This window comes from Tessaracoccus lacteus, from assembly GCF_029917005.1.
In the GTDB taxonomy this organism is placed as follows: Bacteria; Actinomycetota; Actinomycetes; order Propionibacteriales; family Propionibacteriaceae; genus Arachnia; species Arachnia lactea.
In genome coordinates, this window is the sequence record NZ_CP123967.1 from 2338975 (window position 1) to 2395745 (window position 56771).

49 protein-coding genes, 1 tRNA gene and 5 pseudogenes (1 of these 55 running past the window's edge) are annotated in these 56771 nt (G+C 68.3%); 18 read left to right on the plus strand and 37 right to left on the minus strand.

Annotated features, from left to right (window positions below; translation table 11 throughout):
* Window positions 1–681 carry the 5' portion of a mycothiol conjugate amidase Mca gene (gene mca / locus QH948_RS10930; protein WP_281144415.1) on the minus strand. The gene continues 216 nt to the left of window position 1, outside the view, so 681 of the gene's 897 nt are visible here — the first part of the coding sequence; it begins with the start codon at window positions 679–681; its stop codon lies off the left edge, out of view.
* Window positions 682–761: 80 nt separating this feature from the next.
* Between mca and QH948_RS10935 the strand changes: the two genes are divergently transcribed.
* The gene (locus QH948_RS10935; RefSeq protein WP_281144416.1) at window positions 762–1160 is read left to right on the plus strand and encodes a DUF4307 domain-containing protein; all 399 of its coding nucleotides are present in this window, start codon (window positions 762–764) and stop codon (window positions 1158–1160) included.
* 12 nt (window positions 1161–1172) lie between these two features.
* On the plus strand, window positions 1173–1676 hold the full coding sequence (greA, locus tag QH948_RS10940) for a transcription elongation factor GreA (protein ID WP_281144417.1): 504 nt from the start codon (window positions 1173–1175) through the stop codon (window positions 1674–1676).
* A 70-nt stretch (window positions 1677–1746) separates the two neighbouring features.
* On the opposite strand, the gene QH948_RS10945 is transcribed toward greA, so the two are convergent.
* On the minus strand, window positions 1747–2190 hold the full coding sequence (locus QH948_RS10945) for a DUF2089 domain-containing protein (RefSeq protein WP_281144418.1): 444 nt from the start codon (window positions 2188–2190) through the stop codon (window positions 1747–1749).
* A 2-nt stretch (window positions 2191–2192) separates the two neighbouring features.
* On the minus strand, window positions 2193–2996 hold the full coding sequence (locus tag QH948_RS10950) for a hypothetical protein (protein ID WP_281144419.1): 804 nt from the start codon (window positions 2994–2996) through the stop codon (window positions 2193–2195).
* A 106-nt stretch (window positions 2997–3102) separates the two neighbouring features.
* Here QH948_RS10950 and QH948_RS10955 point away from each other — a divergent pair, with 106 nt between their 5' ends.
* Genes QH948_RS10955 through msrA form a run of 3 tightly spaced genes read left to right on the plus strand, consistent with a single transcriptional unit; the run spans window position 3103 to window position 4704 of the window.
* Window positions 3103–3798 carry a uracil-DNA glycosylase gene (locus tag QH948_RS10955; RefSeq protein ID WP_281144420.1) on the plus strand — a complete coding sequence of 232 codons (696 nt, stop codon included), beginning with the start codon at window positions 3103–3105 and terminating at the stop codon, window positions 3796–3798.
* Window positions 3795–4001, plus strand: a complete 207-nt coding sequence (locus tag QH948_RS10960; RefSeq protein WP_281144421.1) for a hypothetical protein — start codon at window positions 3795–3797, stop codon at window positions 3999–4001. The genes QH948_RS10955 and QH948_RS10960 overlap by 4 nt, the downstream gene beginning before the upstream one ends.
* Before the next feature lie 37 nt (window positions 4002–4038).
* Window positions 4039–4704 (plus strand): peptide-methionine (S)-S-oxide reductase MsrA, encoded by a 666-nt coding sequence (msrA, locus tag QH948_RS10965; protein WP_281144422.1) that lies wholly within the window; start codon window positions 4039–4041, stop codon window positions 4702–4704.
* A 109-nt stretch (window positions 4705–4813) separates the two neighbouring features.
* Here the strand turns inward: msrA and QH948_RS10970 are convergent, their stop codons facing one another.
* Entirely contained in the window at window positions 4814–5095 is a 282-nt protein-coding gene (locus QH948_RS10970; protein WP_281144423.1) for a hypothetical protein, read from the minus strand.
* 249 nt (window positions 5096–5344) lie between these two features.
* Here QH948_RS10970 and QH948_RS10975 point away from each other — a divergent pair, with 249 nt between their 5' ends.
* Window positions 5345–6361 (plus strand): hypothetical protein, encoded by a 1017-nt coding sequence (locus QH948_RS10975; protein ID WP_281144424.1) that lies wholly within the window; start codon window positions 5345–5347, stop codon window positions 6359–6361.
* A gap of 20 nt (window positions 6362–6381) precedes the next feature.
* Entirely contained in the window at window positions 6382–6843 is a 462-nt protein-coding gene (locus QH948_RS10980; protein WP_281144425.1) for an aminoacyl-tRNA deacylase, read from the plus strand.
* A gap of 1 nt (window position 6844) precedes the next feature.
* Here the strand turns inward: QH948_RS10980 and ypfJ are convergent, their stop codons facing one another.
* Entirely contained in the window at window positions 6845–7726 is an 882-nt protein-coding gene (ypfJ, locus tag QH948_RS10985; protein WP_281144426.1) for a KPN_02809 family neutral zinc metallopeptidase, read from the minus strand.
* A 189-nt stretch (window positions 7727–7915) separates the two neighbouring features.
* Here ypfJ and QH948_RS10990 point away from each other — a divergent pair, with 189 nt between their 5' ends.
* Window positions 7916–8614 carry an NUDIX hydrolase gene (locus tag QH948_RS10990; RefSeq protein ID WP_281144427.1) on the plus strand — a complete coding sequence of 233 codons (699 nt, stop codon included), beginning with the start codon at window positions 7916–7918 and terminating at the stop codon, window positions 8612–8614.
* A gap of 57 nt (window positions 8615–8671) precedes the next feature.
* On the opposite strand, the gene QH948_RS10995 is transcribed toward QH948_RS10990, so the two are convergent.
* Window positions 8672–9481, minus strand: a complete 810-nt coding sequence (locus tag QH948_RS10995) for a Bax inhibitor-1/YccA family protein (RefSeq protein WP_281144428.1) — start codon at window positions 9479–9481, stop codon at window positions 8672–8674.
* Window positions 9482–9605: 124 nt separating this feature from the next.
* Between QH948_RS10995 and QH948_RS11000 the strand changes: the two genes are divergently transcribed.
* Window positions 9606–10988, plus strand: a complete 1383-nt coding sequence (locus tag QH948_RS11000; protein WP_281144429.1) for an MBL fold metallo-hydrolase RNA specificity domain-containing protein — start codon at window positions 9606–9608, stop codon at window positions 10986–10988.
* Between the two features lie 1340 nt (window positions 10989–12328).
* Here the strand turns inward: QH948_RS11000 and QH948_RS11005 are convergent.
* On the minus strand, window positions 12329–13354 hold the full coding sequence (locus QH948_RS11005; RefSeq protein WP_348634957.1) for an MFS transporter: 1026 nt from the start codon (window positions 13352–13354) through the stop codon (window positions 12329–12331).
* 242 nt (window positions 13355–13596) lie between these two features.
* On the opposite strand from QH948_RS11005, the gene QH948_RS11010 reads away from it, so the two are divergent.
* The gene (locus tag QH948_RS11010) at window positions 13597–14811 is read left to right on the plus strand and encodes an IS110 family RNA-guided transposase (RefSeq protein WP_281144430.1); all 1215 of its coding nucleotides are present in this window, start codon (window positions 13597–13599) and stop codon (window positions 14809–14811) included.
* A 19-nt stretch (window positions 14812–14830) separates the two neighbouring features.
* Here QH948_RS11010 and QH948_RS11015 read toward each other — a convergent pair.
* A pseudogene (locus tag QH948_RS11015) lies at window positions 14831–15247 on the minus strand (MFS transporter); the annotation flags it as partial.
* Between the two features lie 255 nt (window positions 15248–15502).
* Here QH948_RS11015 and QH948_RS11020 point away from each other — a divergent pair.
* On the plus strand, window positions 15503–16222 hold the full coding sequence (locus tag QH948_RS11020) for a YdeI/OmpD-associated family protein (RefSeq protein ID WP_281144431.1): 720 nt from the start codon (window positions 15503–15505) through the stop codon (window positions 16220–16222).
* A 227-nt stretch (window positions 16223–16449) separates the two neighbouring features.
* Here QH948_RS11020 and QH948_RS11025 read toward each other — a convergent pair whose 3' ends face one another.
* The 4 genes from QH948_RS11025 to QH948_RS11040 all read right to left on the minus strand — a co-directional run bounded on the left by QH948_RS11025 (window position 16450) and on the right by QH948_RS11040 (window position 22141).
* On the minus strand, window positions 16450–19803 hold the full coding sequence (locus tag QH948_RS11025) for an ATP-binding protein (protein WP_281144432.1): 3354 nt from the start codon (window positions 19801–19803) through the stop codon (window positions 16450–16452).
* Window positions 19800–20531, minus strand: coding sequence for a DUF4194 domain-containing protein (locus QH948_RS11030; RefSeq protein ID WP_281144433.1), 732 nt, complete (start codon window positions 20529–20531; stop codon window positions 19800–19802). The genes QH948_RS11025 and QH948_RS11030 overlap by 4 nt, the downstream gene beginning before the upstream one ends.
* Window positions 20524–21999 carry a DUF3375 domain-containing protein gene (locus QH948_RS11035; protein ID WP_281144434.1) on the minus strand — a complete coding sequence of 492 codons (1476 nt, stop codon included), beginning with the start codon at window positions 21997–21999 and terminating at the stop codon, window positions 20524–20526. Before QH948_RS11035 ends, QH948_RS11030 begins: the two co-directional genes overlap by 8 nt.
* A 68-nt stretch (window positions 22000–22067) precedes the next feature.
* Window positions 22068–22141 (minus strand) — tRNA-Leu (locus QH948_RS11040).
* Window positions 22142–22238: 97 nt separating this feature from the next.
* Here QH948_RS11040 and QH948_RS11045 point away from each other — a divergent pair.
* Both QH948_RS11045 and QH948_RS11050 read left to right on the plus strand, forming a co-directional pair.
* Entirely contained in the window at window positions 22239–22757 is a 519-nt protein-coding gene (locus QH948_RS11045) for an NfeD family protein (protein WP_281144435.1), read from the plus strand.
* A gap of 21 nt (window positions 22758–22778) precedes the next feature.
* Window positions 22779–24281, plus strand: coding sequence for a flotillin family protein (locus tag QH948_RS11050; RefSeq protein ID WP_281144436.1), 1503 nt, complete (start codon window positions 22779–22781; stop codon window positions 24279–24281).
* A gap of 75 nt (window positions 24282–24356) precedes the next feature.
* Here the strand turns inward: QH948_RS11050 and QH948_RS11055 are convergent, their stop codons facing one another.
* From QH948_RS11055 to QH948_RS11065, 3 genes are all read right to left on the minus strand, one after another.
* Window positions 24357–24524, minus strand: a complete 168-nt coding sequence (locus QH948_RS11055; protein ID WP_281144437.1) for an Rv3202a family protein — start codon at window positions 24522–24524, stop codon at window positions 24357–24359.
* Window positions 24525–24678: 154 nt separating this feature from the next.
* The gene (locus QH948_RS11060; RefSeq protein ID WP_281144438.1) at window positions 24679–25524 is read right to left on the minus strand and encodes a potassium channel family protein; all 846 of its coding nucleotides are present in this window, start codon (window positions 25522–25524) and stop codon (window positions 24679–24681) included.
* Between the two features lie 44 nt (window positions 25525–25568).
* Window positions 25569–25922, minus strand: coding sequence for a hypothetical protein (locus QH948_RS11065; RefSeq protein ID WP_281144439.1), 354 nt, complete (start codon window positions 25920–25922; stop codon window positions 25569–25571).
* Window positions 25923–26465: 543 nt separating this feature from the next.
* Between QH948_RS11065 and QH948_RS11070 the strand changes: the two are divergent.
* The 4 genes and pseudogenes from QH948_RS11070 to QH948_RS11085 all read left to right on the plus strand — a co-directional run.
* Window positions 26466–26756, plus strand: a pseudogene (locus QH948_RS11070) (transposase); the annotation flags it as partial.
* Window positions 26757–26869: 113 nt separating this feature from the next.
* A pseudogene (locus tag QH948_RS11075) lies at window positions 26870–28165 on the plus strand (ISL3 family transposase).
* 132 nt (window positions 28166–28297) lie between these two features.
* Window positions 28298–29605, plus strand: coding sequence for an ISL3 family transposase (locus QH948_RS11080; RefSeq protein WP_281144440.1), 1308 nt, complete (start codon window positions 28298–28300; stop codon window positions 29603–29605).
* Between the two features lie 7 nt (window positions 29606–29612).
* Window positions 29613–29816, plus strand: a pseudogene (locus tag QH948_RS11085) (IS3 family transposase); the annotation flags it as partial.
* Window positions 29817–29968: 152 nt separating this feature from the next.
* On the opposite strand, the gene QH948_RS11090 reads toward QH948_RS11085, so the two are convergent.
* From QH948_RS11090 to QH948_RS11185, 20 genes and pseudogenes are all read right to left on the minus strand, one after another.
* Window positions 29969–30754, minus strand: a complete 786-nt coding sequence (locus QH948_RS11090; protein ID WP_281144441.1) for a PP2C family serine/threonine-protein phosphatase — start codon at window positions 30752–30754, stop codon at window positions 29969–29971.
* A gap of 146 nt (window positions 30755–30900) precedes the next feature.
* Window positions 30901–31593 carry a vWA domain-containing protein gene (locus tag QH948_RS11095; RefSeq protein ID WP_281144442.1) on the minus strand — a complete coding sequence of 231 codons (693 nt, stop codon included), beginning with the start codon at window positions 31591–31593 and terminating at the stop codon, window positions 30901–30903.
* A 29-nt stretch (window positions 31594–31622) separates the two neighbouring features.
* Window positions 31623–33179 carry a hypothetical protein gene (locus QH948_RS11100; protein WP_281144443.1) on the minus strand — a complete coding sequence of 519 codons (1557 nt, stop codon included), beginning with the start codon at window positions 33177–33179 and terminating at the stop codon, window positions 31623–31625.
* The gene (locus QH948_RS11105; protein ID WP_281144444.1) at window positions 33176–33808 is read right to left on the minus strand and encodes a PIN domain-containing protein; all 633 of its coding nucleotides are present in this window, start codon (window positions 33806–33808) and stop codon (window positions 33176–33178) included. Before QH948_RS11105 ends, QH948_RS11100 begins: the two co-directional genes overlap by 4 nt.
* Window positions 33805–35187, minus strand: coding sequence for a hypothetical protein (locus QH948_RS11110; protein ID WP_281144445.1), 1383 nt, complete (start codon window positions 35185–35187; stop codon window positions 33805–33807). The genes QH948_RS11105 and QH948_RS11110 overlap by 4 nt, the downstream gene beginning before the upstream one ends.
* Before the next feature lie 821 nt (window positions 35188–36008).
* Window positions 36009–36971 carry a class 1b ribonucleoside-diphosphate reductase subunit beta gene (gene nrdF / locus QH948_RS11115; RefSeq protein WP_348634920.1) on the minus strand — a complete coding sequence of 321 codons (963 nt, stop codon included), beginning with the start codon at window positions 36969–36971 and terminating at the stop codon, window positions 36009–36011.
* 28 nt (window positions 36972–36999) lie between these two features.
* Complete coding sequence (gene nrdE / locus QH948_RS11120) at window positions 37000–39141, minus strand: class 1b ribonucleoside-diphosphate reductase subunit alpha (RefSeq protein ID WP_281144446.1); 2142 nt, start codon at window positions 39139–39141, stop codon at window positions 37000–37002.
* Entirely contained in the window at window positions 39138–39560 is a 423-nt protein-coding gene (gene nrdI / locus QH948_RS11125; protein WP_281144447.1) for a class Ib ribonucleoside-diphosphate reductase assembly flavoprotein NrdI, read from the minus strand. Before nrdI ends, nrdE begins: the two co-directional genes overlap by 4 nt.
* Window positions 39557–39793, minus strand: coding sequence for a glutaredoxin-like protein NrdH (nrdH, locus tag QH948_RS11130; protein WP_219083395.1), 237 nt, complete (start codon window positions 39791–39793; stop codon window positions 39557–39559). The genes nrdI and nrdH overlap by 4 nt, the downstream gene beginning before the upstream one ends.
* A 124-nt stretch (window positions 39794–39917) precedes the next feature.
* A complete protein-coding gene (locus QH948_RS11135) occupies window positions 39918–40841 on the minus strand; it encodes a Ppx/GppA phosphatase family protein (RefSeq protein WP_281144448.1) in 924 nt (307 codons plus the stop codon).
* Window positions 40838–41344, minus strand: a complete 507-nt coding sequence (locus tag QH948_RS11140; RefSeq protein ID WP_438874095.1) for a DUF501 domain-containing protein — start codon at window positions 41342–41344, stop codon at window positions 40838–40840. Before QH948_RS11140 ends, QH948_RS11135 begins: the two co-directional genes overlap by 4 nt.
* The gene (locus QH948_RS11145) at window positions 41331–41828 is read right to left on the minus strand and encodes an FtsB family cell division protein (RefSeq protein WP_281144450.1); all 498 of its coding nucleotides are present in this window, start codon (window positions 41826–41828) and stop codon (window positions 41331–41333) included. The genes QH948_RS11140 and QH948_RS11145 overlap by 14 nt, the downstream gene beginning before the upstream one ends.
* Before the next feature lie 171 nt (window positions 41829–41999).
* Window positions 42000–43280: a phosphopyruvate hydratase gene (gene eno / locus QH948_RS11150; RefSeq protein WP_281144451.1), complete on the minus strand. Its 1281-nt coding sequence runs from the start codon at window positions 43278–43280 to the stop codon at window positions 42000–42002.
* An 83-nt stretch (window positions 43281–43363) separates the two neighbouring features.
* Window positions 43364–43981, minus strand: a complete 618-nt coding sequence (locus tag QH948_RS11155; protein WP_281144452.1) for a nucleoside triphosphate pyrophosphohydrolase — start codon at window positions 43979–43981, stop codon at window positions 43364–43366.
* Window positions 43971–44474 (minus strand): hypothetical protein, encoded by a 504-nt coding sequence (locus QH948_RS11160; protein WP_281144453.1) that lies wholly within the window; start codon window positions 44472–44474, stop codon window positions 43971–43973. The genes QH948_RS11155 and QH948_RS11160 overlap by 11 nt, the downstream gene beginning before the upstream one ends.
* 99 nt (window positions 44475–44573) lie before the next feature.
* A complete protein-coding gene (mfd, locus tag QH948_RS11165; RefSeq protein ID WP_281144454.1) occupies window positions 44574–48077 on the minus strand; it encodes a transcription-repair coupling factor in 3504 nt (1167 codons plus the stop codon).
* Window positions 48078–48111: 34 nt separating this feature from the next.
* Window positions 48112–48693 carry an aminoacyl-tRNA hydrolase gene (pth, locus tag QH948_RS11170; RefSeq protein ID WP_281144455.1) on the minus strand — a complete coding sequence of 194 codons (582 nt, stop codon included), beginning with the start codon at window positions 48691–48693 and terminating at the stop codon, window positions 48112–48114.
* On the minus strand, window positions 48690–49295 hold the full coding sequence (locus QH948_RS11175) for a 50S ribosomal protein L25/general stress protein Ctc (RefSeq protein WP_281144456.1): 606 nt from the start codon (window positions 49293–49295) through the stop codon (window positions 48690–48692). The genes pth and QH948_RS11175 overlap by 4 nt, the downstream gene beginning before the upstream one ends.
* 280 nt (window positions 49296–49575) lie before the next feature.
* Window positions 49576–52017: an ABC transporter permease gene (locus QH948_RS11180; protein WP_281144457.1), complete on the minus strand. Its 2442-nt coding sequence runs from the start codon at window positions 52015–52017 to the stop codon at window positions 49576–49578.
* Window positions 52017–52751: pseudogene (locus tag QH948_RS11185) on the minus strand (ABC transporter ATP-binding protein); the annotation flags it as partial. The gene QH948_RS11180 and the pseudogene QH948_RS11185, both read right to left, overlap by 1 nt.
* A gap of 151 nt (window positions 52752–52902) precedes the next feature.
* Between QH948_RS11185 and QH948_RS11190 the strand changes: the two are divergent.
* Window positions 52903–54108: an Nramp family divalent metal transporter gene (locus QH948_RS11190; protein ID WP_281144458.1), complete on the plus strand. Its 1206-nt coding sequence runs from the start codon at window positions 52903–52905 to the stop codon at window positions 54106–54108.
* A 31-nt stretch (window positions 54109–54139) separates the two neighbouring features.
* On the opposite strand, the gene QH948_RS11195 is transcribed toward QH948_RS11190, so the two are convergent.
* Together QH948_RS11195 and glmU are read right to left on the minus strand one after the other, a co-directional pair.
* Window positions 54140–55114: a ribose-phosphate diphosphokinase gene (locus QH948_RS11195; protein ID WP_219083379.1), complete on the minus strand. Its 975-nt coding sequence runs from the start codon at window positions 55112–55114 to the stop codon at window positions 54140–54142.
* Window positions 55115–55120: 6 nt separating this feature from the next.
* Window positions 55121–56527 (minus strand): bifunctional UDP-N-acetylglucosamine diphosphorylase/glucosamine-1-phosphate N-acetyltransferase GlmU, encoded by a 1407-nt coding sequence (gene glmU, locus QH948_RS11200; protein ID WP_281144459.1) that lies wholly within the window; start codon window positions 56525–56527, stop codon window positions 55121–55123.
* Window positions 56528–56771 lie beyond the last annotated feature (244 nt).

The window sequence follows — 56771 nt, forward strand, 5'->3', positions numbered from 1 at the left end:
GGCGCAGTGGATGAACGTCGTGACGCGGCCGTCGGCGAACGGGTCCTGGGAGCGGTGCGGGGCCTCGTAGTGCAGGCCTGCGGCGTGCATGGCCTCCTCGAGCATCTCGTCGCGTCGGCGGTGGAATCCCGTGTGGTAGTACAGCTTGGCAGCCTGCCAGGGCGTGCCGTGCTCGGGCCACAGGTCGCCGTCGGCCGCCGCACTGAAGGCCTCGACGGTGATGCGGTTGCACATGACGTGGTCGGGGTGGGGGTAGCCGCCGTGCTCGTCGTAGGTGGTGACCACGTGCGGGCGGAAGTCCCGGATGACCTTCACGAGGCGGCCGGCCGCCACTGTGGGGTCCTGCAGCCCGAAGCAGCCCTCCGGGAGCGGAGGCAGCAGGTCCCCCTCCGGGAAGCCCGAGTCAACGAAACCGAGCCACACCTGCTCGATGCCGAGGATCTCGCGCGCCCTGGCCATCTCCGCGCGGCGGATCTCCGCGACGTTGTCCTCGATCTCCGGGCGGCCGGCCAGCTGCGGGTTCAGCACCGAGCCGCGCTCGCCGCCCGTGCAGGTGGCGACCATCACCTCCACGCCCTCGGCCACGTACTTGGCCGTCGTCGCGGCGCCCTTGCTCGACTCGTCGTCGGGGTGCGCGTGCACGTGAAGCAGCCTGAGCTGGCGGGGCACGGAATCGGACATGGTGGGTATTCTGCCGCGCCCGCGCCCACGATGCCCGGGAATCTCAGGGCCCCGGCGGAAACTCAGGGCACAATGGAGCGGTGACGACAGACGAAGCCCGCATCCAGGCGAGGTACCCGAAGCGATCCCCCACCGACTACGTACTTGGCGGCCTCGCATCCGTGGCCGTGCTGGGCGCGATCGCGATGGTGGTCGTGGCGGGCGTCGAGCAGTCGAACCCCGACGTGGTCGGCATGGTGCGCAGCTTCGACGTGCCCAGCGCGACGCAGGTCACCACGGAGATCGTCGTGCAGCGCAAGGACCCCTCGACCCCGGTCGTGTGCGAGCTGTACGCGCAGGCCAAGTCGTACGAGACCGTCGGCGAGGCCTCGGTCGACATCCCGGCCGGCGTCGACAAGCTGACCACCGTCATCGTCGACGTGAAGACCATGCGCGAGGCCACGGCGATCAGCATCGACCACTGCCGTGTGGCTGGCTGATAGGCTCAGGGAATGTCCGAATCTTCTTCCAATGTGGTGTGGCTCACGCAGGAGGCCTACGACAAGCTCGAGGCTGAACTGACGGAGCTGAAGACCGTGGGGCGCCCCGACGTGAGCTCCCGCATCGCGCAGGCGCGCGAGGAGGGCGACCTCTCCGAGAACGGCGGCTACCACGCCGCCCGCGAGGAGCAGGGCCAGATGGAGGGCCGCATCCGCCAGCTGGAGGACCTGCTGCGCCGCGCCCAGGTCGGCCAGGCCACCGGGTCCAGCGATGAGGTTGCGCCCGGCAAGCTGATCACCGTCGCGTTCGATGGCGACGAGGACGACACCGACACGTTCCTGCTCGGCTCCCGCGAGGTGCTGGCCACCGACTCCAGCGTCGACTACTCCGTCTACTCCCCGCAGTCCCCGCTCGGCTCCGCCGTGCTAGGCGCGAAGATCGGCGACGAGGTCCGCTACACGGCGCCGACGGGCCGCGAGATCATGGTCGTCGTGACCAAGGTCGACACCCTCTGACACACGACCCACTAGACAGCAGAGCGGCCCGCCTCCATCAGGAGGCGGGCCGCCGTGTCGTCCGGGCGGTTCAGGCGAGCAGCTGGGCCGCGACCTCGGGCGAGATCTCGCCGCGGGCAACGCGGGCGAGGATCTGCTGCTCGGGGGTCTCGGCGACGACGTGTTCGTCGCCGTACTCGCTGGGCTCCCTGTCTGCCACGGGAGGCTCGTCGGCCAGCTCGGCGGCCGACCCCGCCGGGGTGAGGCCGAGCTTGACGAGCACCGCGTCGAGGCGTGCGCGCGCCGTCGGGTAGGAGACCTGGAGGAACTTCTCCACCTCGCGCAGGTTGCCCCGCGAAGAGAGGAAGACCTTCAGCAGGTCGAGGTCAGCCTCGCTAAGGGCGCAGAACTCGCAGCTGGCAAACTCGCCGGCGATCTGCGTGCCGCACTTCAGGCAGCCCTTGCTGGTGGTGACCAGGTTGTCGCCGCAGACGGGGCAGTCGGCAGGCGCGTGGTACAGCTTCCGGGTGTCCATTCTCAGTCCTCCACGCTCTTGATGGTCGCCATGCCCATGACGACGGCGACGTCGAGCCGCGCCGAGCCGTTGCCGACGATGAACTCGTCGACCTTCTCGTTGCCGTCGGGCCAGCTGATGCGCCCCAGTCGGGCCTCGCCGCGGATGGCGACGTTGGCTCCCTTCGTCAGGGTGACGTTGAGGGTGCCGGACTCCACCTTCAGTCGCGAGCGGCCGAGCTGGATGGGGCCCTCGACGTGGACGCCACCGGCCTGGCTGAGGAGGTCCTCGATCTCCTGCACGTCGTCGAGGTCGGCGCCGCCGGCGGTGACGCGGATGCGGCCGAGACGGGGCACGCCGCCGGTGCGGAGCGACCCCGTCGTGACCTCGGCGTCGACGATCAGCCGCGGGTTGACGCGGACGACGAGCTCCTTGCCGAGGCCGATGTCGCGCAGGTCGTCGAGGCTGCGCGGGGGACGGATGACGGAGAAGCCGCGCAGGGTGGGGCCGATCTCCTCGGTGGATGTGACCTCCATCACGGTGCCGACGCGGCGTAGCGCGTGCGGGCCGTCGATGCTCAGGGTGGTGACCGACGGGTCGCCCTCGATCCGGACGCGACGCCCTACGGCTGTGACGGAGACGCGGGAGAGGCCGCCCGCCTGGGGGCCTCCCTTGGTGGTGGTGTCCTGTTCGGAGGATCCGGTGGTTGCGGAGCCGGCACCCGCGGCGGCCTGCTTCGCGGCCTCGATGCGTCGGCCCGCCTCGGCGGCGTCGATGCGTCCGGCGGCCAGATCGTCGAGGATCGGGCCAAGATCAGCGTTGCTCATACAGGAAATGATAAACCTGCTTTCCACTCTGGCAAATAGGGGTTTCACCTTATCTATCCCCCGGTTGGGCGACCTGCGAGCCAACTGGGTCTGGCACACTCGTGCCATGCCGCGTCCGCTGTCCGAGCTCGTCGCCCCCGACTGGGCCGAGGCCCTCGCACCCGTCGAGGGCCACATCACCGCCATGGGGAACTTCCTCCGCCAGGAGATCCACGAGGGGCACACCTACCTTCCGGCCGCCGACAACATCCTGCGGGCCTTCACCCTGCCGCTTGCCGACGTGAAGGTCCTGATCCTGGGGCAGGACCCCTACCCGACGCCCGGGCACCCCGTCGGGCTGTCCTTCTCGGTCGCGCCGGACGTGCGACCGCTGCCCGGCAGCCTGAAGAACATCTACCGCGAGCTCGAGACCGATCTGGGAATCCCGCAGGCCGCCCACGGCGACCTGACCTCCTGGTTCAACCAGGGCGTGTTACTGCTGAACAGAGTGCTGACCGTGCGGCCGGGGGCCCCCGCCTCGCACCGCGGGAAGGGCTGGGAGCAGGTCACCGCCCGGGCCGTCGAGGCGCTCGCGCAGCGCGGCGGCCCGCTCGTGGCGATCTTGTGGGGCCGCGACGCCCAGAGCGCCGCGCCGATGCTGGGCGAGGTGCCCGTGATCGCGTCGGCTCACCCGTCGCCGCTGTCCGCACGGTCGGGTTTCTACGGCTCGCGGCCGTTCAGCCGCGCCAACGCGCTGCTGGAGCAGCAGGGCGGCTCCCCGATCGACTGGACCTTGCCCGCGGATGCGACACTGGTTTCATGACCGAGCCCACCGGACCGCAGCCCGCCGACGAGCAGCCGAAGGCCACCCAGGCCCAGGAGACCGACGACGCGTCCGTGCCCGCCAGCATCTTCACCAAGCGGGAAGTGCCGACCAGGACGCGACGCATGCTGTGGGCTGTCGGATTCGCCGTCGGCGCCGGCTACGTCCTCTACGGCCTGTGGGGGATGTTCACCGCAGGCTGAGGCGTTCCCGGGCCTCCGCGGGGTAGCGTTGGACGGCATGAACGACATCGACGTGCTGGGCTGGCTGCAGCGACACCGGAGCACCCCGACGCTGGTGAGTGCCGACGAGGCGCTCACCGGCCGCGCGACCTCCGTCCTCGGCCCTGTCCCCCGCCACGAGATCTTCGGCATCCCGCTCGACGAGGTTCCCCCCGGCAGCGAGGTCGCCTACTTCGCGCTCGGCTGCTACTGGGGCGCGGAGAAGGTCTTCTGGCACATCGACGGCGTCGTCAACACCGCCGTCGGCTTCATGGGCGGCCACACCCCCAACCCCACGTACAAGGAGACCTGCACCGGGAAGACCGGGCACGCGGAGACCGTTCGCGTCGTCTTCGACCCGACGAAGGTCAGCTACGCGGAACTGGTGCAGGCGTTCTTCGAGCACCACGACCCGACGCAGGGCTTCCGGCAGGGCAACGACGTCGGCACGCAGTACCGCTCGGCCATCTATCCCGTCGACGACGAGCAGTTCGCCGTCGCCCGCCGGATCCGCGACGCCTACCAGGGCCCGCTGACCGAGGGCGGCTTCGGCGAGATCTCGACCGAGATCGAGCCCGGCCAGCACTTCTACTACGCCGAGGTGGAGCACCAGCAGTACCTTTCGAAGAATCCTGCGGGGTATCAATGCGACCATCGGACTGGGGTCTCATGTTCGACAGCCTGATACGACCAAAGGTCTCATCTCTGGCCTTTAGTTAGCCACCCACCCAGACAGTGCGGTGCTAGCATCTCGCCATGAATACCGGCGAGACCTCATGAATGCTGTGAAACCTTCACTGAGGAGCCTCGCCGAACAGCTCAATGCTCTGGGCCTCCCCACCACAGAAACCCCAACCGGACTTCTCGTTCAACAGGGAGATGAACTGGTTCCCATCCACCTCTCCAAACGCGACCTCACTGTCCTGCATGGGCAGTTCATCGAAGACGGTCATCCCAATGACGATTTCGCCATTGACGCACTGATTGCCGAGCTCATCGAACTGGTCGAGACGTGCCCCCCCTCGGGCCACATCGCAGTTCAACGGCGTCGAGGTAGATGGGAGTTCCAGCGGCATGGCGATTGGAGAACCCCAGAGCACTGGCCAAGCGAAGGTGCCAGCTGGTCGGCGCAAAGGGAGGAGAACCAGTAGCCCGGACGCATTCGTGAACCCATAAACGGGTCCCGCCAACCCATGTCTGCTTTCATGACTGCTGGGGAACCCGAACGGCTACGACTGCCACATCCGAACCGGGGTCGCCTGCCCGCTCCCCTGACCTGTGGGGCGGGGAATCGTCCCCACAGGGTGACCCCATAGACTGGCGCGATGCGATCCCTGTCGGCCCTAGTTGCGGCGTGTCTGGCGCTCGCGCTGGTCGGCTGCGCCGAGACCGCCGTCGAGCCTGATCCGACGGCATCATCGGCCGCGACGACGAGCGCCTCACCCGCCTCCTCCGCGGCTGCGAGCCCGACTGCCTCACCGTCGCCCACCGTGTCGCTGCCGGCCGACAGCGAGTTCCCCATGACCTTCCTGGTCGCCAGGTCGCTGATCGATGGCGGCGCCGCGCCAGTCATAGCGGAGTTGCATAACGTCGCGCAGGGCCTGCCGGTGTTGAAGGTCGACATCACGAAGGACGAGGCCAGGCTCACGGCCCTGACTCCCGACAACCAGGTGGTCAGCTACGCCTGGCGCGACGGCTCCATCACCAAGGTCGACTCCGACATCCAGTACCTCGGCCAGGCGACCTTCGACCCCGCCGACTACCCGCTCGACAACGTCGCACGCATGTTCGACGTCGCCGACCTGCGCGGCGTACGCGGCACCACCCAGTCGCTGCAGATCGTCGAGTACCGCGCCGGCGAGGTGCTGATGACCGTGACGTCGCGGCCCGAGACGTCGACGGTGTTCTTCCGCCAGGACGGCACGGCCGTCGCCGAGCTGGGGTTCACGAGCGTCGCCGACATCACCGCGGGCCTCGAGGAGGTCGTCGGCGACGCCACGAAGGTCTACCAGGTCGGCTTCACGCAGGCCCGCGGCTACTGGGCGGATATCCCGGACTCCGAGGACGGAGTCATCCTGAACCGCAGTCGCACCGGCGGCCTGCCCGCGTTCGAGACGCGCCGCAGCGAGACCTCAGCGCTCGCCACGTTCAGCCCCTCACTGCTGCAGCCCGCCGCACTGGCCAAGGCCGTCGCTCTGTTCCAGGCCTCCACCGACGAGCCGTGCGACGTCGTGATCGACATGTCGCAGCAGCGCTACGCACCCGTCGCGACCATCACGTGCGGATCGACCGTGCATTACACGGACATGGACGGGCGAGACATGACGGACCTGCTCAGCTGACGTCGCCCTAGTCTGGCGCCATGAACAACCCCGCCCTCGACGCCCTGGAGGCGTCCGGCCTCACCCACACTGTTACGCGCCACGGCCGCGTCGGTTCCCTGGCGGAGGCTGCTGCCGCGCGTGGGGTCGAGCCGGCCGACATCATCAAGACGATGGTGGTGCGCCGCGCGGCCGACGACCACCTCCTCGTTCTCGTCCCCGGTGACCGGAGCATCGCCTGGCCGAAGCTCCGGGCCCTCCTCGGCGTCAGCCGCCTCTCGATGCCGGACGCCGCGGAGGCGCTGCGGGTCACCGGGTTCGAGCGCGGCACCATCACGCCGTTCGGGACCCTGAGGCCGCTGCCCGTCGTCGCGGACGAGCGCGTGGCGGGGCACCGGATCAGCATTGGGGCCGGGGAGCACGGCGTCGCGGCGACCCTCGACGGCGACGAGCTCGTCGCCTTCCTGGGCGCGACGGTCGCCGACGTCACCGACCCGGCCTGAGTCACTCCCCCAGGTCGTTGGTTGAGAAGGTGTCGCAGGTCCCCGGATCGCCGCTCTGGAAGCCCTTCGCCACCCAGTACTGACGCATCTGCGAGCTGCCGTGGGTCCATTTGTCCGCGTTCACGAAGCCGCCGGACTGCTCCTGGATGTGGTCATCGCCGACGGCGCGGGCCGCGTCGACGATGCGGTTGAGGTCGTCCTGGGTGACGGACTCGATCGGCGAGTCCGGATCCTTGATGGTGTTGGCGAAGAAGACGCCTGCGTAGCAGTCGGCCTGCAGCTCGAGCCGCACCGAGGCGGACTTCTCGCCGGTCTGGTTGCTGCTGGCGTTGGCCTTGCTCATCTGGCCGGTCAGGTTGGAGATGTGGTGCCCGTACTCGTGCCCGACGATGTACAGCTCGGCCGCGTCGCTGCGGGTCGTGCCGAGCTGGGTCAGCAGCTGACCCATGTAGTCCTCGTCGATGTAGATCGTGGTGTCACCGGGGCAGTAGAACGGGCCCATCTCCGAGGTACCGGTGCCACATGCGGTCGCGGTGGTGCCGGAGAACAACTGCAGGGCGGAGATGGGCTCGAAGCCCGACGAGAATGCCGACTCCCAGTACGACGTGAGCGCGACCTCGTAGGCACCCCAGCGGCAGTCGCGGTTCTCGTCGATGTTGACCTCGCCCGTGCAGTCGGCACCCGATACGTCGCTCTGACTCGAGTCAGTGGTGGTCGTCGTGCCGCCGATCAGGTCACCGAGATCGCCACCGAGGAACAATGCCAGCAGCAGGACCAGTACTCCGCCGATACCGCCGCCCACCGCGATGCCGCCACCGCGCCGACCACCTCCGCCGTAGCGCACTCGCGACTGGTCGAGGTTGACGTTGTCGCGATATTCCATGTCCCCACCGCCGTGTGCCTCGGGCGGGGCCATCCCGCACCATGTGCCGTCAGCCTACTATCACGCCCGTGCGCTCCCACCCGCCGACGTCGGCCCTGTCTAGGGGTTTCGTCCGCTGAAGCGGTGTCCCCCGGGGCACCGGGAGCCGGTGCGCCCAGGCGCTCGGGGACGAGCGGATAGACTTGACGAATGCGCGTCACCGGTGTCCCCCATCCCCTGGGGGCACCCGTGGTGGGTTTTCCTGTCGAGCACGGCAGGCATCCGCGGGTGACGCTGTTCGACGAGGGTTTCGTCCCTGTCCGCCCCCTGTCCGCGGCGTTGGTCGACAGCGAGATCGTGTTCACGTGGCTCGTCCGCGAGGTCACGGCGGCCGACCAGAGGCCCGCCGAGCGACACACCGTCTACGTCTCGTCGCGGCAGGAGCAGCCCCGCAGGCATCAGCGCCTCGGCGCCTACGCCCTCGTGTTCTCCGAGCGCGGCATTCTCGGCACGGTCAACTCCAGCGCGACCCGGGTACCCGGCACCTGGGCGCTGCCCGGCGGCGGCATCGACTCCGGAGAGTCCCCGTCGGAGGCCGTGCTGCGCGAGATCTATGAAGAGACGGGTCAGGACACGGAGATCGACCGCGTCCTGAGCCTCGAGTCGGAGCACTGGGTGGGCCGCTCCATGGCAGGCGTGCTCGAGGACTTCCACGCCCTGCGCGTCATCTACTCCGCCGTCTGCGACAACCCGACCGACCCCGTCGTGCACGACGTCGGCGGTTCGACGCTGCGCTCGGCCTGGGTGCCGCTGCGCTCCTGGCGGTCGCTGCACTGGACCAACAGTTCGCGGGCGCTCCTGTCGCAGTTCGCCCGGCGGCACCCGCGCAGCTCACACGCGGAGCGATGACCACAACGACGGACCGCCGCCGCCCCGAGGGGCGACGGCGGTCCGATTGTGTGAAGCTCAGTTCCTGAAGTAGCTCATGATGCGCACGATCTCGGTGTACAGCCACACCATGGTGACGGTGATGCCGAATGCCGCACGCCACGACTCGTTGGCCGGGGCGCGCATCGCGATGCCGCGCTCGACGGAGTCGAAGTCGGTCACGAGGTTCAGAACTGCGAGGATCACGGCGACGATCGAGATGCCGATGGCCAGCAGGCCTGGGCTACCTCCCGCGGAGCGCATGCCGGTGTCGATGCCGAAGATCGCGAGGACGAAGTTCACGAGCAACACACCGGCCAGGGACGCCGTCGCGATGAAGACGATCTTGCGGAACCGCTCGGTGACGCGGATGTTGAAGAACTTGTACGCGAACAGCGTGACGCCAGCCGTGACGAACGTCGCCAGGACCGCGGACACGACGATGCCCGGGTACAGGTACTCGAAGAACTTCGAGAACACGCCGATGAAGAGGCCCTCGACCACGGCATAGAACAGGACCCCGCCCACGGGGATCCTGGGCCGGCTGGCGACCAGGAAGACGGTGATGAGGCCGACGATGCCCGACGCGATGAGCGCGGGCGTGATGAAGGCCAGCGGGACGAACATGAACGCCACGACAGCGGCGGCCGCGACGACGCCGAGCGTGATGGCCGTCTTGGCGAGCACGTCGTCGAGCGTCATCACCGCGGCGGTGGGCTGCGGCGCCTGCTGCTGGTAGGGGTCGAAGCCCTGCGGCTGGCCGTAGCCGGGCTGGGGCTGACCGTAGCCGGGCTGCGACTGGTTGTGCTTCGTGAAGGCATCGGGGCTGCCGATGATCGGGTTTGCCATGGTGGTGCTTTCTCTCAAGTCTCCGAGGAGGCCGGACCATTCAACTGTACCCGCTCGTCTTCCCAGGCCAAGTGGATGTTCGCGGCGGGCCACGAGGGGCGCCCGGCCTGTGCCACCATCGAACATGGCAGTAGTTCAGCAGGCGACGCTGAGGTTCCTGGGGGCGGCGGAGACGGTCACCGGCTCCCGACACCTCCTGACCGTCGACGGTCGGCACACCCTGATCGACGCGGGGCTGTTCCAGGGCGAGAAGCAGTGGCGGCTCCGGAACCGGGACCCGTTCGCCGTGCCGCCGCGCGAGATCGACAACATCCTCATCACCCACGCGCACGCCGACCACGTCTCCTACCTCCCGGCGCTGGTCAGGCAGGGGTTCCGCGGCACGATCTGGTGCACCGAGCCGACGCTGCCGCTGGCCGAGATCGTGCTCCGCGACGCCGCAAAGCTGCAGGAGCAGGCCGTGGGCGACGCGACGAAGGGCGGCTGGTCGCGGCATCCCTCCCCCGAGGCGCTGTTCACCACGGCCGACGTCGAGCTGACGCTGCCGATGTTCCGCACCGTCGAGTGGGACACCAACGTCGACGTCGACGGTGTGCTGTGGGCCCGCTGGGTGCGCGCCGGCCACATCCTTGGCGCGGCGAGCTTGCACGTGAGCGTCGGCGACCGGAGCGTGCTGTTCTCCGGCGACCTCGGCCGCCACGACCATCCTCTGCTGAGGGCCCGGGAGACCCCGCCCGGGGCGGACATAGTCGTCTGCGAGTCGACGTACGGGGACCGCGAGCATCCCGAGCCCGCGCTGGCCCACGAGCCGCTGGCCGATGCGATCCGTCGGACCGTCGAGCGGGGCGGCCAGGTCGTCGTGCCCGCCTTCGCGATCGACCGGACCGAGCTCGTGCTGCACGCCCTCGTCCGACTGCGGCGCGAGGGGAGGATCCCCGACGTACCGGTGGCGGTCGACGGCCCTATGTCGCTCAAGGCGCTGGACGTGTACCGGCAGTGGCCGGACGAGCTGGCCGTCGGCGTGACGATGGCCGACTTCACGGACCTCGACCTCACGGAGACCCGCGAGGCGCCCGAGTCGAAGCGGCTCAACCGGCGCCGGGACCCGATGATCATCGTCAGCAGCTCGGGCATGGCCGAGGGCGGGCGGGTGCTGTACCACCTGCGCCGCCTGCTGCCCGACCCGAGGAACACTGTCGTGCTGACGGGTTACCAGGCCGTCGGCACGCGCGGCCGGGCGCTTGAGAACGGCGCAAGGTCCGTGAAGATCAACGGTCACTACGTGAAGGTGGCGGCGGATATCGTCCGCGACGAAGAGTTCTCCGTCCACGCCGACGCGTCGGACATCATCGACTGGCTGGCGGCCCTGGACCGCGAGCCGGAGACGGTCTTCCTGGTGCACGGCGAGCCCGGGGCGTCGGCCACCCTGGCCGGTCGCATCGCCGACGAGCTGGGCTGGTCGTCCGTCGCCCCGCGCTGGGGTGAGGTCGTCAGTCTTCTCCCCTGACCCCACATCGCTCCCTGAGCTTGTCGAAGGGCCTGAGCGCACCCGGTTCCCTGAGCGCACCCGGCCCCCTGAGCACACCCGGCACCCTGAGCACACCCGGCACCCTGAGCACACCCGGTTCCCTGAGCACACCCGGTTCCCTGAGCACACCCGGTTCCCTGAGCTTGTCGAAGGGCGCCGAGCGGAGCGAGGCGGTTTGCCCTGGTGCAGCGAGCGGGGTCGGGTGTGTCCCCTTCGCTTCGCTCAGGGCGCTTCGACAAGCTCAGCGAGCCGATTGACCGTCAGCACACCCGGTTCCCTGAGCTTGTCGAAGGGCGCCGAGCGGAGCGAGGCGGTTTGCCCTGGTGCAGCGAGCGGGGTCGGGTGTTCCCCTTCGCTTCGCTCAGGGCGCTTCGACAAGCTCAGCGAGCCGATTGACCGTCAGCACACCCGGTTCCCTGAGCTTGTCGAAGGGCGCCGAGCGGAGCGAGGCGGTTTGCCCTGGTGCAGCGAGCGGGGTCGGGTGTGTCCCCTTCGCTTCACTCAGGGCGCTTCGACAGGCTCAGCGAGCCGATTGACCGTCAGCACACCCGGCCCCCTGAGCTTGTCGAAGGGCGCCGAGCGGAGCGAGGCGGTTTGCCCCGGTGCAGCGAGCGGAGCGAGGCGGTTTCCCCTGGTGCAGCGAGCGGAGCGAGGCGGTTTGCCCTGGTGCAGCGAGCGGGGTCGGGTGTTCCCCTTCGCTTCGCTCAGGGCGCTTCGACAAGCTCAGCGAGCCGATTGACCGTCAGCACATCCGGTTCCCTGAGCTTGTCGAAGGGGGCCGAGCGGAGCGAGGCGGTTTGCCCTGGTGCAGCGAGCGGGGTCGGGTGTTCCCCTTCGCTTCGCTCAGGGCGCTTCGACAAGCTCAGCGAGCCGATTGACCGTCAGCACACCCGGCCCCCTGAGCTTGTCGAAGGGCGCCGAGGCGAGCGAGGCGGTTTGCCCTGGTGCAGCGAGCGGGGTCGGGTGTGTCTTCTTCGCTTCGCTCAGGGCGCTTCGACAGGCTCAGCGAGCCGATTGACCGTCAGCGCACCCGGTTCCCTGAGCTTGTCGAAGGGCGCCGAGCGGAGCGAGGCGGTTTGCCCTGGTGCAGCGAGCGGGGTCGGGTGTTCCCCTTCGCTTCGCTCAGGGCGCTTCGACAAGCTCAGCGAGCCGATTGACCGTCAGCACACCCGGTTCCCTGAGCTTGTCGAAGGGCGCCGAGCGGAGCGAGGCGGTTTCCCCTGGTGCAGCGAGCGGGGTCGGGTGTGTCCCCTTCGCTTCACTCACGGCGCTTCGACAGGCTCAGCGAGCCCATTGACCGTCAGCGAGCCGATTGACCGTCAGCGCGACGAGGGGATCTGCGGACGCATGAAGAGCACAGACACGACGGCGAGCACGAGCAGCGTGGCGGGCACGTACATCGACTCGCCCATCGCAGCGGCGAACCCGTCGAGGACCTGCGTCGGCATCGCGCCGCCGCCGGCGCCGACCGCCGTGGAGGCACCCTCACCCAGATGGGCCGTCAGCCTGGCGGACGTCACTGCGGCGATGACCGCGGAACCGATCACCGCGCCGACCTGGCGGGTCGTGTTGTAGACGCCGGATCCGGCGCCCGCGAGCTGCGGCGGCAGGCCACGCGTCGCAACCATCGCGAGCGGACCCCAGATGAACGAGGCGGAGATGCCGACCAGCGCGCTTGGGAGCAGGAGCCACCAGGGGCTGCGGGCCGCGTCGAACCAGAACCCGTACCAGGCTGTCGCGATGGCCAAGCCGACGAGACCCGCGGCCGTCCACGGACGCGCGTCCCGGTCCTGCAGGAATCGTCCGGTGAACGGCGACAGGACGCCGGAGCAGACGGCCATCGGCACCAGGATGAGCGCCGACTGGCTCGGGGTCAGGCCCCGGCCGGACTGAAGGTAGAGGAACAACGGGATGTTCATGGCGGTCACGACGAGGCCGACGATGGTGATGGCCGTGTTGGACAGGACGAAGTTGCGGTCGGCAAAGAGCGCCAGTGGGACCAGTGGCTCGCCGTGCTGGACCTTCTGCCACCAGACGAAGGCCCCCATCAGCAGGGCGCCGATGATGATCAGCGACCACACCGGCACACTGAAGCTCCCCACGATCGGCATCTGACCCCACTCGTACGTCTCGCCCTCCTGGATGCCGAACACGATGAGGAACAGGCCCGCGGAACTGAGCACGACGCCCACCCAGTCGAAGCAGTGCGCGTGCAGTTCAAGGCTGGGCACGTTGATGATGACGAGCACGATCGCGATGAGCCCGACCGGGACGTTGACGAAGAAGATCCACTCCCAGCCGACGGCGTCGACGAGGAAGCCGCCGAGCAGCGGACCGACGAGCAGCCCCGCCCCGTTACCTTGGTGGTGACCCCGATGTTGGGGTTACGGTCGCCGGGCTCGGCATGACTGTCTGCCCCTGTCTCACGCATGATCCGGGGGGTGTTGTCACCGGGCCTGGTGGGCGTCAGATGACCGCTGATAGGGACACGGCCTCAACACAGGTCTATTCGTAACGTGGGTGCCGGCAGCTGACGCATCACCACCTCGACGACCGTCGTCTTCGATGGGGAAGGATGGTGGCCGTCATGAACAACGACCCCGGTTTCGACATCTGGTGCGGCCTCGACGTGGGCAAGGAAACTCACCATGCCTGCGCTCTCGACGCCGCCGGTCGGAAGGTATTCAACAAGCCTCTACCGCAGGACCAGAGCAAGCTCGAGGGCGTTTTCTCGATGCTGGCCGAGCGCGGCAGGGTGTTGGTGATTGTCGATCAGCCGAACACGATCGGCGCACTGCCCATCGCTGTGGCAAGGTCGATGGGCATCCAGGTCGCCTACCTGCCAGGACTCGCGATGCGCAGGGCAGCGGACCTCTACCCGGGCAGCGCGAAGACCGACGCGCGCGACGCGTTCATCATCGCGGACGCTGCCCGAACGATGCCCCACACCCTTCGCCGGGTCGACCTCGGCGAAGATGCCCTGGCCGAGCTGAAGGTTCTGGTCGGGTTCGACGAGGACCTTGCGGCGGAAGCAACACGATTGGCGAACCGGATCCGTGGACTCCTCACGCAGATCCATCCCGCACTCGAACGCGTAGTCGGACCCCGCTTGGCCACAAAGCAGGGCCTCGCCGTGATCGAACAGCTCGGCGGCCCACAAGGCATCAGCGCAGTCTCGAGGGCAAAGCTGCTGCGGATCGTCAGCCATGCCAACCCGCGACACGCCCAAGACTTCGTCGACGCGATCTCCCACGCCTTGTCCGAGCAGACCGTTGTTGTCGCCGGCACCACCGCCGCTGAGCAGGTCCTCCCGAAGCTCGCAGCTGCCCTGCGTCAGACGCTGCAGCAGCGCTCCGAGTTGGCCGCGCAAGTCGAGAAGGTCGTTGATGCGCACCCTCTTGCCAAGGTCCTGATCTCGATGCCAGGCGTCGGGGTCAGGACCGCTGCACGGATCCTCCTCGACGTCGGCGACGCCTCGCTGTTCCCGACCGCGGGACACCTGGCTGCCTACGCCGGCCTCTCACCCGTCACCCACCGATCCGGAACCAGCATCCGAGGCGAATACCCAGCCAGATCAGGAAACAAGCACCTCAAACGAGCCCTGTTCCTCTCAGCGTTCGCCGCGCTCCGATCCGACCCCGCCAGCAGGGCCTACTACGACCGGAAGCGAGCCCAAGGCAAGAAACACAACGCCGCACTCATCTGCCTGTCCCGACGCCGAGTCGACGTCCTGTTCGCCATGCTCAGAAACCAAGAGCCCTACCGGACCCCCAACCCGACACCCCAGCCCCTCGCCGCTTGACGAGAACCATAGGGACACCCCCCCACAGCCCCATGGCGGCGCCGCGGCGATCGGGCGCGAAGGTGCGCATGATCACGGCCATCGTCTGGGGGGCCATCAGCGCGGCGCCGAGGCCCTGGACCACGCGGGCGACGATCAGCATCTCGATGCTGCCCGACAGGCCGCACCACAACGACGACAGCGTGAACGTGGCCAACCCGATCAGGAAAACGGGCTTGGGCCCGAACCGGTCGCCGAGCCGTCCCGTGATCAGGAGCGGCACCGCGTATGCCAGGAGGTACGCGCTGGTGACCCAGATGACCTCGTTCAGCCCGGCGTCCAGCCCGGTCATGATGTGAGGAAGGGCGACGTTAACGATGGTCGAGTCGACCAGGATCATGAAGAAGCCGATGATCATCGACCACAGCCCCGGCCAGGGAGACCGCGTTGAGTTCATGGGACACCTCCAAATGCGCCGGACGGACTATACGCCCCGCCCGCGTCCGGCGCCCATCACAGCCGGGCCGTCAAGATTCCCCTGATCGCCGAGCCCGTCGAGGTCCCTCGAAGCAACCCCGGTTCGCCGAGCCTGACGAGGTGCCTCGAAGCAACCCCGGTTCGCCGAGCCTGTCGAGGTGCCTCGAAGCGAAGCGAGAGGAACACCCCTGCCCCGCCCCGGCCGGATGCCCACCGCCGCTGGCAGGATGACGACATGATCGGACGCCACGGCGGAACCCCCGAGAGACCAGCGGTCTTCTTCGCCGACGCGGCCGAGTTCCGCGCATGGCTGGAGGCGAACCACGCCGTCGCCACGGAACTGTGGATGGGGCTGAACAAGAAACACGTGCCCATTCAGGGCCTGACCTGGGACGACGCCGTGCCCGAGGCCCTGTGCTTCGGATGGATCGACTCCGTGTCGCAACGCATCGACGACGACACCCGTCGGCAGCGCTGGACCCCACGGAAGCGCGGCAGCACCTGGAGCAACATCAACGTCACTCACGTCGAGCGGCTCATCGCCGAGGGCAGGATGGCCCCGGCCGGCCTGGCAGCGTTCGAGGCCCGGGACCCGGCCCGGACAGGGATCTACAGCTTCGAGCGCGACGACCACGCCTTCACCCCAGAACACGCGGCCATGCTCGCGGCCGACGGGGATGCCCAGCGCTGGTGGGACGCGGCGACGGAGACCTACCGTCGGATCGCGATGACGTGGGTGGCGACGGCGAAGCAGCAGACCACGCGCGACCGTCGCATGGCGCAGCTGATCGAGGACTCCGCCGCCGGGCGGCTCATCCCCAGCCAGCGCTACGGCGCGGAGCCGGTCTGGGTCGCGCGGAACCGGAGGGCCCTGGGCCTGGAGCCTGACCCCGATCCCCATCCCGAGTGGCCCGTCGCCTCGGACGCCACCCTTCCCGACCGACGCCACCCCTGACGACAGGCGCCACCCCGGACTGCTGCCTCGCTCGGGCTCTTCGCAGACGCCAGCGATATGCACGGACGCCAACGATATTCGCGCGAGTATCGTTGGCGTCCGTGCATACCGTTGGCGCCGCGGAATTTTCGTTGGCGCCGCGGATTTTTCGTTGGCGTCCGGGTATTTCGTTGGCGTCGGCACGGGCGGCACCAGGACCAGCACCAATGCCAGGGGCCGGGCCGCGGCTACGACGCGGCCAGCCCGACCTTCGGCTTGGCCCACGAGCGGCCTCGGGTGTCCTTCAGGATGTCGTACTCGACGTCGACGTGCGGCTCGATGGCGCTGTACTTGTCGTTCGGCGCGCCGATGATGAGCTGGAACCCCAGGCCCCGCCAGGCGCCGATGGCTCGCTTGGTGAAGTGCGCGTCGGCCTTGATCAACGCCTCGTCGAGGAACACCGGCGCATAGCGCGGCCGGGACGAGCCCGCGTCGCCCAACTGATACCGCAGCGCCGCGCCGACGATGAACGCGATCAGCTCCTGCGACTCGCCGCCCGACTTTTCGCCGATGTGGTCGTAGAGCGCCACGTGCTCCTTTGTGACGGCGTTGACCCGCTCGGCGCTGACGCGGACGTGGTTGCGCACGTCGATGAGGTCGGCGAAGTCGGGTGCAGTGCGCCGGATGCGCTGGATCAGCTTCGACATCCTGAGGTAGACCTGCTCGCGGTCGGCGTCGCTGACCGCGCCGTCTATCGCCTCCCGGACGGCCCTCAGGTCGCGGCGGAACTTCCGGCGCGGCTCGGACTGGTTCTCCCGCGTCGTGATCTGCAGGCGGTGGTCGTCGTCGTAGAACGGCAGGTCCCGCATGATCGCGTTGATCGGCTCGATCCGGTCGCGGATCTCTCGCAGCGCCCGACCCAGCGCGGAGTCCAGGCTGGTGAGGTCATTGCCGGACAGTGTCAGCAGGCTGTCGCGCCACTCCCTCTCCAGCTCGTGCAGCCCGCTGGTCTCGAGGTCGTCGAGGATGCGCTCGAAGTCGCCGACCGACGTGTCGGGGTCGGCCAGGAGGTTCGGGTTGGGCCAGCGTTCGAGGAAGTTGGACAGCGTCCGACCGAGCAGCTCGCGCTGCTGCACCAGCGTCTGCTGAGCGGTCTCGTGGTCCCTGCGCAGCCGCTGGGACGCGGAGGCCAGCGCCACATCGAAGCGCTCGAGCTGGACCGACGGCGGCCCGGCCTCGTCATCGACCTCGCCCTCGAACTGCCCGGCGAGATAGGCCGCGTGGTCGTCGGCAACCAACCGCTCGTCGTCCTCGGCGGCGTCGATGACGGCCTGCGCCTCGTCCACCTCCTCCATGACGGCGCCCCAGCGCTGCTCAACGGTCTCGGCGGAGGACTTCGCCCGGCCGATCTCCTCCTTGAGCGCGTCGACGTTCCGCCTGGCGGCCTTCAGCTGATGCTGCAGGTCGGCGATCCGCGGGTTTCCCTCGGTCACCTGCGCGACGATCGAGTGCCACTTCTCCTGCTCGCCCTCGACCGCGGCAACGTCGACCTGTCCCCACGACAGCTCGCACACCTTCCGCAGGGCGTCGGCCCGGGCGTCGACGGCGTCCAGCGCGCCCTCCGCCACGCCACATGCGTCAATGGAGTCGGCGAGCCGGCCACGAGCCTCCGCGATCAGGCGGGCGAGGTCGGCCAGTCGCCGGTCGTTGGAGAAGCCGAGCAGGTTCGCGCGACCCTGTCCGCCGTGCGCACCCCGGTTGCCGCGGGCGAGCTGGCCCGTGATGGTCAGCGCCCTGCCGTGGCGCGACAGCTCGTCCGGGCTGTCGACGCAGACGAAGTTGAACTGCTCCTCGAGCCTGTCCTGCAGCCAGCCCGTGAAGGGGCCGGTCCGGTAGTCGAGCCGGCCGGGCAGCGTCCGCGGGTCCTGACGGTCGGTGGTCGGCAGCCCGGTGTGGACGCCCTCGAAGCTCAGCCGCTCGGACACGCGGACGGCGTTGATGGCCGCCCGGAATCGCGGCAGGTGGGCCGCGTCGATCAGCAGGGTCCGGGCGAACCCGCCGAGCGCAAGGTTGAACGCATCACGCCACGGCTCGAACTCGGTGCGTACCTCGATGAGCTCGCCGACGAACGGGAGATCCTCGACCGCGAGGCCCGCCGCAAGGGCCAGCTGCTCGCGCGCCCAGCTCAGGTGCGTCGGAAAGTTACCCGTCGCGCGCTGCGCGTGATCCCGCTCGGTCTCGAGCGCCCGGACCTCGGCCTCTGCCGATTTCCTGGCGCTCTTCGCCTCCGCGTAGGCATCGCGTGCGGACTCCTTGGGCGCCGGGTCGGCCAGCGCGGCACGGGCACGGTCGGCGAGCTGGGCGAACTGCTTCGACGTGGTTACGTCCTCCCCCAGGACGGCCAGCGACTCGTCGAGCCGGGCGCGCGTGGCCCGGACGTCGCTCAGCCGACGCTCCAGCTCCCGCAGCTCGCGCTCCGCCATCTCCAGCTTGTCGCCGCCGGCCGCCCGCAGGACCTCGGCGAGACCCTCGCGCGCCACCTCCGCGGCGTCGGCGGCCGCCTCCTTCTCCCGGACGACGGCGTCCTTAGCCTGCTTGACTCCGTGCAGCTCCCGCTCGACGCTGCGCAGCAGCCCGAGCCTCTGCTCCGCCCTCCACAAAGTGGCGGTCGAGCCGGGGTCGTCGAAGGATCCGACGGCGTCGATCAGCCGCATACGCTCGGCGGACTGCTCAATGCTCGCGCGCTGCTCGCGGATCGGCTCCAGCGCGCGGACCTGCTGGCGCGCCGTCACCATCCGGGTGTGCGTGGACTCGAGCTCGTCGAAGTGCGCGACGACCGCGTCGGCCGTCGCCAGCGTCTCGGGGTCCTCGAGCACCATGCGCTTGTACAGGTCGTCGACGGTGGTGATCTGCTGACCGGCCTGGATTCGCGCGAGCAGGCTCATCGCCTTCGTCCCGGCCCCGGCAGCGCCGATGCCGAGCACCGAGTGCAGGCGGGCGGAGAACTCGCGGTCCGTGGCGACGGTGTCGAGACCCGCGGCCTTCACGGACGCGTCGCTCAGCCGGTGCGCGGCGGCGGGCTCCAGCGAGCGCAGGTCGAACGGCCCTTCGACGGTGCCCCGGACCCGGACCGTGTCGTCGAGGAGCCTCGCGCCGGCGGGGATGTACCAGGCACGGACGGCGGTGAACCGGGTGCCGTCATGGTCGCCCCACGTCATCGCGATGGCGGTCCAGGTGTCCTCGCCATCGCCGCGCAGCACTCGGACCTTCGTGCCCTCGGCCGTGCGCGACTCGTCGAGCTTCCCGCGCCCGTAGGAGAGGATGTTGCGCTGCTCCTGGCCGCGCGGGCGCCCCGTCACGCCGCCGTTGGAGGCCCCGTTGAACGGTGTGGTGTGGGGCATCATCAGCGCGATGTAGGCGTCCATCAGCGTCGACTTGCCGGAACCCGACCCGCCGCACAGCAGCGTCGCCGTCGGCGAGAAGCGCACGCGGTGCGGGCCGTCGTAGCCGCCCCAGTTGACCAGCTGCAGGTCCTCGGCCACCCACTGCTGCCCGCGCGAGGCTGCGGGGATGAGGCCGAAGAGCGTGTCGAGCATCGTCATTCGTCGTCCTCTTCCCGGTCGGTGTCCTCGGCCTCGACGGCGGCTCCGAGCGAGTCGTCGGCGGCGAGCCCGACGGCGCGGCGGGCGGCCTGCTCGCGGAGCCAGTCGTCCAGCTCACGCATCCGCTCGGAGCTGAGCACGATCTCCACCAGCGCGCTGATCCGGTAGCGGCCCTCCGACTCCTCCTCGACGATGCCGTCCTGGCGGAGCCTGTCGAGGGCCTTGCGGACCGCCTTCTGGCGCCTGGCCGTGTCGCCGTCGGACTCGGCGAAGTACGTCAGCACAGTCTGCTCGACCTCCTCGACGTCGACGCGCACCGACGACTCACCGGCCGTGGACTCGCGCTGGTAGACCGTTCGGAGGTGGACGAGGACGAGGGTCTCGGCGCGCGTGTAGGCGTCGTCGCGCAGGAGGATCGGCACCTCGATCTCGTCCGAGCGGACCTGCTTCTTGTAGGCGACGCCGCGGTCGTGGTCGATGGTGAGCTGCACGAACATGTCGTGCAGCCGCGACTCGATGACCTGCTGGTTGTCGAGCAGCACGCGCCAGTCGTCGCGGTTGCGGTCGGCGAGCAGGAAGCGGCGCTGCAGCAGCCGGACGAGGACGCGCCGCACGTCGGCGTCGAGCACGCCGCGGTCGCCGGCGAACAGCTCCTCGGGATCCTCCTCCATCGCCACCGGGGCGACGAACGGGTCCTCCCGGTCCTCGGGTGCCATCGGGTCAGTCATGATTCTCCTGTTTCGCGGTGCGCGCGGTGACGGCACCGAATGCGAACCGTCGGGTGGTGCCGTCGGGGCGGAGCGCCTCGACGACGGAGACGTCGTCGCGTTCCTCCATGCCGTTGCGGTGGGCGATCTCCAGGAGGCCGAGCAGGTCGACGGGTCGGCGGGTCTCGTCGGCCGCCTCCTCGAACGCGCCGCCGAGGTCGAACCAGTCGCCGAGCCCGGCCACGTAGTCCTCGAGTTCGGTGTATCGCGGCCCGCCCCAGGCCTGCGCGTCGCCGTCGAGGAACTCGACGTCGCGGGCCTCGGCAAGCGGCGCGGGCGCGCCGGGCGGGACGAGGTCGCTGGTCGTCTGCCGCAGGTGGCCGACGTCGGCATGGGGGAAGCTGCGCAGCGGCTCGACCCGGCTGCCTGGGCGCGAGTCCTGCATCCACGTCTGCAACCCGGACATCACGGAGCGCAGCAGCTCGTCGACCTGCCGGTCGCGGACCGGGTCGTGGGTCCGGACCTGGGCCGTGATGACGTGCGATGCCCGGCGCTGCGCGGTCAGCACCTCCTGGACGCCCTGTTCGACGCGGCGGCCGATGGCGTCGAGTTCGGCGCGCTGGGCGTCGTCGAGCAGGCTGGCGAACGACCTGAGCTGCAGGTCGCGCAGCTGGGTCGCGAGGTGGTCGATGCGCTCCGGGTCGCCGATCAGACGCAGGGCCCCGGCGAAGGCGCGGCCCTCGGCCGTGGACTGCATCACGTGCTGGCCGCGCTGCAGGTACTCCCGCAGCACCTCGCCGGTGGGCCGGATGTCGCGGCGGAGGTCGGCGATGACGTCGCGCTGCATGGCCTTGATCGACTCGGCGACCCGCGCGAAGTCGGCGGGCAGCTCGCGGGCCAGGTGGAGGACGTTCTCGGCCTCCTCCAGCAGCGACTCGTCGTCGACGGGCTCGGGGTCCGCCCCCTGCTGCAGCTCCCGGATCTGCGCGTCGAGCTCGTCGCGTTCCCGCAGCAGCCTCTCCAGGCGCCTGTGGGGGTCGACATCTGCGTCCTCGGCGAGCCTGTCGACGGCCTCCAGCAGCGTCCGGACGCGCGACCTCGACACCCGCGTGGGGCTGGCGCCCGCCCGGCCCGCGATCTCGAGCGCGCCGACGGCGTAGGCCGACAGCCGGTAGACCTCGACGTCGTCGTCGATCTGCGGCACGAGCCAGCCGACCCGCACCCAGTAGCGGCAGATCTCCCGCGCGCCGCCCGCGGGCAGCCGAGGGCTGTCCTCCTCGTCGTAGCCCGCCGCGCGCAGCTCGGAGATCATCTCGTCGACCTCCACGTGGGCGTCGGCGACGGGCACCGTCGGACGGTCGGCGGTGAACAGCAGCGACAGGACCGCGACGACGAACGGGGCGTAGCGGCCGTGGAGCAGGTCGAGTGTGGGGTTCCTGAACGCCGTGTTCGCGCGCCGGTACGCGGCCTCTACACGGGTGTTCGTCACCGGGTCAGAGTAGTCGGATCGACCCCGGGTCGACCACGCGGCCCGGCTCCCGCCCAGCCGATGCGCGGTGCCCCCGACGGGATTCGAACCCGCACTCGGGCGGGTTTAAGCCGCCTGCCTCTGCCGGTTGGGCTACGAGGGCGCACCTCACGAGGATAGAGGGCAGGCGTCGGCCGGACTCGCCGGAGGTCGAACTGACACGAACCGCTAGGCTGGGATCAGACGGAAGGGGATCCCCAGTGACGTGGTTTCTGATCATCGGCGGCGCGGGGCTCCTCCTCGTGCTGATCTCCCTGGTCGTCGGCGACGTCGTCGACGGACTCCTCGATCTGGACTTCCTCGACGGTGACCTCTTCTCGCTGACAAGCATCGCCGCCTTCATCGGCGCCTTCGGCTTCGGCGGCGCACTCGGCCTCTCCGTCCTCGATCTGATGCCCGTCGCCATCGCCTGCGGCCTCGTCATCGGGTTCCTGGCCGCCTGGGGCGCCGTGAAGCTCACCCGTGCGCTGAAGTCCGGCGAGGACTCCGCGACCTTCCGCTCCGACTCCCTGATCGGCCAGCCGGCACGCGTCATCACTGCGATTCCCCAGTCCGGCTTCGGAGAGATCACCCTGACCGCGTCGGGCCACGTGCGGAAGTTCTCCGCCCGCGCCGACGGTGAGGTCGCGGCCGGCGACGAGGTGTGGGTCTCCGCGATCGTCTCCCCCACCGCCGTCGAGGTCACGCGCGTGATCCGCACCCCGGAACTGAACACCTAGGAACAACCGAAAGGTCCGCCTATGCCACCCGTCCTCATCGCAGTGCTCGGCCTTGTCCTCCTGCTGATCCTCGTCGGCCTGCTCATCGCGAGCCGGTACAAGGTCGCCAAGCCCAACGAGGCGTTCCTCATCACAGGCCGCAAGGGCCGTGAGGTGCGCAACCCGGAGACCGGCCTGGTCTCCACCGACCTCAGCGGCCAGAAGGTCGTGATGGGCGGCGGCGTGTTCGTCGTGCCGTTCATCCAGCGCCTCCACGTGCTGGACCTGTCCAGCCGCCGCATCATGATCACCATCCGCAACGCGGTCTCCGGCCAGGGCATCAAGCTCAACGTCGATGGCGTCGCGATCGTCAAGGTTGGCGGCAACGAGGATTCCATCCGCGCAGCCGCGCAACGCTTCCTCTCGCAGCAGGACGAGATCGAGACCTTCACGCAGGAGACACTCGCCGGCTCGCTGCGCTCGATCGTCGGCTCGCTGACCGTCGAGCAGATCATCCGCGACCGCGCCGCCTTCGCGCAGCGTGTCACCGACGAGTCCGAGGCCTCGCTGACGGGCCAGGGCCTCGTGCTGGACACGTTCCAGATCCAGGACATCACCGACGACGGCTCGTACCTGAGCGACCTCGGCCGCCCCGAGTCGGCGAAGGTCGGCCGCCTGGCCGCCGTCGCCGAGGCCGAGGCCCGCCGTGAGGCCGAGCAGGCGCAGATCGCGGCCGAGCAGGAGATCGCCATCGCGCAGCGCCAGCTGGTGCTGAAGCAGGCCGAGATCCAGTCCGAGACCGACGCCGCCCGCGCCAAGGCCGCGGCCTCCGGGCCGCTGGCCCAGGCCGACCGCGACCAGGCGATCCTGATGGAGCAGGAGAAGGTCGCCGTCGCGCAGGCCGCGCTGAAGGAGCGTCAGCTCGACACCGAGGTCCGTCGCCCGGCTGACGCCGAGAGGTACCGCATCGAGACGCAGGCCGAGGCCGAGCGCAACGCCTCGATCTTCGAGGCGGACGCGAGCAAGGCCACGGCGATCGCGCAGGCCGAGGCGGAGGCCGAGAAGGCGCGCCTGACGGGTGTCGGCGAGAAGTCGCGTCGTTCGGCGCTGGCCGAGGCCGAGGCCATCGAGGGTGCCCGTCGAGGCGAGGCCGAGAAGGCGCGTCGTATCGCTGAGGCAGACGCCGTCCGCGCCGAGGGTGAGGCCAAGGCCGCCGCGGTGCTCGCCGTCGGTCAGGCCGAGGCCGAGGCGATGGAGAAGCGCGCAGAGGCCTTCGCAAACTACAACGAGGCCGCCGTCCTCCAGATGCTGGTGGAGATCCTGCCGCAGATGGCGGAGAAGGTCGCCGCGCCGATGGGAAACATCGACGCGCTGACCGTGATCTCGAGCGACGGCGCCTCCTCGCTGCCGCGCCAGGTCTCCGACAACCTGCTGCAGACCATGCAGCTGGTCAAGGACACCACCGGCTTCGATCTGGGCTCGGTCCTGGAGAAGTTCGGCGCGACCGACACCAAGGCCCCGGTGAAGACCACCGAGGCCAGCTGAGCCGATCAGCCCGCCCAGGGGCCGCGTCTACGGGCGCGGCCCCTGTCGCGTCTCCTGGGTCCATCGGGCAGTCTGCTAAGGCTCGTCGGGGCGGTCGAGCGGCGCGTCGGTGCGCTGGTCGATCCAGTCGGCCTCGTCGGCGTCGCCTGGGCCTCCGTCGGGCGCGACATCCTCGTCGGTGGGATCGACGGGCGCGTTCTGTTCTGCGAGGTCCACCTCGGGCACCTCAGGATTCATGGACATCGGACCTCCTTGGTCGGTGACTAGACGCTACGCCCACCCTCGGGTCGTTGAGCACTTCGACAGGCTCAGCACGAGCCTGTCGAAACGCCTTGGGCGCAGCGAAGAGGCCAACCCCGGCCCACCACCTCGCTCCGCTCGGCGCCCTTCGACAAGCTCAGGGATCCGGAGAGAGGAGCTCAGGGATCGGAGAGAGGAGCTCAGGGATCCGGGTCGCCGAGCCTGTCGAGGTGCCCTGAGCGCAGCGAAGGGACCAACCCGACCCCCACACCGTCACTCCCGGCACACACCAGACTGCTCGACGAGCAGCTGCTTCAGCTCGGCGACCTAGGGCCGCAACGCCGCGATGTCGTCGCTCGTCCTCTCCGCGGCTGTCCTGGGTCTCCCCCATCGCCTTCTCGACGATCCACGACGCGAGCGTCGCCGTCACGACGCCGATCAGCGCGATGCCGCCGATCATCAGCCCGGCGGCCACGGCCCGTCCCGTCGGCGTCACCGGGCAATAGTCGCCGTATCCGACCGTGGTCACGGTGACCATTGCCCACCACAGCGCGTCACCGAACGTCGTGATCGGCCCACTGGACGACCGCTCGGCGTCGAGTACCGCGAGCGAGGCGATCAGGCCGATGAGGATAGTCGCGCTCATCGCGTACGCCACAACACGGCCCCGCAGCGCGTTGCCTGCACCCCTGCCGACGATGCTGACAACGGTGAGGAACCTCACGAGCCGCAGCGGGCGCAGCATGGTCAGTGCCACGATCGCCAGGTCCAGCGGGTGCCGCAGGAACCAGGCCCACCGACGCTCGGCGAGCGCCAACCCGACGAGGTAGTCGGCAAGGAAGATCACCCACGTGACCGCGATGGCCGCCTCACACGCGACGGTGACTGCGCCCGACACCTCGGTCAGGATCGGCGCCGCATAGGCGACGAGGAACACCAGCGCCGCTCCGGCCAGCGGCCACTCCGTCGCGCTCTCCCACCGCTGAATGCGTTCGCCGTACATGGCCACATTGTGCCTGCTCGGCCGGGAGTCGGCCGCGGCAACCGTCAGCCATCCCAGGGAAGGTGACCTGGAGAGTGGGGTCTCTGTGGCACCGCGTCCTCCGTGCCCTGGTGGTGGGCGGACGCGTTCGCGGCCTCCGCCAGCGCGGTGGCCTGCGCCACGACGACGGCTCGGCGACCGTCGTCGGACACCGCCTGGTCGAGCACCACGGCGGCTAGGTGCCTCAGGGTCCACCAGCCGGCCGTCAGCGTGATGACCGAGAGCAGGAGTTCGGCTGCGGCGTCCGCCCGGAGGCCGGGGATGGCGACCCGCATGGCCGCCGCACGGCTCGAACACAGGTGCCCGCGACGCTCGACCGCCGCCGGCGCGGCGAGCTCGAGGCTCTCCCAGGCGAGCATGCTCGCCGCCGTCGGGTCCGCACGGAACCGGTCTAACAGCCTCCCGGCGTTGTCGCCGACGGCTCCGGGCCCGGATCCGACGACGTCGACGCCCTCCAGGAGCCGGCCGAGTTGATCGGCCAGTGCCGCGTCGTAGAAGCCCCTCTCGTCTCCGAAGTACTGTAGACCCGCTCCTTGTTGACGCCCGAGTCGAGGCCGATGGCCTCCATCCGCGCGCCGGCGAACCCATGCGCGGCGAACTGGCGCGCCCCCGCGGCGAGCAGTCTGCGCCTCCTCGCCTCCGTGTCCCAAACCATGAGCAAATCCCACCGACCTCCCAAACAACCATTTGGAGCTGGGTCGCACGAGCGTACGTTGATCTCCAACCAGCCGTTTGGAGATAGGAGTTGAGCGATGAGGGCACTTGTTCTCGGGGAACGTCTTTGGGCCGCCAACGGTGGCCTGACCATCCCCGTTACTTCTGACGCGAGGGACTGCCGAAGGTTTGGTTGACTTCAAGACCGCATGATTCCTGAGAGGGGTCGTGCTGAAAGGATGGCAACCATGCCGAAGATCACCTACACCGACGAGTTCAAGCGCGACGCGGTCGCGTTGGTCGCCTCAGGTATCCCGCAAAAGCAGGTCGCCAAGGACCTCGGAGTGGCGAAAACCACGCTGCAGGCGTGGCTCCGTGACGCGAGGTTCAAGTCCCATGGGATGACCCCGACCACCGATCCAGAGGCGCGCAAGGACATGTCGCAGGCACTGCGTCGGATCCGCGAGTTGGAGATGGAAAACGAGGTGCTACGGCGCGCGGCGGCGTATCTGTCGCAGGCTCACATCACGCCCCCAAAATGGCTCTTCACGAACGAGGGTGTAGTCGGTTGAGCGCGTCGATGGCCGGGTAGGGGTCGAGGTCTCCCGGATGATGGAAGTTCTTCACGCTTGCCATCCCGAAAGACCTCGACTTGCTCCACCCTACGTTCGCGACACCTGACCTGACCACGTTCTGCCGCCTCGACGAGCTCGGGCTGGTCGCCGTGGGCCAGCTGCTCGAGCCGGGTCGGGCGACGATCGAGTGCCGCGTCGTCGACGATGACCCGTGGTGCCGGAAATGCGGCGCCGCGGGACACGGTGACGCGCCGGCTCGCGCACGAGCCGTTCGGCCACCGGCCGACGACTCTGCTGGTGCGGGTGCGCCGGTATCGGTGCGCGCACTGCCGGCGAACCTGGTGGCAGGACACCAGCAAGGCGGCGAGGCCGAGGGCGAAGATCTCCCGCGGTGGCCTGGAGTGGGCGCTGCGGGGCATCGTCGTCGACCATCTCACCGTGTCCCGCGTCGCCGCCGGTCTCGAGTGTCCTGGAGCGCCGCGAACGCCGCCGTCCTCGCCGAAGGCCGCCGTCGCCTGATCGACGACCCCACCCGGTTCGATGGGGTGACCACGATCGGTGTCGACGAGCATGTCTGGCGTCACACCCGGCTCGGCGACAAGTACGTGACCGTGATCATCGACCTCACCCCAGCCCGCGAGAAGACGGGCCCGGCACGGCTGTTGGACATGGTCGAGGGCCGCTCGAAGGCGGTGTTCAAGCAGTGGCTCGCCGGACGGCCCAAGGAGTGGAGCAAGCGGATCGAGGTGGTCGCGATGGACGGGTTCGCCGGCTTCAAGACCGCCGCCGCCGAAGAGCTCCCCGACGCCGTCCCCGTCATGGATCCTTTCCACGTGGTCCGGCTGGCCGGTGATGCGCTCGATGTCTGCCGTCGCCGCGTCCAGCAGGACACCACCGGTCACCGCGGGCTCAAGGGCGACCCGCTCTACAAGGCCCGCCGCACCCTGCACACCGGCGCGAGCCTGCTCACCGACCGCCAGCGGGCACGCCTGGACGCGGTGTTCGCGAGTGAGGAGCATGTCGAGGTCGAGGCGACCTGGGGCATCTACCAGCGCATCGTCGCGGCCTACCGGGAACCCGACAAGAAGAAGGCCAAGTTGGCTATGGAGGCCGTGATCACCACGATCACCGCCGGGGTTCCGACGGCGCTGGTCGAGATCCGCAAGCTCGGCCGGACCCTGAAGCAGCGCGCCGCAGACATCCTCGCGTTCTTCGACCGCCCCGGCACCAGCAACGGCCCGACGGAGGCGATCAACGGACGCCTCGAGCACCTCCGGGGCTCCGCCCTCGGCTTCCGGAACCTCACGCACTACGTCGCAAGATCGCTGCTCGAGGCCGGAGGGTTCAGGCCCGCGCTACACCCTCGTTCGTGAAGAGCCCCCAAGGCTCTTCACAATCGAGGGTGTAGGTAGCGCTGTTCGGGGTTGCGGCGTGGCGGCTGGCTGAAGGGGTCGAGGCCCTCCGAAGATGGAAGTTCTCACGCTCCCCATCTGGAAGACCTCGACGTGTCCGACGCTACCTTCACGTGCCCTGATCTGACTAGTTTCTGCCGTCTCGACGGCCTCGGGTTGGAAGTCACCGGCCAGCGCATCGAACCCGACCGTGCGATCCTGGCCTGCCGCCCGGTCGACGCCGACGACTGGTGCCGAGACTGCGGCGGCCAGGGCCTCATCCGGGGCTCGGTGGTGCGACTCTTGTCGCATGTCCCGCTGGGGTGGCGCCCTACCGTGCTGCACGTGCGGCTCCGGCGCTATCGGTGCATCGAGTGCGGGCGGGTGTGGCGTCAAGACACCAGTGCCGCAGCCGAGCCGCGTTCGAAGCTGTCGCGTGCGGCGCTGCGTTGGGGACTGGAAGGACTTGTGGTCCAACACCTGAGCATGTCCAGGATCGCCGCCGGTCTCGACGTCGCGTGGAACACCGCCAACGACGCCGTGCTGGCAGAAGGACAGCGCGTCCTCATCAGCGACCTGGCCCGGTTCGACGGGGTCAAGGTGATCGGGGTCGACGAGCACTGCTGGCGCCATACCCGCCATGGTGAGAAATACGTCACCGTGATCATCGACCTCACCCCCACCAGGGACGGCACCGGTCCGGCGCGCTTGTTGGACATGGTCGAGGGACGCTCGAAACAGGTGTTCAAGACGTGGCTCGCCGCCCGCCCCCGAGCCTGGCGCAAGGGGATCGAGGTCGTCGCGATGGACGGATTCACCGGCTACAAGACCGCGGCGGTCGAGGAACTCGGCAACGCCACCACGGTGATGGACCCGTTCCACGTCGTCCGGCTCGCCGGCGAAGCGCTCACCCGCTGCCGCCAGCGCGTCCAGCAAGACACCTGCGGGCATCGGGGCCGCGCCGGTGACCCGCTCTACCGCGCCCGCCGCACCCTGCTCACCGGCGTCGATCTACTCACCGACAAGCAAGTCGCCCGACTGGAGGCACTGTTCGCCGACGAACAGCACACCGAGGTCTACGCGACATGGAGTATCTACCAACGGCTCGTCGTGGCTTACCGACATCCCGACAAGCAACTTGGACGGTTCCTCCTTCAAGGCGTGATCGACTCGGTCAGCACCGGCGTCCCGAGAGACCTCGTCGAGCTCGTCAGCCTGGGCCGGACCCTCCACCGACGGGCGGCCGACGTGCTCGCGTTCTTCGACCGCCCCGGCACCAGCAACGGCCCGACGGAGGCGATCAACGGACGCCTCGAACACCTCCGCGGGATCGCCTTGGGATTTAAGAACCTGACCCACTACATAGCCAGAAGCCTCCTCGAAACCGGAGGATTCAAACCCCACCTACACCCTGCATTGTGAAGAGCCCGATAACGCCGCGATGGAGTCGTTCTTCGCGCTACTGCAGAAGAACGTCCTCGACCGTCGATTCTGGGGCACACGAGAGGAACTGCGCCTGGCCATCGTGTCCTAGATCGAGGGCAAGTACCACCGCAAACGCCGTCAACGCCGACTCGGGAAACTCACCCCCATCGAGTTCGAACTCATCAAGAACCCAGCCGCTACACTGGCGGCATACACTCGGAGGTCAACCAAACCTTCAGCGGACCCCGATGCTCCCTCAGCACCTCGGAGGTCGGCGCGAAGGCCGCCTCAGCGGCGGCGAGCCCGATGCCGCCGAGCGCGCCAACACCGCACTCAGGCGCCTGACGACGATCCATGGTCTCAGGCTGCCGAATCGGCATCCGCCGGATGCGGAGCGGCCAAGAGCACCAATGAACAGTCATCTGAAGTTCTGGGCACGATAACGTCTCGGAGCGTCGCTTCCAGTTGTTCCTGCATCACCTCACTCGGAAGGTTCCGGCAGGCTTCGAGAAGCTTCGAACATGCTGGCGCCAGAGTCCGGGTGCGCTTCTGGAAGAGGGATACCTCGGGTCCGTCAGACATGAGTATGAAGCCGGAGATCGTCCGCGTCGACGTCGCGAGGTGACCCCGATAGATGCGCAGCATGCCAGCTGCACTGCGCGACGTGATGAACGTGGTTTCGTTCGCGAACTCGCCATTGTCTGGTCCTCCTAGGGGACGTACAACCCTACGGCCACTGCGCAGCGCCACCTCGGAGGCCACCACACCGTCACCCAAATGGAGCGCGACGAACCGATCACCCTTCACCGCAACGAGAAGGAGTGTCGAGGCTAGGTCGCGGAGATCGCATCGCACAAGACGATCGCTGTCAAGAGATGGGTAGCCCAGACGAGCCCGGTCACTGTCTGTGAGGTCGATTCCCACCCTCGCGGTCTCCGCCAGCTTCGACTGCAGCTGCCCAACCACCTCGGCTCGAATCGTCCCGAGATTGTTGGTCGCCCTGAAGATCCGTTCAAAATCGTGGGCGATCAGGTGAGAGGCTTCCTGCACGAGGACCGCCGCACCGTAGTGAGACAGTCGTGCCGACCCTGCCCCATCCGCGAGGGCGCCGATATCTATGCCAGTCGAATACCTCTTAAAGAGCACCTCGTCCTGACACGGGACGCCCCCAACCAAGTGGGACCGTCCCTGGTACCGCGCCCAGGCGGCTCGCCAGGGTCGCTTCCCTGAGCCACCGCTCTGGTCGACTGGCGAAGAAACGGACCGGGCTGCGAATCCACCCTCGTCGAGCTCTAGAGCCTGAAATCTGCCCACGACTGGATTCCCGCCACGTCGAGCTCAACACCATCGCCCGGAGTCGACTGAGAGACCCGCGACACCGATGCGCTCAGCCAGGAGAAGAACGACTGGAAGTCGAGGCCTTGAAGCTTGAATGCAGGACGTCCTCCGGGGGCAAATCGGTTCAGCGTCGCCATGTCGGCGCCAGCCCCAATGCCGATTGGGAAGACGACGAGCTTCCTGCCGCCAGCAAGCTGCTGGACCCTGCTGATCTGTGCGTTCAACACGGCGCTGGAACCATTCGGCTCGCCGTCCGTCATGAGGACGAGCCACGGCTGGTAGTAGTCGATGCCGTTGTCCTTGTACGCCTGCTTGCGCTGCTCCAGGAGATCGAGCGACAACTGGACCGCCTCTCCGAGGGGCGTGAGGCCGGTGGCCTGCAGAACCGGCGCGTGCGGCTGGGTCATAACCGTCTGGAAGTCAGTCTCCTTCTGCACCGGTCCGAACGTGACGATGCTGATTTCCGCTGAGAACCTGGCAATCTCATCACTGTGGATTGCCGCGTAGAACGACTTGACCCCCGAGTTGAGCTCCCTGATCGGAGCGCCCGACATCGAGCCAGAGCAATCGAGGCAAAGAATGATCGGCACGCGAGCGGTTGGATTGTCTACGAGGTCGTCAAGTTCGATCAGGCTGGCAGCAGCCATGTGGGATCCTTCCTTCGTACTGGTTTGGGCTAGCCACCGATGACGATGGCGATGAAGATCAAGATGGTTGCGATTGTGGCGGCAACGAAGAAGCCGACGACTGCTTCCCTCGAAGTGCTGTTCGGGGCTGGCGCCGCCACTGTGCTGCGCGTGGACGCCTGATGCGCGGGTGCGAGGCGCTTCTGCTCCTCGTAGCAGCGCCGGCAGAGGCCGTTGCGCTCGTCGTGCATCCACTTGGCCGCGACGTAGCTGCACTTTCGGCACCCGACTTTCTTCCAGCAGTCCTGGCAGTATTCCCCTGGGCGTCCGACTGACAGGGTGAACGATCGGCGGCAAGTTGGATTCTTGCACCGGATCGTCTGCTGAGCTGTGCGATGTCCGACTGGAACCGCCGACGTGTGTCCGGCGGAGTGGACGACTGGGGGCCCCGAAGGCCGCTTGACGTGCTGGTCGCAGAAGATATAAAGGTTCTGCTGGGTCGGGATGAATCTGTGATCGCACCCGTCGATCTTGCACTTCTTCATCTTGCGGCGCGTGGGGAAGATGTCCATGGCCATAGGATCATTGCGAAGCATGATCTTAGCGCTACGTAGATACCCCGCGAACAAGTCAGACCACTGGGCGGCTGAGAACCGCTTCGCAGGCGCAAAGTGCGCCTCGCCACGCTTGAACGTCTCGTAAAATGCGCGCCGTACCTTGTACGTGGTGTGGCTCCAGATGAAGCCCCACCGCCCTGGGGGAAGCGCGTCATCTCCGCCTTCGTAGGCGAACGCTCCGGTCTTGATGTTCTCGGCAGGGGAGCTTCCACCGACAGCCGAATATGGAGCCTTGCCGGGAAGCATGATCATGAAGAGCAGCGTGGCGATGGCGAAGTTCTCCATCGCCTGCGTCCGGAGGAAGGTCTTGAAGTCCTTGCCGCTCACCTCTGGGGGCGTGAAGTGCGCCGTTCCGACTGGGCACGGATAGCCCTCGATCTGATAGCTGTCACAGTCGACGAAGAAGACCTCAGTGGGAGACACGACGAGGATGTTGCTGGCATTGATGTCTCCCAGGATAACCCCTCGGTCATTCAGAAACCGGATCTTGTCGAGGATCGTGAGGCACAACTGGATCGTGTGCTCTCTGGTCCAGCTGGGAAACTTCGTCAGCAACAACTGGGGCACAAACACTGAGCGGCTGAGCTCCACGCCTTTGGCCTCCGGCATGAGGTAGCCGACGAACTCATTCTCCGAGTTGTAAATCATGGCCTCAGGGAAGCAGATTCCCTTGTAGCGGATCGGGCGAGCGATCATGGCACGCAGCTTCTCGAGACGATCGCCGGTCAGCTTGTCACGCTTGTAGATCTTCGCGACGTAGCCGGCTACGTCCGTCTGAAAGACGGAGCCCTCGCCGCCCTCGGCGAGCTTCACGGTCAACTGGATCTGGAGGCGCTTCGCGCCGTCATCGGCCGACACACGAACCCCAAGGCGCTCGCCCTTCGCCGCCTGCTCGCCTGGCAGTTCACCGGTAAGAGGTAAGGGCCTTCCAACAGGCGCGAGTTGTGTCACCCGCGCGAACCGTTGCGTCTCCGGTATTGTGGTGCTCACGACCGGCCGCCTTGCGCTCGTTCCCACCACGCCTTCGCCGGTGGTTCATTTGTGACCGCGGCAGGCCGTGCTGCCGCAACTGGCCTCGGAGCGATCCCCGCTGCCTCCGCAGACCGCCCTGCGCTGTTCACCGACTTGAGGCGACCGCTCCCCGTCACCCGGCAAACTTCCATCGTCTTGCCTCGAGGAAGAATGGACTCGAAGCTCACGACTTTCTGGAGGTCGTTTGCGAGTGCTCGATCCTGAGTGACGAACATGAGGTTCGATTGGGTCCTGAACTTCAGTGCGACTGAGAGCAGGACCGCGTCGGCGAACGGATCATTGCTGTCGCCGACGACTTCGAAAGTCCCGCGCTTGATCAAGGGTGCGAGCTTTTCGAGGATGTACTTCGAGCGATCCGCCAGCCCGCGCTTGAATTTGGAATTCGAGTGTTTGACCAGTTCTTCGTAGTTCCTAGCGGTGAGCACTAGTCGGCCGTTCGTTGCGAGCCTCGCCAGTTCACCATCCCAGAACGCCTCCTCCTTGCGGGGGTCGTGCGTGATGGGTTGCCCATGTCGCTCGTCGCCCTTCCAGCACGAGTCGAGCAGGCTTGAAGTGTCGATGAACACGAGGGTCTTCCGAGTGCTCATCGCGCCTCGACACAGGCTCGGATGAATTGGATGAGCGCATCGATATAGTCCGATCGGGTCACACCCAGCTTCTCGGGCGCACGATGCTTGAGCGCCAGCAGTTGCGTGACGATCTCGAAGTAATCGAGCGTCTCCCGGGCCTGCGCGTAATCGATGAGAAACTTGATGCCCTCGAACTCCGTCTCTGAGATATCAAACATGTAAGCCGAGTGGTCGTACCCAGGATCCACCTTCATCGCGAGCGGTGCCAGAATCTCGATCTCAGCGAGAATGCGTTGGTTTAACCTGCCGAAATCGGCGCCCAGCTCCTCAGCGTTCATCGGACCGAGGTCTTCAATGCTCACGACAGACTCCTCCGAAACGTTCGAACTGGTCTCCAGTTTAGCCCTCTCATCGCTGGAGGCGTCAACGATTTTCGCCACCGCAGCCTCGGGCGTCGTCTCGGGGGCAGCTTGCGCATCGGCGAACACCCCGTCGCCCGGCTGACCTGGGACGGCCACGGGGTGCTCCCCTGGAGCGCCAGAAGCCTCGGCCGAAGCGCCCGGCCTCGCTCCTTCGTCAGCCGGGTCTGCCCACCCTGCGATCTTGCTCATTGAAACTCTCCCTCCATCGCAGCTGTCTTGCGAAGGTCGATCGACGAACCGCAGAATCTTGCTCCCGAGCGCCGCGGACCCACATGGCGTGGGACTCTCAGCGTCTGTGTACCCCAACGTCTTTCGGACCGACTGCGCTCGACCCGGAGCTTTGTTCGGTTGCCTTGCGCTCACCTTCGAGAGATCTGGCTCGTCGAAGTCAATCTGTTCGTAACCGCGAATCTTGCTGCGATCCCTGAGATGTCGCACCGGCGCCGTCACCGGAAGCGCGCCTGAATTGCGGCCAGCGAATCTAAGAATCTTGCTGCGCTGCGCCCGTGTCTTCGGGCCCGCCGCCTGCTTCCTCAGATCAACCTGCTTCCGAGCGCCGGCGTTGCCGCTGTTCGTCGATCGGCTCAGACTGTATCCATAGATCCCCTGATTGCGGCCAGTAACGACACCTGCCGCGAAACTCTTCGTCGACCCCCTCCCGGTCTGGAACGTGCCGCTCGCCTTGCCCACGACCTTGTTCCCAATACTCTGGGCATGCGCCTTGGAGTAGCCCTTCGCCTGGTATTGCCCGGCGATCTTGCCAGCTACGAAAGACTTCGTGTTTTCCAAGGGACGCTGTCCTGAAGTCCACCCGGCACCCGAGGCAGCCTGCTTCCGAACAACTGCGTTGCCGATGTATGTCGATCGGCTCAGACCATACCTATAGAGGCCCTGATTGCGGCCAGTAACGACACCTGCCGCGAAACTCTTCGTCGACCCCCTCCCGGTCTGGAACGTGCCGCTCGCCTTGCCCACGACCTTGTTCCCAATACTCTGGGCATGCGCCTTGGAGTAGCCCTTCGCCTGGTATTGCCCGGCGATCTTGCCAGCTACGAAAGACTTCGTGTTTGCTGAGAACCGCTGTCCGGAAGTCCGCCCCCCACTTGAGGCGGCACTTCGCCCCTGAGAGGAGCGCCCGCCGCTCGCGACACGCCCTGACGACGCTCCGCGAGAAGAACTTCCGGATGAACGACCAGCTCCTGAACTGCGCGAGCCGCCGCTCCCAAAGCTGCGCCCGCCGCCCGTTGAGCCGCCGCGATAGCCGCCGCCTGAGCCACCCCGGTACCCACCTCCCGACCTACCCATCCGACTCTCCTACTCTCACCGACGCCTGTCGGGCACGCCCAGTACTCCCCCGCACGGACGTCGTGCGGTATATCCACAGACGTCCGCCGCAGTCATGCCGCGACGCCGAGGGAAGCAATTTGAACCTAACAGAGACCTCTGATAGGAGGTTCGCTGGGGCAGGCTTTGCCGAGGCGGAAGAGGCCGCTGATAGAAGGGGCGCTGGCCGCGAAGGTCAAGAATCAACTCTGACGGTCATCGGACGCCACGTGCGGCGATCTCCCGTCGCTGTGCACCGACGGCCTCCGGGACGTGGCTCGTCTTTCCCATCGGGCTTTCCGGACCTCGGATTCCACAGGACGAACCGCTATGGCGGGCGGCCACATCGAAGGCCAGATCGTGTCCCGCTCACGCCATAGTTCGTCGGGAGGTGACACCGACAAGGCGCGGATCCGCGCCCGATTCCGCGGTCCGGGCTCTGAACCTTTGGGTCGAGGGATGGCTGGAGTGCCTCAGAAGTCCCAGTCCTCATCCTCCGTCGCCACGGCCTTGCCGATGACGTACGACGAACCCGACCCCGAGAAGAAGTCGTGGTTCTCATCGGCCGACGGAGACAGCGCGGACAGGATCGCCGGGCTGACATCCGTCACCGTCGCCGGGAACATCGCCTCATAACCCAGGTTCATCAGAGCCTTGTTCGCGTTGTAGTGCAGGAACTTCTTCACGTCCTCCGTCAGCCCCACGCCGTCGTACAGATCCTGCGTGTAGGCCACCTCGTTGTCGTACAGGTCGTACAGCAGCGAGAACGTGTAGTCCTTCAGCTCCTCGCGCTCCTCCTGGCCGAGGGTCTCGAGACCGCGTTGGTACTTGTAGCCGATGTAGTACCCGTGCACGGCCTCGTCGCGGATGATCAGCCGGATCAGGTCGGCGGTGTTCGTCAGCTTTGCCCGGCTCGACCAGTGCATCGGCAGGTAGAAGCCCGAGTAGAAGAGGAACGACTCCAGCAGCGTCGAGGCGACCTTGCGCTTCAGCGGCTCGTCGCCGCGGTAGTACTCCATCACGATGGAGGCCTTGCGCTGCAGGTTCTCGTTCTCGATGCTCCACCGGAACGCGTCGTCGATCTCCGCCGTCGAGCACAGCGTCGAGAAGATCGACGAGTAGCTCTTCGCGTGCACCGACTCCATGAACGCGATGTTCGTGTAGACGGCCTCCTCGTGAGGCGTCAGCGCGTCGGGGATCAGCGACACTGCGCCGACGGTGCCCTGGATGGTGTCGAGCAGCGTCAGCCCCGTGAACACCCGCATCGTGAGCGTCTGCTCCTCGGGCGTCAGCGTGTTCCACGACTGGATGTCGTTGCTGAGCGGCACCTTCTCCGGCAACCAGAAGTTCCCCGTAAGGCGGTTCCACACCTCGAGGTCCTTGTCATCGTCGATGCGGTTCCAGTTGATGGCCTGTACCCGGTCGAGCAGCTTCACGCCCATGATCCTCGTCCTTCCTTCCGCGTCACAGCGTGCAGCTGACGCAGCCCTCGACCTCGGTGCCCTCGAGGGCCACCTGGCGGAGCCTGATGTAGTAGATGGTCTTGATGCCCTTCCGCCAGGCGTAGATCTGGGCCCGGTTGATGTCGCGCGTGGTGGCGGTGTCCTTGAAGAACAGCGTCAGAGACAGGCCCTGGTCGACGTGCTGCGTCGCGGCCGCGTAGGTATCGATGACCTTCTCGTAGCCGATCTCGTAGGCGTCCTGGTAGTACTCCAGGTTGTCGTTGGTCATGAACGGCGCGGGGTAGTAGACGCGGCCGAGCTTGCCCTCCTTGCGGATCTCGATCTTGCTGGCGATCGGGTGGATCGAGCTCGTCGAGTTGTTGATGTAGGAGATCGAGCCGGTCGGCGGGACGGCCTGCAGGTTCTGGTTGTAGAGGCCGTGCGCCATGACGGAGGCCTTGAGCTCGCGCCAGTCGTCCTGCGTCGGGATGTGGTGCGCGGCGAACAGTTCGCGGACGCGCTGCGTGGCGGGCGCCCACTCCTTCTCGGTGTACTTGTCGAAGAACTCCCCCGACGCGTAGGCCGAGTTCTCGAACCCGTCGAAGGTCACCCCCCGCTCGATCGCGAGCCGGTTCGACGCCCGCAGCGCGTGGAACAGCACGGTGAGGAAGTAGATGTTCGTGAAGTCGACGCCCTCCTCGGATCCGTAGAACACGCGCTCGCGGGCAAGATAGCCGTGCAGGTTCATCTGCCCGAGTCCGATGGCGTGCGAGCGGTCGTTGCCCACCTCGACGGAGCGGACCGAGCCGATGTGGCTCTGGTCGCTGACGGCGGTGAGCGCGCGGATGGCCGTCTCGACGGTGGCGCCGAGGTCGGGCGAGTCCATCGCCAGAGCGATGTTCAGCGACCCGAGGTTGCAGGAGATGTCCTTGCCGATCTCCGCGTAGGAGAGGTCCTCGTTCAGCGTGGTCGGGGTGTTGACCTGCAGGATCTCGGAGCAGAGGTTCGACATGTTGATCCGGCCGGCGATCGGGTTCGCGCGATTCACGGTGTCCTCGAACACGATGTACGGGTAGCCGGACTCGAACTGAATCTCGGCGAGCGTCTGGAAGAACTTCCGCGCGTTCAGCTTGGTCTTCTTGATGCGCGGGTCGTCGACCATCTCGTGGTACTTCTCCGTGATGGAGATATCGCCGAACGGCACCCCGTAGACACGCTCGACGTCGTAGGCAGAGAACAGGTACATGTCCTCGTCGCGCTTGGCGAGCTCGAAGGTGATGTCGGGGATCACGACGCCGAGCGAGAGGGTCTTGATGCGGATCTTCTCGTCCGCATTTTCGCGCTTGGTGTCGAGGAACCGCATGATGTCCGGGTGGTGCGCGTTGAGGTACACCGCGCCGGCACCTTGGCGCGCGCCCAGCTGGTTCGCGTAGCTGAAGGAGTCCTCCAGCAGCTTCATCACGGGGATGATGCCGCTGGACTGGTTCTCGATCTGCTTGATCGGCGCGCCCGACTCGCGGATGTTGCTGAGCAGCAGGGCGACGCCGCCGCCGCGCTTGCTGAGCTGCAGCGCGGAGTTGATGCCGCGCGCGATGGACTCCATGTTGTCCTCGATGCGCAGCAGGAAGCAGCTCACGAGCTCGCCGCGCTGCGCCTTGCCGGCGTTGAGGAACGTCGGGGTGGCCGGCTGGAAGCGGCCGGAGATGATCTCGTCGACGAGCGACGTCGCGAGTGCCTCGTCGCCATCGGCGAGCGCGAGGGCCGTCATGACGACGCGGTCCTCGAAGCGCTCGAGGTAGCGCTTCCCGTCGAACGTCTTCATGGTGTAGCTGGTGTAGTACTTGAAGGCGCCCAGGAACGTAGCGAAGCGGAACTTCTTGTCGTAGGCGCGCTCGGTGAGCGCCTTGACGAACTCGTAGCTGTAGCGCTCCAGCACCTCGGGCTCGTAGTACTTCTTCTCCACCAGGTAGTCGAGGCGCTCCTTGAGGGAGTGGAAGAACACCGTGTTCTGGTTCACGTGCTGTAGGAAGTACTCCCGCGCGGCCCTTCGATCGGCGTCGAACTGGATGTTCCCGTCGGCGTCGTAAAGGTTCAACATCGCGTTGAGCGCGTGGTAGTCCATTCCCTCGAACGCGGGGTTCGTCGTGAAGTCGACCTCGCTCAAGACTGCGGTGTCCACCATTGCTCCAATCCGGCGCCGACCCGCGCCACGTCCTCTGGTGTGCCGAAGAGTTCGAGCCGGTACAGGTGGGGCACGTGGCACTTGCGGCTGATGATGTCGCCGGCGAGGCAGTAGGCCTCGCCGAAGTTGGTGTTGCCCGCCGAGATGACTCCTCGGATCAGGCTGCGGTTGTGCTGGTTGTTCAGGAAGGAGACGACCTGCTTGGGCACGGCCCCCTTCTCCTCGCCCCTGCCCTGCCCGCCCCCGTAGGTGGGCGTGACAAGGACGTAGGGCTCGTCAATCACGGGTTCCGGTTCACCGGGCCGGATCGGGATCCGCACCGCCCGCCGGCCGAGCTTCTCCACGAACCGGGCGGTGTTGCCGGAGACGCTGGAGAAGAAGACCAGCAGGGGCCCGGTCACGCGATGCGGCGCGCGGCGAGATCCGCGATCTTGTCGGGGCGGAAGCCGGACCAGTGCTCGTCGTCGGCGACGACGACGGGGGCCTGGAGGTAGCCGAGCGACTTCACCATCTCCAGCGCCTTCTCATCCTCGGACAGGTCGAGGATCTCGTACTCGAGTCCCTTGGAGTCGAGGGCGCGGTAGGTCGCCTTGCACTGCACGCACGACGGCTTGGTGTAGACGGTGATGGCCATGTCGACTCCTACATATGGGGGACTTCCGGGAGTCAGAACACTACATCTAGTGCCGGGCCGCGTAAAGTACTACCAAATGTAGTATTTCCGGCGTGTCTCTCCCCACGCGCGGAACACCGGGGATTCAGCTCTCGGCGAGCAGCTGATGGGCGATGCCGTCGAGGATGTCGGTCTCGCTCACGATCACCTCGCCCGACGGCACCCGCTGGGCGATCTCGTCGAGGATGGTGGAGCCGGCGCCGATGACGGAGGCCCGCAGGGGCGGCATCAGGGAGTCGTCGGCGATGTCGGCGGCCCGCATCCCGAGCCAGCGGTGGTTGGCCTCCCGGATCGTCTCTCGGCTGAGGGTGGTGCGGTGCACCGCCTCGCGCGAGTACTCGGTCAGGCCGAGGTGGTCCGCCGCGACGCTCGTGACGGTCCCGGCAACGCCGATGGCCGACGCGATGGCGGAGAAGTCGACGCCCGCGCCGTCGAGCTGGTCGGCGATGAAGGACCGGGCCGCGGCCACCTCGTCGGCGGTCGGCGGGTCGGTCGGCAGGAAGCGCTCGTTGATGCGCACCGCGCCGATGTTGAGGCTGATGGAGGATTCGACCTGGTCGTCCTCGCCGACGACGACGAGCTCTGTCGAGCCGCCGCCGATGTCGAAGATCAGGGTGGGGCGCGGCGAGGTCACGCCGCTGAGGACGCCGGCCGCCGACAGGCGGGCCTCCTCGTCGCCGGTGATGACGTCGAGGTCGGTGCCGAGCCGCTCGCGCACCCCGTCGGCCAGGACCTCCCGGTTCGTGACGTCACGCGTCGCGGAGGTGGCGACGAACCGGGTTCGATCGACGCCGAGGTCGGCGATGATGCCGGCGAACTCGTCGAGGATCACGAAGGTGCGCTGCAGAGCGTCGGGGTGGAACTCCTGGGTGGCGTCGACGCCCTGCCCGAGGCGGGCCAGTCGGACCAGGCGGATGAGCTCCTCGACCTCGCCGGAGTCGGCGCGGCGCAGCACGAGCAGGCGGATGGAGTTGGTGCCGCAGTCGACGGCGGCGACGGTGTAGCTCACGCCTGCTCCTCGACCTGCTCGGCGGGGGTCGGGCAGTAGTCGCCCATCAGGACCAGCGCCTCGTCGCCGAACGGGTTCACGCCGGGCCCGGCGGCCAGTGCGTGGCCGACGAGCACGTGCAGGCACTTCACGCGCGTGGGCATCCCACCGGCGCTGATGCCGTCGATCTCGTCGACGTGGCCGAGTGCCCCGCGGTCGGCCAGGTAGGCCTCGTGCGCGGCGCGGTAGCGGCGGGCCAGCTCCTCGTCGAGCTCCAGCCGATCGGTCATCTCCGACATCAGGCCGGAGGCCTCGAGCGTGGAGCAGGCCGCGACGGCGCCGCGGCAGGTGAGGTAGTAGACCGTCGGGAAGGGCGTCCCGTTGGGCAGGCGGGGCAGGGTCTTGACGACGCCGGGGTGCCCCGCGGGGCAGCGGTAGGCGATCTCGACGATGCCCCGCGGCGCGCGGCCCAGCTGCTCCTCGACTGCTGCCAGGTCTGCTGCGGTGGGCTCACTCATTCTCATCCTCGGGGCTGGGGGCTGGGCTGGGTTCGATGGTGCGGTCGGGGTCGGGCGCCTCGGCCGTCGACTCCTCGGCGAGCTGGTCGGCGACCTGAACCGATCCCCACATCCGCTCCCACCAGGTGCCGGTGTTCTCGTCCTCGCCGGCGTCGATCGTTGCCCCGTCGAGGGGCTTCCCGTCGGCTCCGAGCACGTGGTAGCCGACCTCGCCCGGCATGACCCAGCCGAGCCTCTCGCGCGCGATGGCCCGTACGTACTCGGGATCGTTCCAGCGTTCGAGCTGGTCGTTGAGGTCGGCGATGTTGGACTGCTCCTGCGCGATCTGGACCTTCAGGTCGGCGATCTCGGCGCGCTGGACGAAGTAGACGCGCAGCGAGTGCGCCAGCACCAGGCCGATGGCCGCGATCACCGCGAGCAGCACCAGCAGGCGCCAGGTGGCCGTGATGGCGCGCTGGGCGCGCGGGGCCGGGGTGGGCTTGTCGGACATGGCGCGTCCGACGTCCTGGGGCTCGAGTGGCTTCACCGCAGGGCGGGAACTACGCTCCCCCGGACGCGCAGTGGTCCGGGCTCGCGGTGTGCCGCGGCCCGGACCACTGTTGGCCGGTGTTTGTCGAGGGGTCTGAGGCACCCGACAAGTATCCCTCAGACCTCCACGTTGTCAGCCCTTGAAACGCGGGAAGGCCGAACGACCGGCGTAGACCGCCGCCTCGTCGAGGTCGGCCTCGATGCGGAGGAGCTGGTTGTACTTGGCGACGCGGTCGGTGCGCGCCGGGGCGCCCGACTTGATCTGGCCGCAGCCCAGGGCGACGGCGAGGTCGGCGATCGTGACGTCCTCGGTCTCACCGGAACGGTGGGACATCATGGTGCGGAAGCCGTTGCGGTGCGCGAGGTCGACCGCGTCGATGGTCTCGGTCAGCGAACCGATCTGGTTCACCTTCACCAGCAGCGCGTTCGCGGTGTCGGTGTCGATGCCCTTCTGCAGACGGGTGACGTTGGTGACGAACAGGTCGTCGCCGACGAGCTGGACGCGGTCGCCCATGCGCTCGGTCATGGCCTTCCAGCCGTCCCAGTCCTCCTCGTTCAGCGGGTCCTCGATGGAGACCAGCGGGTAGAACTTCAGCAGGTCGTCGTAGTAGTCGACCATCTGGGCGGAGGTCTTCTTCTCGCCCTCGAAGTTGTAGGAGCCGTCCTCGAAGAACTCGGAGGCGGCCACGTCCATGGCCAGGGCGATGTCGGTGCCGGGCTCGTAGCCTGCGTCGCGGATGGCGACCAGGATGAGGTCGAGGGCCTCACGGTTGGAGTCGAGGTTCGGGGCGAAGCCGCCCTCGTCGCCGAGGCCGGTCGACAGGCCGCGGGCCTTGAGGACCTTCTTCAGCTCGTGGTAGACCGCGGCACCCATCTCGAGGGCCTGAGCGAAGGACTCGGCGCCGATCGGGGCGATCATGAACTCCTGGATGTCGACGTTGGAGTCGGCGTGCGACCCACCGTTGAGGATGTTCATCATCGGGACGGGCAGGATGTGGGCGTTGGGGCCACCGACGTACTTGTACAGCGGCAGGCCGGCCTCCTCGGCCGCGGCGTGCGCGACGGCGAGCGAGACGCCAAGGATCGCGTTGGCGCCGAGCTTGGCCTTGTTGTCGGTGCCGTCGAGCTCCAGCATGGCCTGGTCGACGATGCGCTGCTCGTCGGCCTCGAGGCCCAGGATCTCCTCACCGATGATCTCGGTGGCGTTCTTGACAGCGGTCAGGACACCCTTGCCACCGTAACGGCCCTTGTCGCCGTCACGAAGCTCCACGGCCTCGAAGGCGCCAGTGGAGGCGCCGGAGGGGACAGCGGCCCGGCCGCTGGCGCCCGAGTCGAGCTCGACCTCGACCTCGATGGTCGGGTTGCCGCGCGAATCGAGGATCTCGCGGGCCTGGATGAATTCGATGGATGCCATGTAGCTCCCTTTCAAGAGTGTTCTCTATCCGCGCCAAGCCTACCCATTGCCCCGCCAGATTCCACGGGCGGGCTACGCAGTAATCAGGCGGGCGGGTTCTCCGCTGCACGGATGCGCGCCTCGAGGGCCCGCAGCGCGTCGCGCGTGGCCTGATCGGCGTCGATTCCGGCGGCCTGGGCGCGTGCGACGAGCGCGACGATCCCCTCCCCCACGGCGGCGGCGTCGACGGGCTCGGCCGGCAGGTCGATCCGGACGTTGTGCGAGCGGGACCGGGAGACGACCTTGCCGGTCCGGGCCAGGGTGTTGAGGGACTCCGCGATGCCGTCGAGCGCGGAGCTGCGGCCCTTCTCGGCACGTTTGGCGGCCTCCCAGGAGCGGCGCATGTCGGCGGGGACGTCCTCGCCGGCGAAGACGTGCGGGTGCCTGCGGATGAGCTTGTCGGCGATGCCGCCGGCCACGTCGTCGAGGGTGAACCGGCCCTCGTCCTCGGCGATGCGGGCGTGGAAGTAGACCTGCATCAGCAGGTCGCCGAGTTCCTCGGTCAGGTCGGTGTCGTCGCCGGTCTCGATGGCGTCGACGACCTCGGCGGTCTCCTCGACCAGGTGGGTGACGAGCGTGCGGTGGGTCTGCTTCGCGTCCCAGGGGCATTGGGCGCGCAGCCGCGCCATGACGTCGTAGAGGCGGGTCAGCTCACTGCTCATCGGTGGCCGAGACCAGCACCGAGAGCGAGCCGGAGTCGGTGAGGATCGTCTCGCCGGTGGGGTCCCAGGTTCCGTACATCGGGTTGAGCTCGATGTGGGTGTTCGCCACCGCCTCGGTGACGACCGCGGTGTCGGTGACGGCCGACAGCAGCTGCGACTTGGCGAGCGCCCGGGTGAGGACCACGCAGTCCTGATCGGCGACGGCCACGCCGAGGCCGGAGGTGGCGATCTCGTCGAGGTCGGCGTCGGTGGGGACGGTGCCTGTCAGCTGCGCGACCTGGTCGAAGACGGCGCCGATGGCGAGGTACTGCACGACGTAGCGCGCGGGCACCGCGTCGCTGCCGAGTTCCGCAGCGCAGCCGGTGGCGATCGCGTCGACCTGCGACTCGGAGTAGGTGGTGTCTCCTGCGACCAGCGCGGTGCTCGGCATCGGGCTGCAGGCCGCCAGCATGGCGACAGCTGCGAGGGCCGGGACGACGCGGATCAGCTTCATGGGAGTCCTTCCTTCGGGGTGCGCCCGCCTGCGACGGTAGCGCCTGCCAGCGTAGCGCATACGCCTATGACCGGGGCCGGGCGGGAGGGGTGCGCCGGATCACGCGAACAGCTGCGTGATGAGCGTGGTCGCCCACCCGAGGTAGTCGCCGTCGGCGGGCTTCGGGACGAGGATCTGGTCGACGGCGGACTTCACGGTCGAGCCCGGGTACAGGCGCTTCAGGCGCAGCTGCCGCGACTCCGGCAGGCTGAGCGGCGCCAGGCGCACGACCTTGCCCTGCGGGACGATCTCCTGGATGCCGTGCTCGCGGGCCAGGTTCCGCAGCCGGGCGACGCCCAGGAGCGACACCACGGCCTGGGGCGGCTCGCCGTACCGGTCGACCAGCTCGGCCAGCACGCCCTCGATGTCTGCCTCGGTGCGGATCTCGGCGATCTGCTTGTACATCTCGAGGCGCAGCCGCTCCGAGGTGATGTAGTCCTCCGGCAGGTGCGCGTCGACGGGGATCTCGACCCGCATCGTCGGCTCGGGTTCGCCCGCGTCGCCGCGGTAGTTGGCGACGGCCTCGCCGACCATGCGCAGGTACATGTCGAAGCCGACGCCCTCGATGTGGCCGGACTGGTCCTCGCCCAGGAGGTTGCCTGCGCCGCGGAGCTCCAGGTCGCGCATGGCGATGGCCATGCCGGCGCCCAGGTCGGTGTTGGCGGCCATGGTCGCGAGGCGCTCGTGGGAGGCCTCCGACAGCGGCTTGTCGGCCGGGTACAGGAAGTAGGCGTAGCCGCGCTCGCGGGACCTGCCGACGCGGCCGCGGAGCTGGTGCAGCTGCGACAGGCCCATCATATCGGCGCGGTCGATGATCAGCGTGTTGGCGCTCTGGATGTTCAGACCCGCCTCGACGATGGTGGTGCAGACCAGCACGTCAGTGTTGCGCTCCCAGAAGTCCTGCATGACCTGCTCGAGGCGCGCCTCGCTCATCTGCCCGTGCGCCGTCGCGATACGAGCCTCGGGGACGAGCTCTCGCAGCCGGGCCGCGGTCTTCTCGATCGTGCCGACGCGGTTGTGCACGAAGAACGCCTGGCCCTCGCGGGCGAGCTCGCGGCGCAGGGCGGCCTTGACCTGTGCGTCGTCGTAGGGCCCGGCGAACGTCAGGACGGGGTGGCGCTCCTCGGGCGGGGTCGCGATGACGCTCATCTCCCGGATGCCCGTGATGGCGATCTCGAGCGTGCGCGGGATCGGCGTGGCGGACATCGACAGGACATCGACGTTGACCCGCATGGCCTTCAGGCGTTCCTTGTGCTCGACGCCGAAGCGCTGCTCCTCGTCGATGATGACCAGGCCGAGGTCCTTGAACTGCATCTCCTTGCTGAGCAGGCGATGGGTGCCGATGACGACGTCGACCTTGCCGTTGGCGATGCCGTCGACGACCTTGCGGGCCTCGGCGTCGCTCTGGAAGCGCGACAACTGCGCGACGCGCACGGGGAACCCGGCGAAGCGGGACGCGAACGTGGCGTAGTGCTGCGTGACGAGCAGCGTCGTCGGCACGAGCACGGCGACCTGCTTGCCGTCCTGCACGGCCTTGAACGCGGCGCGCACGGCGATCTCGGTCTTGCCGTAGCCGACGTCGCCGCAGATGAGGCGGTCCATTGGGACGAGCTTCTCCATGTCGGCCTTCACCTCGGTGATGGCGGAGAGCTGGTCCGGGGTCTCGACGTAGCTGAACGCGTCCTCGAGTTCCCGCTGCCACGCGGTGTCGGGGCCGAACGCGTGGCCCTTGGTGGCCTGGCGGGCGGCGTAGAGCTTGATGAGCTCACCGGAGATCTCCCGGACGGCCTTGCGGGCCTTCGCCTTGCGCTTGGTCCAGTCGGCGCCGCCCATCTTGTCGAGCGTCGGGGACTCCGAGCCCACGTAGCGGCTGAGCTGGTCGAGCTGGTCCATCGGGACGAACAGCCGGTCGCCGGGTTGGCCGCGTTTGCTGGGCGCGTACTCGATGACGAGGTAGTCGCGGGTGGCGCCCTGGATCGTGCGGCTGACGAGCTCGACGAACCGGCCGACGCCGTGGGACTCGTGCACGACGGGGTCGCCCGCCTTCAGCTCGAGCGGCTGGATGGTGGCCTTGCGGCGGCTGGGCAGCTTGCGTTCGACCTTGTCGACGGCCGCCTGGCCGGTCAGCTCGGCAGAGGTGAGGACCTCGATGCGGGCCTCGTCGGCGCGCCAGCCCTGCCGCAGCGTCGCCAGGACGACCGTGACGGAGCCGGGGGCCGGCGGCCCCTCGAGGTCGCCGATCGCGGCACGGACGCCCGCCTCGTCGAGCAGTTCGATGAGACGCTGCGCGAGGCCGCGGCCCTCGACGGCGACGATGACCCGCCAGCCGTCCTTGACCCTGCGGGCCACGTGCTGCGTCGCGACGGCGACGTCGCCGTGGAAGGGCTCGGAGGGGTGGACGGCCAGGGTGCGGGAGTAGACGGAGTCGGCGTCAAGCCCTGAGCCTGTCGAGGGGTAGGCGCCCTGGTCGTCGGCGGCGAAGGGCGACATGGACCACCAGCGCAGCCCGATTTCCAGCGCATGCATGCGCACGTCCGCCAGGGTCCAGTAGGCGGAGGCGCCCAGATCGATGGGTGAGGTGCCGCCGCCGGCGGCCGCGGCCCAGCTGGCCTCGAGGAACTCCTGGCTGGTGGCGACGAGTTCGGCGGCACGGGCGCGGATCAGCTCCGGCTGCGAGGCCAGCACGATCGACCCCTTGGGCAGCACGTCGACGAGCAGCTCGAGGCCGTCGACCAGCGCGGGGATCAGGGCCTCCATACCCTCCTGCGCGTGCCCCTCGGCGACGCGGTCGAGCAGGTCGCTGAGCTCGGGGTGCTGTGCGGAGAGCCGGCGGGCGCGGTCGCGGACGGCTTCGGTGAGCAGCAGCTCGCGGCACGGCGGGGCGACGATGCTCTTCGCGGACTCCCCCGTCGAGCGCTGGTCGGCGACGGTGAAGTAGCGGATCTCGTCGACCTCGTCGCCGAAGAACTCGATGCGCACCGGGTGTTCGGCGGTCGGCGGGAAGATGTCGACGATGCCGCCGCGGACGGCGAACTCGCCGCGCCGCTCGACGAGGTCGACGCGGTTGTAGGCGGCGCCGACGAGGTCGTTCAGCAGGCGGGAGAGCTCGTAGCTGTCCCCCACCCCGATCTGGACGGGGGTCATGTCGGCGAGGCCGCGGACCTGGGGCTGCAGCACCGAGCGGACGGGCGCGATCACGACCCGGGGGATGTCACCGTCGAATCCGGCGAGCCTGCGGAGCACCGCGAGTCGTCGGCCGACGGTGTCGGCGCGCGGGGAGAGGCGCTCGTGGGGCAGGGTCTCCCAGGCGGGGTAGTACTCGACCTGGTCGGGGCCGAGCAGGGCGCCGACCTCGGCGGTGAGCTGTTCTGCCTCGCGGTAGGTGGAGGTGACGATCAGGACGGTGCCGCCGGAACCCTCGGCGATGGCGGAGCTGAGCAGGGGGAAGAAGGAGGTGACGGCGGTCACGTCGAGCGCGGTGACGCCGCTGCGCCTGGAGTCGGCGATCGTCGCCGCGAAGCCGCGGTCGGCCTCGAGTTCTCCGAGCAGTCCCGGGTACTTCACTGCCGTGTCCTTCCCTGATCTGCGGTGGTGTCGTTCAGCGGTTGAACGTGTTCTGCGTCGCGTCGAGGCCGTGGCGGATGATCGACAGCGCCGCGTCGGCCCCGATGGCCGCGTCGACGCGCATGGCGTCGAGGTCGGCCGGCTTCAGCTTGTTCAGCACGTAGTCGGCGGCCGACTGCCTGCCCGGCGGGCGGCCGATGCCGATCCGGACGCGGTAGAAGTCGCCGCTGCCCAGGTGCGCGCGGATGGACTTCAGGCCGTTGTGGCCGTTGTCGCCTCCGCCCTTCTTGACCCGGAGTCTGCCGGGGTCGAGGTCCAGCTCGTCGTGCAGCACGATCACGTGGTCGACGGGGATCTTGTGGAACGCGGCGATCGCCTTGACCGCCACGCCCGAGTCGTTCATGAACGTCGTGGGCTTCACACAGATGAGCTTGGTCGTCGTCCCAGGGACGACGACGGATGCGACCTCGGCGCGCTGCCTCGAGTTCAGGGAAAAGGAGGAACCGTAGCGGTCCGCGAGGTCCGCTACGGCCCAGAACCCGACGTTGTGCCGGGTGAACTCGTAGGTCGGGCCCGGGTTACCGAGCCCGACCAGGAGATAGGGGGAAGTGCTCACTCGGCGGCTTCGGCGGCCTCGTCGGCCTCACCCTCGGCGGCCTCGTCGGCGGGCTCCTCGGTGGGAACGGGCACGATGGAGAGGACAAGGGTCTCGCCGTCGACCGTGGTCTCGACGCCCTCGGGGAGCTTGATGTCGGCGACGGTCAGGTGCTGGCCGATCTCGAGGCCCTCGACCGAGACGGTGAGCTCGGTGGGGATGTCGGTGGCCGGCGCGAGGACCGACAGAGCGGTGAGGTCGTGGTTGACCAGCGCGCCCCGGGCGGCCTCACCCTCGAGCACCAGCGCGACCTCGACCTCGACCTTCTCGCCGGCCTTCACCAGCAGGAGGTCGACGTGCTCGATGGCGGGGAGGATCGGGTCGCGGTGGACCTGCTTGGGCAGCGCGAGGACGGGCTTCTTGGCGTCGTCGACGGTGATCTCGAGCAGGACATTGGCGGTGCGCAGGGCCAGGAAGGTCTCGCGCGCCGGGAGGGCGAGGTGGACCGGATCGGTGCCGTGGCCGTAGAGGACGGCGGGGGTCGAGCCGGCGCGACGCAGGCGACGGGCGGCGCCCTTGCCGAACTCGGTGCGGGTGGTGGCGGAAAGCTTGTTGTCAGCCATGGATACTCCTCGGGCTTCGTGAACTGTGACGCAGGTCGGCGCCTCGCGAGGAACGGCTAGTCGATAACGGACTCTGAGGTCCCTCGCCAGGCAACTGTCCAAGCTTAGCCCAGCGGCCCCGTCGGACCCAATCGCGGGCGGTCACCGTCGGGTCGACGGGTCGGGCCCCGGGGCCGCGATGAGCACATTCTCCTTCTCGTCGCGCGATTCCGAGAATGTGAACGCTCGCTCGTCGACGACAAGTGTGTCGTGCTCATCGCGGCCCGGGTGGGGAGGGACGTCACTCGACGGCGAGGGCCTCGGTCGGGGTCGCGTTGGCCGCGCGGCGGCCAGGCAGGATCGACGCGAGCACGGCCGCGATGAGGCAGACCAGGATCAGGCCGAGCGTGTACCACGGGTCGAGGGACAGACGCAGGTCCATGACCCCCTCCGGCATCATGGAGAAGGCCGTCGAGACGCCCAGCCAGCCGAAGAAGACGCCGGCGACCAGCCCGATGACCGTACCGATGCCCACCAGCGCGATCGCCTCGACCACGAGCATGCCGCGCAGACCGGCACGTTGCATGCCGAGCGCCCGGAGCAGAGCCGACTCGCGCTGCCGTTCGATCACCGACAGCCCCAGCGTGTTGCCGACCCCGACGAGCGCGATGAGGACCGCGACGCCGAGCAGCGCCGTCAGGACGATCAGCATGACGTCGAGGACCTGGCTGACCAGCGAGGCCATGATGGCGCCGCCGCCGTCCACCGTCCCCTCGGGGAACTGGTCGGTGATCTTCAGCACGTTGTTCAGCGCCGACGACGAGGTGCGGTCCTGGAGCTGGACCCAGACCTGGTGCACTGCGGCGGTGCCGGCGAGCTTGTCGAGGGTCGCCGGGGACACCGCGATGGCGTCGTAGTTGATCGACGAGCTGCGCACCACCTTCAGCGTCACGTCGCCGTCGGCCCCGGGCAGCGTGACCGTCGTCGCACCGTCGGGCACGACCAGGGACCAGTCACCGGCCACCGCCGTCCCCTCACTGGGCATCGACCCCTGCGGCGGGGTGACGCCGAGTTCGTCGTAGGCGCCCTGCGGCGCGTAGGCCCAGGTCGGCGACTGGTCGTCGACGGCGTCCTGCGCCTTGACCGGCTTGGCCGGGACCGTCCCGACGGCCGCGACACCGCCCGTCTCCCGCAGATCGTCGACGACACCCTCAGGCGCCCCGTCCGCGAAGGACACCGCCACGTCGACGGGGTACTCGCGGGCAATGGCCTCCATGCCGGTGGTCCGCATGGTCGCCAGCGCGACCTGCAGCGTGACGATCAGGCCGACGGCCAGCATCAGCGCGGTGGCGGTCGACGCCGCCCGACGAGGGTTGCGGGCCGCATTCGCGAAGGCCAGCCGCGTCGTGGGCCCGGCCCAGCCGAAGGCGCGCCCGACCAGGCGCAGCAGCGGCGCGATGTAGAGCGGGGCGCCGCCGAGGACCGCCGCCGTGATCGCGAAGCCCGCGAGCACCGCCCACACCATCGCCCATTCGCCGCCCGCGCGGCTCTGCACCACGAGGAAGACACCCAGCGCCGCGAACAGCAGACAGACGACCAGCCGGGCGACGCTCGCGCGACGCGCCTGTTGGGCGCTGGGGACGACCTGCAGCGCCTCAAGCGGCTTCACGCGGGCCGCCCGGAGCGCCGGCACAACGGCGGAGACCATCGTGGCGAGCACTCCGATGCCGAAGGCGATGCCCAGCTCTGCAGGCACCACCGTCAGCCCGAAGTAGTTCGAGCCCGTGACCTGGCCGCCGATCCAGGCCACCAGGAAGCCGACGGCGAGCCCCGCGGCTGACCCGATGGCGCCGAGCAGGAACGACTCGACGAGCAGCCTGCCGGTCACCTGGCCGGGCGTGGCGCCGATGGCGCGCAGCAGCGCGAGCTGCCGGCGTCGCTGGGCCACCAGGATGGTGAAGGTGTTCGCGATGGTGATCATGCCGACCAGCAGCGCGATGGCGGCGAAGCCCTGCAGCAGGTACTTGAACACGTCGAGCCCGGCCGTCGCCTGGGTCAGGGTCTCGGTCCTGGCATCGGCCCCCGTCTGGACCTCCGCCCCGGAGACGCCCTTCAACTGGGTCTTCAGCGCGTCGGCGACCTGCTCCACATCTGCGCCGGAGTCGACCCGCACGGACAGCTGGTAGGCGCCGTCCACGCCGCCATCGGCGTATGGCGCGACGTAGCCGATGACCGTGAACAGCGACATCGGGTCGTCGGTCAGGCCCACCAGCCGCATCGGCTGGTCCATGCCCTCAAGGTCGACGGTGTCGCCGATCGCGGCGCCGAGTTCTCGGGCCGCGGCCTCGGACAGCGCCAGCTCGTCGTCGGACGCGGGGTACGCGCCGTCGACCAGCCGCGACCAGCGCACGTGCTCGGCCGGCACCGGATAGAGCTCGGTGGTGACGCTGCGGTCCCCCTTCGACAGGAAGCTGACGGCGCCAGTGGGAACGGGGTCGACGGACGCCACGCCGTCGACGGCACCGGCCAACTCCGCGGCCTGTGCACCACCGCCCTCGGGGAGCGCGATGACGGCGTCAGAGGTGCTGATCGGCAGCGCCGCCTGCTTGCCCATCGCGTTCTGCTGGGAGTTGATGAACACGGAGATGGCCGCGATGAAGCCGACGCTGATCGCGATGGCCAGCAGCGTCGCGACGAACCGCGACGGGTGGAGCCTGAGCTCACTGACTGCCTCGCGCCACATCAGGCCGCCGCCTGCCCGAGGTAGGACAGCACCTGCTCGGCAGTGGGGTGCGGCAGGTCCGCGACGATCCGCCCGTCGAGCAGCATGAGGCCGCGGTCGGCGTACGCGGCGGCCAGCGGGTCGTGCGTGACCATGATGATCGTTTGTCCCTGCTCCCGGGAGCACTGCCTGAGGTACTCGAGCAGCGCGGTTCCTGTGCGGCGGTCGAGCGCTCCGGTCGGCTCGTCGGCGAAGATCACCTCGGGGCGGGTCACGAGGGCGCGGGCGACGGCGACGCGCTGCTGCTGGCCTCCGGAGAGCTGGCTCGGGCGGTGCGTCAGGCGGTCGCCGAGGCCAAGGGAGTCGATCACCTGGCCGAACAGGGCCCTGTCCACCTTCCGCCCGGCCAGGTCGAGCGGCAGCACGATGTTCTGCTCGGCCGTCAGCGTGGGCAGGAGATTGAACGACTGGAACACGAAGCCGATCTTGTCGCGTCGGACCTTCGTCACGGCCTTCTCCGGCAGCCGTGCGATGTTGTCGGCCCCGACATACACGTCCCCGGCGGTGGGACGGTCGAGCCCTGCCATGCAGTGCATCAGGGTCGACTTTCCGGAGCCGGACGGCCCCATGACAGCCGTGAAGCTGCCTGGCGCGATCGCGACCGAGACGTCGTTGACCGCGACGACGGGCTGTTCGCCGGAACCGAAGACCTTGGTGAGGTGCGAGACGCCGCAGGCCGGCGCTCCCATCGGGGTCTGCTGGGACATGGTGGGTCCTTCCACTGAGAATCGTCGTCGACTCTAGGGAGATGTCCGCCTCGGCGGATCGGCTCGTCGTCGCCGGTGCCGCTTCCGCGCTCAGACCGCAGGCCGACCTGACCCCGATACCTCTTGTAAGGTGCCGGGCATGCCCCGCCGGACAGCCGCACTGCTTGGACCCGCGTTCATCGCGGCGCTCGCCTACGTCGACCCCGGCAACGTGGCGGCGAACCTCAGCGCGGGCGCGGAGTTCGGCTACCTCCTCGTCTGGGCGCTCGTCCTCGCCTGCATCATGGCGATGCTCGTGCAGTATCTGTCGGCGAAACTCGGGGTGGTCACCGGCGGCTCCCTGAGCTCGATCGTGCACGAGGACCTCGGCAGGCGACGCGGTGCGAAGGCGTGGCGGGCCCTGTACGCGGCTCAGGCGATCGGCGTCGCCATCGCGACGGACCTCGCCGAGATCGTCGGCGGCGCCATCGCCCTGAACCTGCTGTTCGGGCTGCCCCTGTGGGTGGGCGCACTCGTGGTCGGTCTCGTCGCGCTGCTGTCGCTGCAGTGGATGCGGACCCGCGGCCAACGTGCCTTCGAGACGCTCATGATGGCCGTGCTGGCCATCATCGCCGTCGGTTTCCTGCTGAGCCTTGCGTGGGTGCCCCCGGACCCGAGGGAGATCGTCGGGGGCCTGCTCCCCCGCTTCGACGGCGCGGCCTCCATCCAGATCGCCGCCGCGATGCTCGGGGCCACCGTCATGCCGCACGCGATCTACCTGCACTCGCAGCTGGCCCGGGACAAGCACTCGAAGTCCGACGAGAAGGTCGAGCGCCTGCTGAAGGCACAGCGCCTGGATGTGCTGCTTGCGCTCACGATCGCCGGCGTCGTCAACGTGTCCATGCTGCTGTTCGCCGCCGCCGGCCTGCAGGGCGCGGGCGTGGACTCCATCGAGGCGGGCTACCACGAGATCCACTCGCTGGTGGGCTCGGTGCCCGCCACGATCTTCGCCATCGGGCTGCTCGTCTCCGGGGTCGGCTCGGCGATCGTCGGCACCGACGCCGGCGCGGGCATGATCCGCGACCTGGTGTCCCCGAGGATCACGCCGATGACCAGGCGGCTCTTCACGATGATCCCGGCCGTGGCGATCCTGGTGGCCGGCATGTCGCCGACGCAGGCTCTCGTCGATTCACAGCTCGTGCTGAGCTTCGGCATCAGCTTCGCGTTGGTCCCGCTCGTGATGGTCACCGGCTCGCGACGCGCGATGGGTGAGCACCGCAACCCCGGCTGGCTGTCGGCCCTCGCCTGGCTGGTGGTGGCCACCGTGGTGGCGCTGAACGTCGCGGTGCTGGTGACCGCCTTCTGACGGTCGCCCCGACGCTCAGCGTCGGGTCACGTCAGGCGTTTCCGCCGAACAGCGAGGTGACGGAGCCGTCGACGAAGACGGCGTCGATGGCCTTGGCGATCAGCGGCGCGATCGACAGCACCTTCAGGTTCTGGATCGGCTCGGGCGTGCGGATCGGCAGCGTGTTGGTGACGATGATCTCCTCCATGCCCGACGCGTTGAGGCGCTGGGCGGCAGGGCCGGAGAACACCGCGTGCGTCGCGGCGGCGATGACGCGCTTGGCGCCTCGCTCACGCAGCGCGTGCGCCGCCTGCGCGATGGTGCCGGCGGTGTCGATCATGTCGTCGACGAGGATGCACGTCTTGCCGACGACGTCACCGACGACCTCGTGCACCGCCACGGTGTTGGCCTTGTTCGGATCGTGGCGCTTGTGGATGATGGCCAGCGGGCAGCTCAGCCGGTCGGTCCACATGTCCGCGAGCCGCACGCGTCCGGCGTCGGGCGAGACGATGCAGACGTCGTCGCCGGCGTACTTCTCGCCGACGTAGTCCGCGAGGACCGGCAGTCCCCAGAGGTGGTCGACGGGCCCGTCGAAGAAGCCCTGGATCTGCGCGGCGTGCAGGTCGACGGACATGATGCGGTCCGCGCCGGCGGCCTTGTAGAGGTCCGCGACCAGGCGGGCGGAGATGGGCTCACGCCCGAGGTGCTTCTTGTCCTGGCGCGCATAGGGGTAGAACGGAGCGACGACCGTGATGCGCTTGGCGGAGGCGCGCTTGAGGGCGTCCACCATGATGAGCTGCTCCATGACCCACTCGTTCACCGGAGCGGTGTGCGACTGGATGACGAAGGCGTCACACCCGCGCACCGACTCCTCGAAGCGGACGTAGATCTCGGAGTTCGCATAGGTCAGCGCGCGCGTCGGCACCAGGGTGGTGTCCATCAGCTGCGCCACCTCCTGCGCCAGATCCGGGTATGCGCGCCCGCTGAAAAGCATCAGGTGCTTGTCGTTCTTGGCGATGTGGGACATGGGTCGTCAGGCCTTCTTCTCTCGCGACTCGGTGACTGCAGGATGAACGGTGCCGTCGCTCTGCGCGGCGGCATCGGCCCACTTGGAGCCCGGACGGCGCTCGGCCATCCAGTCCTCGACGTTGCGCTGTCGTCCCCTGGCGATGCCGAGGGCGCCGGGCGGCACGTCTTCAGTGACGGCCGATCCGGCTGCGATGAGCGCCCCCGCGCCGATGTCGACGGGGCTGACGATGACGGAGTTCGATCCGACGAACGCGTCCCTGCCGACATGCGAGGTCGACTTGTGCGTGCCGTCGTAGTTGGCGAAGATCGTGCCGGCGCCGATGTTGACGCCCTCGTCGATGATCGCGTCGCCGCAGTAGGTCAGGTGCGGCACCTTGGCGCCGTCGCCGATGGTGGCGTTCTTCGTCTCGACGAAGGCCCCGATCTTTCCGCCCTGGCCGAGGATGGTTCCGGGCCGGAGATACGAGAAGGGCCCGACCTGGGCGCCCGCTCCGATCACGGCGAAGGACCCATGCGTCCGGACGACCTCGGCGCCGGGGCCGACCTCCACGTCCATCAGGGTCGTGTCGGGCCCGACGTGGGCGCCCTCGCCGACGGTGGTCGCTCCCTGCAGGATGACGCCGGGGTAGAGGATGACGTCGGGAGCCAGGTCCACGTCGACGTCGATCCAGGTGGTCGAAGGGTCGATCATCGTGACGCCGTCGAGCATCCACCGGTCGCGGATGCGGCGGTTCATCTCGCCGTTCATGCGTGCGAGCTGCACCCGGTCGTTGACACCCTCTGTCTGCCAGACGTCGTCGATCAGGAGGGCCCCGACGCGCTGCATGCGCTCGTGGGCGAAGTGCAGGACGTCGGTGAGGTACAGCTCGGCCTGGGCATTGTCCGTCTTCAGCGAGGCGAGCCCCGCACGGAGGGTGTCGGCCGTGAACACGTAGATACCGGAGTTGATCTCGTCGATCCTCCGCTGCTCCGCGGTCGCGTCCTTGTGTTCGACGATGCCGACGACGGCATCGCCGTCACGCAGCACCCGGCCGTAGCCGGTGGGGTCCGGCACCCTGGCCGTCAGCACGGTCGCCGCATTGTCGTGGGCGCGGTGCACAGCGACCAGCTGACGCAGCGTCTCCCCCGTCAGCATCGGGACGTCGCCGTAGGTCACGACGATGTCGCCGGTCAGTTCTGGGAGCACGGAGAGCCCGCACTGCACGGCATGGCCGGTGCCGAGCTGCTCCTCCTGCACCGCCGTGGTGACAGCGGCCTGGTGCATGGCGAGGTGTTCCTCGACCTGCTCGCGGAGATGACCGACGACCACCACGAGGTGCTCGGGGTCGAGCGAGGCCGCCGCCGAGACGGCGTAGCTCAGCATCGGCCTGCCGGCGATCTCGTGGAGGAGTTTGGAAGTGGACGATTTCATGCGGGTCCCGCCACCAGCGGCGAGAACCACAACGGCCGCGACTGGCGCGAGCTCGCTGTCGGTGGACAAGGCTTCTCCTTCGTGGCTTCCAGGTCAGTTGGCATCATACGGCGTCGCGGGGGTTGCCATCTCCAACATGGGCCACTTCGCGCGCCCCCCCTTGTCAACAACGGAACAGAACCGAGACGGGGACGTGACGCACATGAAATCCTGCCGTCACATTGACGCCCTAGCTTTCTGACCC

Bases quoted from the DNA above. Each gene is read 5' to 3' on its own strand.
- greA (WP_281144417.1), top strand. From the start codon at position 1,173: ATGTCCGAATCTTCTTCCAATGTGGTGTGGCTCACGCAGGAGGCCTAC.
- QH948_RS10945 (WP_281144418.1), bottom strand. From the start codon at position 2,190: ATGGACACCCGGAAGCTGTACCACGCGCCTGCCGACTGCCCCGTCTGC.
- QH948_RS10950 (WP_281144419.1), bottom strand. From the start codon at position 2,996: ATGAGCAACGCTGATCTTGGCCCGATCCTCGACGATCTGGCCGCCGGA.
- QH948_RS10955 (WP_281144420.1), top strand. From the start codon at position 3,103: ATGCCGCGTCCGCTGTCCGAGCTCGTCGCCCCCGACTGGGCCGAGGCC.
- QH948_RS10960 (WP_281144421.1), top strand. From the start codon at position 3,795: ATGACCGAGCCCACCGGACCGCAGCCCGCCGACGAGCAGCCGAAGGCC.
- msrA (WP_281144422.1), top strand. From the start codon at position 4,039: ATGAACGACATCGACGTGCTGGGCTGGCTGCAGCGACACCGGAGCACC.
- QH948_RS10970 (WP_281144423.1), bottom strand. From the start codon at position 5,095: ATGCCGCTGGAACTCCCATCTACCTCGACGCCGTTGAACTGCGATGTG.
- QH948_RS10975 (WP_281144424.1), top strand. From the start codon at position 5,345: ATGCGATCCCTGTCGGCCCTAGTTGCGGCGTGTCTGGCGCTCGCGCTG.
- QH948_RS10980 (WP_281144425.1), top strand. From the start codon at position 6,382: ATGAACAACCCCGCCCTCGACGCCCTGGAGGCGTCCGGCCTCACCCAC.
- ypfJ (WP_281144426.1), bottom strand. From the start codon at position 7,726: ATGGAATATCGCGACAACGTCAACCTCGACCAGTCGCGAGTGCGCTAC.
- QH948_RS10990 (WP_281144427.1), top strand. From the start codon at position 7,916: ATGCGCGTCACCGGTGTCCCCCATCCCCTGGGGGCACCCGTGGTGGGT.
- QH948_RS10995 (WP_281144428.1), bottom strand. From the start codon at position 9,481: ATGGCAAACCCGATCATCGGCAGCCCCGATGCCTTCACGAAGCACAAC.
- QH948_RS11000 (WP_281144429.1), top strand. From the start codon at position 9,606: ATGGCAGTAGTTCAGCAGGCGACGCTGAGGTTCCTGGGGGCGGCGGAG.
- QH948_RS11010 (WP_281144430.1), top strand. From the start codon at position 13,597: ATGAACAACGACCCCGGTTTCGACATCTGGTGCGGCCTCGACGTGGGC.
- QH948_RS11020 (WP_281144431.1), top strand. From the start codon at position 15,503: ATGATCGGACGCCACGGCGGAACCCCCGAGAGACCAGCGGTCTTCTTC.
- QH948_RS11025 (WP_281144432.1), bottom strand. From the start codon at position 19,803: ATGACGATGCTCGACACGCTCTTCGGCCTCATCCCCGCAGCCTCGCGC.
- QH948_RS11030 (WP_281144433.1), bottom strand. From the start codon at position 20,531: ATGACTGACCCGATGGCACCCGAGGACCGGGAGGACCCGTTCGTCGCC.
- QH948_RS11050 (WP_281144436.1), top strand. From the start codon at position 22,779: ATGCCACCCGTCCTCATCGCAGTGCTCGGCCTTGTCCTCCTGCTGATC.
- QH948_RS11055 (WP_281144437.1), bottom strand. From the start codon at position 24,524: ATGTCCATGAATCCTGAGGTGCCCGAGGTGGACCTCGCAGAACAGAAC.
- QH948_RS11060 (WP_281144438.1), bottom strand. From the start codon at position 25,524: ATGTACGGCGAACGCATTCAGCGGTGGGAGAGCGCGACGGAGTGGCCG.
- QH948_RS11065 (WP_281144439.1), bottom strand. From the start codon at position 25,922: ATGCTCGCCTGGGAGAGCCTCGAGCTCGCCGCGCCGGCGGCGGTCGAG.
- QH948_RS11095 (WP_281144442.1), bottom strand. From the start codon at position 31,593: ATGGCTGCTGCCAGCCTGATCGAACTTGACGACCTCGTAGACAATCCA.
- QH948_RS11105 (WP_281144444.1), bottom strand. From the start codon at position 33,808: ATGAGCACTCGGAAGACCCTCGTGTTCATCGACACTTCAAGCCTGCTC.
- nrdH (WP_219083395.1), bottom strand. From the start codon at position 39,793: ATGGCCATCACCGTCTACACCAAGCCGTCGTGCGTGCAGTGCAAGGCG.
- QH948_RS11140 (WP_438874095.1), bottom strand. From the start codon at position 41,344: ATGAGAATGAGTGAGCCCACCGCAGCAGACCTGGCAGCAGTCGAGGAG.
- QH948_RS11145 (WP_281144450.1), bottom strand. From the start codon at position 41,828: ATGTCCGACAAGCCCACCCCGGCCCCGCGCGCCCAGCGCGCCATCACG.
- eno (WP_281144451.1), bottom strand. From the start codon at position 43,280: ATGGCATCCATCGAATTCATCCAGGCCCGCGAGATCCTCGATTCGCGC.
- QH948_RS11155 (WP_281144452.1), bottom strand. From the start codon at position 43,981: ATGAGCAGTGAGCTGACCCGCCTCTACGACGTCATGGCGCGGCTGCGC.
- QH948_RS11160 (WP_281144453.1), bottom strand. From the start codon at position 44,474: ATGAAGCTGATCCGCGTCGTCCCGGCCCTCGCAGCTGTCGCCATGCTG.
- QH948_RS11175 (WP_281144456.1), bottom strand. From the start codon at position 49,295: ATGGCTGACAACAAGCTTTCCGCCACCACCCGCACCGAGTTCGGCAAG.
- QH948_RS11180 (WP_281144457.1), bottom strand. From the start codon at position 52,017: ATGTGGCGCGAGGCAGTCAGTGAGCTCAGGCTCCACCCGTCGCGGTTC.
- QH948_RS11190 (WP_281144458.1), top strand. From the start codon at position 52,903: ATGCCCCGCCGGACAGCCGCACTGCTTGGACCCGCGTTCATCGCGGCG.
- QH948_RS11195 (WP_219083379.1), bottom strand. From the start codon at position 55,114: ATGTCCCACATCGCCAAGAACGACAAGCACCTGATGCTTTTCAGCGGG.
- glmU (WP_281144459.1), bottom strand. From the start codon at position 56,527: ATGAAATCGTCCACTTCCAAACTCCTCCACGAGATCGCCGGCAGGCCG.